Origin of the sequence: Streptomyces antioxidans (assembly GCF_000968685.2) — a bacterium.
GTDB classification, from domain to species: domain Bacteria; phylum Actinomycetota; class Actinomycetes; order Streptomycetales; family Streptomycetaceae; genus Streptomyces; species Streptomyces antioxidans.
Map to the genome: position 1 here is coordinate 115,343 of NZ_LAKD02000058.1, position 49,882 is coordinate 165,224.

Genomic DNA, 49,882 nt, shown 5'->3' on the forward strand with positions numbered 1-49,882 from the left:
CCAGTCGGGGCGGTACTCGCCGCCCTGGCCGACGGTGGCGTAGGTGTGGCCGAGGATGGCACGGCCGACGAGCGGGGGCACCCGCAGGTCATGGAACAGCTGGGCGTCGCCCTCGGTGAGGGGACGGATGACCAGATCGGTCATGGAGTTCCTTCCAGGAGAGTGATGCGCTCCCGGTCGGATGTCTGATTCGGCGGGTGCCTGAGCGGCAGTTGCGTGATCAGACGCGGATACGCCCGGGGGACAGGGGGCGGGAGCGCGGAAACGTCGTGATGTCCATTGCTCTCGCCTCCTTCCTCGATCAAGGGCGTGCCCGCACTCTATGGGCGCCGATCCCCCGGTGTCCACGGCATTTCCCGAACGGAGCCGGTCTGCCGCCCGCGAGGGGGAAGGAGCGGCAGACCGGCACCGGGATGAGGTGCACCTGACAGTTGATGAGCGGGTCGGAGCACCTGCGTGGACCGGTGTGGGACGCAGACTAGTGCACCATCCGGATCGGCGCGGCCGTTGTGCCCGGACGGGCCGTTCCGATCGGTCCGTCAGATCCGGACCAGCAGCGCCACCGGAAGCCGGGACAGCAGCTCGTCCAGCGCTGCCGGGCCCCCGGCGGTCCGCCCGGTCAGCAGGTCCCGCCAGCGGCCCGGTGGCAGCGGCAGCCGGGTGGTGCCCCAGCCGCCCGCTTCCGCCAGCCGCCGCGACAGCCGGGTGACCACGGTGACGGCGCCGCCCTCCGCGCTGGTGTCCGTCCGTGACGTCCGTAAGAAGGCCACGCAGTGCTCGGCGGACGGACCGGAGGCGAGCAGCGGCGTATACGTACTCCCGGGGCCGAACCACTCCGGATGCTCTCGGCGCAGGTTTAGCGCGGTACGGGTGAGCAGCGGCTTTTCGGCCGACGGGCCGTCCGCCGGTTCACTGCCCAGCTCGGGCGGGCGGCGGTTGTCCGGGTCGACCAGGGCCATATAGACGCGCTCGGTGCCCATATAGAGGTCGGGAACGCCCGGCATGGTGAGCTGGAGCAGGGCGGCGCCGAGCGCGTTGGCCCGGGCAGGACCGTCGAGTTCGGCGCCGATCGCGGCCCACACCGACGGGTCGGCCGCGCACGGCCCGGCCTCGAGGAAGGCGGTCACCTCCGCCTCGTACGCCGCGTCCTGCTCCGTCCACGTCGTCCGCAGCCCCGCCTCGCGCACCGCCTTGAGCACGGCGGGGACCAGCCGTTCGGCGTCCCCGTGGCCCAGCGCGAGCGCGGTCTGCCAGGCCGTCCAGGCCAGATGGGGATCGGGCGCGTGAGCCGGGCGGGTCAGCTCCTCCACCTTCAGCCCCCACCAGTCCGGGCATTCGGTGAGCGCCGCGAGCCGGGCCCGGGCGTCCGCACTGCGCTTGGTGTCATGCGTGGAGAGCACCGTGCCGGTGGCGGGCCAGTCCCCCGAGCGCCGGGCCGCGAAGGCGTGGAACTCCTCGGGGGCCACGGCCGGCCGCCCCGGATCGCCGCCCACCTCGGCGGCCGACAGCAGCGGGGCGTAGCGGTAGAAGGCGGTGTCCTCGACCGACTTGGCGCGCAGCGCGGCCGCCGTCTGGGCGAAGCGGGCGCAGAAGTCGTGGTGGTCCGGGCCGTCCCCGAGCCCGCCCAGCGCGGCGTCCCGCACCACCCGCACCACCTGGGCCTCCTGCGCCACCGCGAACGCCTCCCGGGCGTCCGCCGCCGCCGAGTCCAGCATCACCGCGTCGGCGTCCGTCGCGGGCGGGCCGCCCACCGAGGCGTACGGGCGGTAGACCGGCAGCCGCACCAGCAGCTCGCGGATCGCCGTGCGCAGCGCCCAGGGGGCGTGGTCGCGCAGCCGGGGATCGGCCGCGCAGATCCGTGAGGCGGTGCGCGTCAGCCGCTCCACCTCGGCGGCCAGCTCATGCGTGACCACCTCGTGGGCGGCGCGGCGGACCGTGGCGGCCCAGTCGCCGCCCAGGTCGGCCGGGGGAGCGGCGAAGGCGCGGTAGCGGGCGGTCAGCTTCTCCAGACCGTCCGGGTCGAGGAAGAGCCCGTCGATGTGGTGCAGCGCGTCATAGCCGGTGGTTCCGGCGACCGGCCAGTCCGCGGGAAGCCGCTCGTTCCGGGCGAGGATCTTCTCCACGACGGTCCAGCGGCCGCCGCCGCCGTCGCGGCGTTCCCCAGTCCCCGTCGCCGCGCGCACCGCCCGGTCCAGCCGCCGCAGATAGCCCGCCGGGTCGGCGAGCCCGTCCGGGTGGTCGATCCGCAGCCCGTCCACGATCCCGTCCCGCACCAGCCCCAGCAGCGTGGCATGGGTGGCCGCGAACACCTCCGGGTCCTCCACCCGCACCGCGATCAGCTCGGAGATGGTGAAGAACCGCCGGTAGTTGAGCTCGGTGCGGGCCAGCCGCCACCAGCCGAGCCGGTACCACTGGGCGTCCAGCAGCTCGGCGAGCGGCAGTCCCTCGGTCCCGGGCCGCAGCGGGAAGGTGTGGTCGTAGTAGCGCAGCGTCCCGTCCCCGACCCGCAGCCGCCCCCACTCCTCGCCGAGCGGACCCCCGAGCACCGGCAGCAGCACCTTGCCGCCGTGGGCCCGCCAGTCGATGTCGAACCACCGCGCGCAACGTGACTCCGGCCCCTCCCGCAGCACCTCCCACAGCGGGCCGTTGAGCCATTCGGGGGCGGGGGCGGCCATGTGGTTCGGCACGACGTCGACGATCAGCCCGAGGCCGTGCGCCCGCGCCGTACGGGCGAGTGCGCGCAGCCCCTCCCCGCCGCCCAGTTCGGCCCGGACGGCGGAGTGGTCCACCACGTCATAGCCATGGGCGGAGCCGGGCACCGCCTCAAGCACGGGGGACAGATGCAGATGGGAGACGCCGAGCGAGGCCAGATACGGCACCGCGCGCTCCGCCGCCGCGAAGGGGAAGGCGGGCTGGAGCTGGAGGCGATAGGTGGCGGTGGGTGTGCCGGGGTCAGCCGTCATATGAACGTACGTACCCACCCGGAGCACCCCAGCAGAGCTCCGCACCCCCAAACGGACGCGACGCGCGCGTGTGTCCGGCGGACCGGCAGGCGAAGCAACCGGTACCCCGGCGGAGCGCCTAGGCGGAGCGCTTACGCCGGGCGCTGCAGCACCATCAGGCTGCGGTCCACCAGGGTCAGCCGGTCGCCCGCCGCCACCTTCGATCCGCTGCCCGGCTCCACGCCCTCCGCCACCGCCGTGTCCACGATGACCTGCCACTGCTTGCCGTGGTCGATGGGCACGACGAAGTCCAGCGGCTCGTGGTGGGCGTTGAACAGCAGCAGGAACGAGTCATCGGTGATCCGCTCGCCGCGCGCCCCCGGTTCGGAGATCGCGCTGCCGTTGAGGAAGACCGCGAGGGACTTGGCGTGCGCCGCCTGCCAGTCGCGCGGCGTCATCTCCTCTCCCTCGTGGGTGAACCAGGCGATGTCCGACAGCTCGTCATGGGTGCCCTCCACCGGCCGTCCGTGGAAGAAGCGGCGGCGCCGGAAGACGGGGTGGTCGCGGCGCAGCCACACCAGGGAGCGGGTGAAGCGCAGCAGCTCGAGCGCCGAGCGGTCCTCCCACGCGCCGTCCTGCGCCTTGGCGTGATCCGGCCAGCGCACCCAGGACACCTCGTTGTCCTGGCAGTACGCGTTGTTGTTGCCGCCCTGGGTGCGTCCGAACTCATCGCCGTGGCTGAGCATCGGCACGCCCTGGGAGAGCATCAGGGTGGCGATGAAGTTGCGCATCTGGCGCTCGCGCAGCGTCCGCACCGCCGGGTCGTCGGTCTCGCCCTCGACCCCGCAGTTCCAGGACCGGTTGTAGCTCTCGCCGTCCTGGTTGGACTCGCCGTTGGCCTCGTTGTGCTTCTCGTCGTAGCTCACCAGGTCGCGCAGGGTGAAGCCGTCATGGCAGGTGACGAAGTTGACCGAGGCCAGCGGGCGCCGCCCGTCGCCCTGGTAGAGGTCGGAGGAGCCGGTCAGCCGGGAGGCGAATTCGGCCAGGGTCCTCGGCTCACCGCGCCACAGATCCCGCACGGTGTCCCGGAACTTGCCGTTCCATTCGGTCCACAGCGGCGGGAAGTTGCCGACCTGATAGCCGCCCTCGCCGACGTCCCAGGGCTCGGCGATCAGCTTCACCTGGCTCACCACCGGATCCTGCTGGACCAGGTCGAAGAACGACGACAGCCGGTCCACCTCGTGGAACTGCCGGGCCAGCGTCGCCGCCAGATCGAAGCGGAAGCCGTCCACATGCATCTCGGTCACCCAGTAGCGCAGCGAGTCCATGATCAGCTGGAGCACGTGCGGGGACCGCATCAGCAGGGAGTTCCCGGTCCCGGTGGTGTCCATGTAGTACCGGCGGTCCTCGGTCAGCCGGTAGTACGAGGCGTTGTCCAGGCCCCGGAAGGAGAGGGTGGGGCCCAGGTGGTTGCCCTCGGCCGTGTGGTTGTAGACCACGTCCAGGATGACCTCGATGCCCGCCTGGTGCAGCGCCCTGACGGCCGACTTGAACTCCAGCACCTGCTGGCCCCGGTCGCCCCAGGACGCGTAGGCGTTGTGCGGGGCGAAGAAGCCGATGGTGTTGTAGCCCCAGTAGTTGGCCAGCCCCGAGTCGGCCAGCCGGTGGTCATGGACGAACTGGTGCACGGGCATCAGTTCCAGCGTGGTGACGCCCAGCTCCGTCAGGTGTTCGATGATCGCCGGATGGGCGAGCGCCGCGTAGGTCCCGCGCAGCTCCTCCGGCAGCCGGGGGTGGCGCATGGTCAGCCCCTTGACATGCGCCTCGTAGATGACCATGCGGTGGTAGTCGGTGCGCGGCGGGCGGTCGTCGCCCCAGTCGAAGTACGGATTGACCACGACCGACGCCATGGTATGCGGGGCCGAGTCGAGATCATTGCGCTTGTCGGGCCGCCCGAAGTGGTAGCCGTAGACCTCCTCGCCCCAGTCGATCCGCCCGCTGACCGCCTTGGCGTAAGGATCCAGCAGCAGCTTGGCGGAATTGCAGCGGTGGCCGAGCTCCGGTTCGTACGGGCCGTGGGCCCGGAAGCCGTAGCGCTGCCCCGGCATGATCCCCGGCAGATAGGCGTGGCGGACGAACGCGTCGGACTCCCGCAGCTCGACCGCCGTCTCCGAGCCGTCGTCGTGCAGGAGGCACAGCTCGATGCGGACGGCGGCCTCGGAGAACACCGCGAAGTTGGTTCCGGCGCCGTCGTAGGTGGCGCCAAGGGGATAAGCCTGTCCCGGCCAGACCTGCATACGTCGACTCTTCCACTTCTTCTCCGGGGGCCGCGAGCACCCCAGGCACCGGACGGAACCTGACCGACCCTGCATCCTTTCCCAACTGGCCTGAGCCATCCGCTCTTTCGACAGAACTTCCTCAAAAGTGAGGCAACCTACGGCCATATCGGTTCGTCCTACCGGGTGACCTGACGCATAGGCGTATCCCGCTATGCACGCCAATACGATGACAGGGGGGAATGGGGGAGGATGTGCGCAAGCTGATGCACCGCCACCTGGGCAAGGTGGTGGCCGGCGCGGCCGTGGCGACCACCGCCACGGCGGTCTTGATCGGGGTGACGCTCCCGGGGAGCGCGTCCGGTGAGGAAGGCTCGAGTGGGGGACCCCAGAGCTCTTCTGCGGAGCAGGGCCAGGCGGCCCGGCAGCAGCCCGGAGTGGTGGAGGAGGCGCCCGAGCAGGGTGAGACCGGCAGCGGCCGCGATCCGCTGACCGACGACGAGATGAAGCGCGCCCAGGGCCTCGCGGCCGGCCGCGACTTCCGCATGAGCAGCGAGGACGTCAAGGGCGCCAGCGGCCCCGAGCGGCTTTCCACCGACCTCGCGGAGCTGAGCCCCGAGGAGGTGGCGGCCGCCGACCCGCCGCGCCGCGCCGAGGTGACGTACTACGACTACAAGGACGACACCTACGTCACCAAGACGGTCGACCTCGGCAGCGGCAAGGTCACCGACACTGACACCCAGCGCGGGGTGCAGCCGCCGCCCAACCGCGACGAGGTCATGGAGGCCGTACGGCTGCTGATGGCCGACAAGCTGGGCGAGGGGCTGAAGAAGGACTTCAAGGACGCCACCGGCAAGGCGCTGACCCGCCCGGACCAGCTGGCCGCCACCGGCTTCGTCTACCGCGCGGGCGAGGGCAGCAACCCCGGCCCGGCTGCGGTCCAGGACTGCGGCGAGCACCGCTGCGTACGGCTGTTCACCCGCGTGGTGAACGGCCCCTGGATCGACACCCGGCAGCTGGTGGTCGACCTGAGCGCTCACACCGTCGCCAAGCTGGGCTAAGGCCCCGGCAGCCGCGCTTCGCGCACCCCTCAACGCTTCACTACAGGAGTCTCCCCATGCCTGACAGCAGGCTCCGCCGCGCCCGTGCCCGGGTCGCGGCGGCCATTGGCGTCTCGGCGCTGCTCGGCACCGCGGCGATCGCCGCAGGGCCGGTCGGCAGCGCCCAGGCGGCCCCGCGGCCCGCCGCCGCGGCGGACTGCAGCGTCCCGTACAGAATCGAGCAGAAGCTGGACGGCGGCACCACCTGGCGGATGTGCTGGCACTACGAGAGCAAGGCCGGGCTGGTGCTCGACGACGTCTCGTACCAGCCCAAGGGCGAAAGCGCCCCCATCAAGGTGCTGACCTCGGCGAAGCTGGGCCAGATCCATGTGCCGTACGACGACGGCAGCAATGAGTACGACGACCTCACCGGGCAGGGCTTCGCCCAGGGGCTGCAGCAGCTGGATCCGGCCGAGTGCCCCGGCGGCACCATCAAGACCGTACGGGTGCCCGACGCCTGGGACCCCGACCATCCGGATGTGAAGGGTCTGTGCGCCACCACCCGGGCCCGCGGCCACGCCTACCGCATGGGCGAGGACGACCTCGGAGCGGGCGGCCGGAACAAGGTCTACCAGCTACAGGGCAAGGACCTGCTGCTCTACACCGTCAACAAGGTCGGCTGGTACGAGTACATCACCGAGTGGCGGTTCGCCGGTGACGGCACCATGACCATGCAGGTCGGCGCCACCGGCACGCTCTCCCCGATGGACTACGACGCGGGCGACGGCCGCGGCTGGCCCATCGGCAAGGGCGCCAAGGACTACGCCACCAGCCACGCCCACAACGTCTTCTGGCGGCTGAACTTCGGGCTGGACGGCTCGCCCAAGAGCAAGGTCGAGCAGTACGACTCCAAGACCACCGCGACCGCGGGGCGGATCCCGAAGACCAAGACCACCCGCACCGCGGTCGGCAAGGAGCTGGCCGGTGACGCGGCGGCGGCGCGGTGGTGGCGCGTGGTCAGCACGGCGGGCAAGAACAAGGACGGCCATCCGCGCAGCTACGAGATCGTTCCCGGCCACACCACGAAGTACCAGGGGCGTAGCTTCACCAAACACGACGTCTACTTCACCGAGTACAACAGGTGTGAGCAGTTCGCCAGCAACAATCTGCGCAACTGCGGCGCCGGTGCCGGTAAGAGCGTCGACAGGTGGGTCAACGGACAGACCCTCAAGCACCCCATCGTGTGGGTCAACATCGGGTTCCACCACATCGCCCGGGATGAGGACCAGGAGCCGATGCCGGTCCACTGGCAGGGCTTCCAGCTCGCCGCGCGCGACGTCACCGCTATGAATCCCCTCACGCCGCCTGCACTGTCCGGACACAACGGGCATACAGAAGAGGCACGTTGATTCGATAGGCAGGACCTGAGTGTCGCACCGCCCCCGCCAGCGCAGTAGTCTGCGGTGATCGTTGGACGGGGGCGGAAGGCGGTGCACAGGTGAGCTCGGGCGGGCTGGAGCTTCCCCCTGGTGGTCCCGGGGGTGATGGCTCCACCGACGCACCTCCCGGCGCGGTGTCCCTGGTGCGGCCGATGGAGATCGGAGCGGAACTGGACTGGGGCGCCGAAGCCTGGAGCGAGGTGCGCACGCGCGCACGCCGGGCCGGGCGGGCCTATATCTGGCTCAACCTCGTGGAACAGCGGCTGCGCGCGGTCGTCAGCGCCGTGCTGCGGCCCATCTACGAACCGGTCCACGGCGAGGACTGGGTCATCGCCGCGGCGGGCCCCGCCGGACAGGAGTGGGTGCAGCGGGCGGTCGCCGTACGGGAGGTGAGCCGCCGCAAGGGCTATCTGCTCGACCCGGCCGACGACAACGTCGTCAGCTTCCTGACCCTGCCGCAGCTCCGGGAGCTCCTGGTCCAGCACTGGCCGTGCTTCGAGCCGTACCTCGACGACCGCCGCGAGGTGGAGCTGGCCCTGGACGAGCTGGAGGTCGCCCGCAATGTGGTCTCCCGCAACCGCGCCCTGTCCGAGAACGTCCTCGCCCAGGCCGAGCGGGCCTCCGCCCGGCTGCTGGAGATCCTGGGCAGCGGCACCGAATCCCCCTCCGCCGACCGGCTGCCCGTCGACGCCGTCGAGGACCTGGTCGGCGACCGCTACGCCGATGTGGTCGGCGTCCACTCCGACCGGGTGCGGCTCCAGCGCCAGCTCCCCGCCGAGGACCTTTTCGGCAACGCCCGCCGCCTCGACGCCGTCGGCATCGGGCTCAACCTCCTGGTCCAGAACTACTCGGGCCGCCGACTGGTCCGGCTGGCCGAATCCGGCTGCCGGGCCCGGCTGCTCTTCCTCAACCCGGCGAGCAGCGCGGTGCGGCGGCGGGAGCGCGAACTCGGCCTGAAGAAGGGCGAGATGAGCCGATCGGTGGAGATGAACATCCTCCATATGCGGCGGGTGCGCGCCCGGCTGCGGGACCCGGGCGCGTTCGAGATCCACGTCTTCGACGAGACCCCCCGCTTCACCGCCTACCTGGTCAACGGCGACGGCGCGGACGGCCTCGCGGTCGTCCAGTCCTACCTCCGCAAGGCCCGGGGCATGGAGGCCCCGGTCCTGGTCCTGCGCGGCGGCGGCCGGGGCAGCGAGGTCGTCCGCGAGGGCGGCGCGGCCGAGGAGGGCGAGGGCGGGCTCTTCGGCACGTACCGCGAGGAGTTCGAGAGCGTCTGGTCGGACTCCCGCCCGGTGTCCTGACCCCACGAGCCGACGCCTTGCGCCTGCGGGCTGCCCGTGGTCTGTTCCCCACCCCGCCCCTTCCCACCACAGGTGGAGGCATGCGCGGAGCACCGGTGGGGTCGGGGGCGGAGCCCTAGTTTCGGGGAGGGGCGGGGAGGGGAAACAGCCCGCCGCAGGCCTCACAAGGCGCGATCCGCCGCACCGGCCGTTGTCAGTGGTGCATGGGAAGGTGGTGCACACCTGGGGGAAGTACGACAAAGGGAAAAGGGAGGGCGGCCATGGGCTGGCACCGGGGGACGCTGATCGGATTCGACCTGGAGACGACGGGCACCGACCCGCGCACGGCACGGATCGTGACGGCGGCCGTGGTCGAGGTGAGGGGCGGGGAGCCGGTCGGGCGGCGCGAATGGCTGGCCGACCCCCAAGTGCCCATCCCCGAGGACGCCGTGGCGGTGCACGGGATCACCGGGGAGCGGGCGGCGGCGGAGGGCAGGCCCGCGCGCGAGGTGGTCGAGGAGGTCGCCGAGGTGCTGGTGACCCATTGGCGCGCGGGCGCGCCCGTGGTGGCGTACAACGCGGCGTTCGATCTCAGCCTGCTCGCCGCCGAGTTGGGGCGGCACGGGCTGCGCCCGCTGAGCGAGCGGCTGGAGGGCGCCGAGACCGGCCCCGTCGTGGATCCGTACACGATAGACCGCGCGGTCGACCGCTATCGCAAGGGCAAGCGCACGCTGGAGGCCGTCTGCGGGGAGTACGGGGTGGTGCACGACCGCGCCCATGACGCCGGGGCGGACGCGCTGGCGGCGGTGCGGGTCGCGTGCGCGCTCGCCGAGCGCCATGGCGAGGTCGCCGGGCTCGAGCTGTGGGACCTCCACCGCAAGCAGGTGGGGTGGTCCGCGCACTGGGCGGCCGACTTCCAGTCCTGGCTGCGCCGCAAGGGCACTCCGGACGCGGTGGTCGACGGCGGCTGGCCGCTGCGGGAGGCGGGGGCGGTGGCCGGATAGCGGCCCACCGGGCTGGGCCAGCGGAGCTCCGGGCGGATATCGGCGCGCGCCGCACCGATGCGTTTCCGGCCGGACCGGGCCTGCGCCCAGACCCCGGGGTCCAGGGGCGAAGCCCCTGACGACGGGAAGGGGCGGGGAGGGGAAGGGTCCGCCGGTCACCCGATGCGCCGCGTGGGGTGCAGGGTGGCCCCTGAAACGGAGCCGTTGGCTCAGAACGTGTGCCAGCGCACGGTCGTGTCGCCCTCGCGCAGGGAGGCGATGCGGCGGGCGAACTCGGTGCGGGCCGCCGGATTGCCCGGGGCGTGTTGGGAGACCCAGGCGCAGCTGGCGGTCTCGCGTGCGCCCCGCAGCACCGCGCAGCCGGGCCACTCGCGGACGTCCCAGCCGTACTCCGCCACGAACGCGTCGTACTCCGCCGCGTCGAGCCCATAGCGGTCCCGTGACAGGGCCATCACCACCAGATCGTGCTCGCGCAGATCGTGCGAGAAGGTCTCCAGGTCCACCAGGACCGGCCCGTCCGGGCCGATGTGCACATTGCGCGGCAGCGCGTCGCCGTGGATGGGGCCGGGGGTGAGGCGCGGGGTCAGCTCCTCTGCGGCGGTCGCGAAGTCGTCCCGGCGGGCGCGCAGATACGCCGCGTCCGCCGGGTCGATCGCGTCCCCGGCCAGCCTCAGCCAGCGCTCCACCCCGCCCAGCAGATCGCGCCGCGGCAGTTGCAGCGGCGCCGGGTCGCCGGGCGGATCGGGCAGGGCGTGCACCAGCCGCAGCAGCTCCGCGAGATCGCGCGCCCCGGCGGGGCGTACCGGGTCGGGAAGCCGCTGCCAGTACGTGACGAGATGGCCCGCGAACGGAAGCGGCTGCTCGGCGCCGAAGCGCCGGTCGGGGCGGACCGCGGGCAGCCCCTCACGGGCGAGCCAGTCGGCGATCCGCAGCTCCCGGGCGGCCCGGTCCCACACCTCCAGGTCACGGCTGATCCGGACCACCAGGGAGAGGTCGTCGACGGCGAAGACGGCGTTCTCACCGAGGGCCAGCAGCCGGGCCTGCGCCGTACCGGCGCGGTAGGGCGGCAGCGCGGCCGAGAGCACCGCCCGCGCCCGCTCCTCCGTGAACGCGACCTCCGCCACCGCCATGCCCCTTCTCCTCGTCTCTCCTCGTCCGCTTCTCCCGGCCGCTTTTCCTGGCCGCTTTTCCTGGCCGACGGCCACGGCCAAGTCTCGCACCGCGCCGTGCGCCACCTGCCGTACCGACGGCCTCATCGACTGTCGTGGGGAGAATCGCTTGACTGCACCGCCCGCCCTCCGCACGATGACGTGGGCTCTCCCACCCGGGCCGCCCTCTCACCGTGTCCGAAGGGGGCCCTGCCGTGATACCCGTGACCGCCGAACCGGCGCGCTCGGCCCCGGGCTCCCCCCGAAGCCCGGGCTCCGCCCAGGGCCCGGGCGGCCGCCTGGCGCGCCGTCACAGCCCAGCCCACGGGGCGTGGTTCCTGGTGCTGCCCGCGCTGATCCCGATCCTCCTCCTCAGCGTCGGCCCGCTGCTCTACGGCATCGCGCTCGCCTTCACCGACTCCCAGGCGGGCCGTACCGACCCCACCCAGTGGATCGGGCTGCTCAACTTCCAGGACCTGCTGCGCGACACCCTCTTCTGGGAGTCGTTCCGGATCGGCCTGCTGTGGGCGGTGGCCGTCTCCGTACCGCAATTCCTGCTCGCGCTCGGCCTCGCGCTGCTGCTCCACCAGGACCTGCGGTTCCGCTGGCTGTCGCGGGCGCTCGCGATCGTTCCCTGGGCGATGCCGGAGGTCGTGGTCGGCATCATGTGGCGGCTGGTCTACCACCCCGACGCCGGGGTGCTCAACGAGACGCTGGGCACCCAGCGCGACTGGCTCGGCAGTCTGTCCACCGCCCTGCCCGCCGTCGTCGTGGTCGGCATCTGGGCCCGGCTTCCACAGGTCACGGTCACCCTGCTGGCCGGGCTCTCCAATGTGCCGCGCGAACTGCACGAGGCCGCGGCGATGGACGGCGCCGGTGCCTGGCGCCGCTTCCGCGCCGTCACCTGGCCCGCCATCAGGCCCATCGCGCTCGCCATCAGCGCGCTCAGCTTCATCTGGAACGTCAACTCCTTCGCGCTGGTCTACGTCCTGACGGGCGGCGGGCCCGGAGGCCGCACCCGGCTGCCGATGCTCTTCGCCTATGAAGAGGCGTTCCGCTACGGCCAGTTCGGCTATGCGGCGGCGATGGGCTGTGTGCTGGTGGCGGTGGTCTCCATCCTGCTGGCCGTCCATCTGGTGGCCCGGCTGAAGGGGGACGACGAGGCATGAGCCCCCGCCAGGCCAGGCGCCGCGCGGCGCGCACCGGCCAGTACCTCGCCCTCCTCGGCTATCTGGTCTTCCTCGCCTTCCCCCTGCTGTGGCTGGTCTCCACCGCGTTCAAGCCGCCGCGCGAGCTCGCGAGCCTCCATCCGGGCTGGATCCCCGACCACCCCACCCTCGACAACTTCCGCCAGGCGTTCGAGGAGCAGCCGCTGTTGCGGTCCGCGGGCAACAGCCTGGTCGCCTCCCTCGCCGCCGCCGTCATCACCGTCCTCATCGCCACCCCGATGGCCTATGTGATGGCCCGCCACCACCGCTCCCCGCTGTCCCGGGCGGCCACCGGCTGGATCGTGGTCAGCCAGGCGTTCCCCTTCGTCCTGGTGATCATCCCGCTGTTCCTGGTGCTCAAGGAGGTCCGCCTGATCGACTCCCTCCCCGGGCTGATCATGGTGTATGTGGTGTGGTCCCTGCCGTTCGCCCTGTGGATGCTGGCCGGATACGCACGGGCCGTACCGCGCGAGCTGGAGGAGGCCGCGGCCGTGGACGGCGCGGGCAGACCGCGGGTGCTGATCTCCATCACCGTGCCGCTGCTGGCCCCCGGCATCGTGGCCACCGCACTCTTCGCGTTCATCACCGCGTGGAACGAGTTCTTCTTCGCGCTCGTCCTGCTCAAATCGCCGCGGAAACAGACGATGCCGATCATCCTCACCCACTTCATCGGAACCGAGGGCGTCGCCGACCTCGGCCCGCTCGCCGCCGCCTCCCTGCTGGCGACGCTGCCCTCGCTGGTGCTGTTCGCGCTCATCCAGCGCCGGATCACCAGCGGCACCCTGGCCGGGGCGGTGAAGCACTGATGCGCCGCCGCACGCTGCTGGCCGCGTCCGCGTCCGCCGCCGGGGCGCTGTCCGCCGGGGCGCCGCTGTCCGGCTGCGCGCCGGAGCGGCGGCGGGCCACCGGCGGCCGGATCACCCTCCGCTTCCAGTCCCTGGCCTGGCAGCGGGAATCGGTGGCGGCCAACAAGCAGCTGGTGGGGGAGTGGAACGCGGCCCATCCCGAGATCCGGGTCGAGTACGTCCAGGGCAGCTGGGAGGGCGTCCACGACCAGCTGCTCACCTCCTTCGAGGGCGGTGAGGCGCCCGACATCATCCATGACGCCACCGACGACCTCGCCGACTTCGCCTACGGCGGCTATCTCGCCGATCTCACCGGGCTGCTGCCCCGGCGGCTCAAGGACGAGATCCCGTCCAGGACCTGGCAGACCGCCACCTTCGACGGCGGTGTCCACGGTGTGCCGTTCCTCCAGGAGCCGCGGGTGCTCATCGCCAACCGCACGCTGCTGGAGCGGTCCCGGGTGCGGATCCCCACCCCCGAACGGCCGTGGAGCTGGGCCGAGTTCGAGGACGCGGCCGAAGAGCTGACCCGGGACGGGACGCACGGCGTGGCCTGGCCGCTCAAGGAGCCCGTCTCCGCGACCCTCAACCTCTCGCTCTCCACCGGCGGCAAGGTCTTCCACCGGGGCGCGGACGGCAAGGTCACCGTGCGGTTCGACGCCGCCGACCAGCGGGTGCCGCGCGTCATCCACGACCAGCTGGGCGGCGACCGCACCGCCGCCAGGACCACCCTCGGCATGGGCGGCTCCGACACCCTCCCCGGCTTCTTCGGCGGGAAGTACGCCATGGTGCCGCTCGGCTTCTCCTACCGCCAGCAGATCGCGCAGCAGGCGCCCAAGGGGTTCGCCTGGACCGTACTGCCGTCCCCGGCCGGGCCCGGCGGCGACCTGCGGCAGGGGGTCAGCCCGCAGACGCTGTCCATCGCCGCCGACAGCCCGTACCAGCGGGAGGCCGCCCGCTTCATCGACTTCTTCCTGCGCCCGCCGCACATGGTGCGGCTCGCCCGGGGCGACTGGATGCTCCCCACGGGCCGGACCGCCCTCCAGGACCCCGCCCTGCACACCCCCCGCCACGGCTGGGCCACCGGCACCGCCCTGGCCGGACAGCTGCGCCCGGCGCCCGCGCAGACGGTGCGCGGCTATCCGGAGTGGAAGGACAAGGTGGCCACTCCGGCGCTGCAGGAGTACTACAGCGGGGCGATCGGCATGGGGACGCTGCGGGAGCGGCTGGTCGACGACGGGAACCTGGTGCTTGCCCGCTACCAGCGGTAAGCCCCGCTACGGCGACAGGCCCACCGCCGTTGGCAGGAATCACCACACGTCGGTCATCGCGGCTCGCTCGCCGCCGCCACACCTGAACGTGCCATGGACCCAGTCCCCCCAGCAGACCGTTACCCCCTGACAAAGGTTGCCCTTGTCCGATCTTGTCTCTTCGCTTAACGGCTTCTTACTTTCAGGTGAACCCGTGTCTAACGCCAGAAAGATTGACCATGCCCCGAGACATACCGCCGCTCGCCGAGGTCCGCCGGATCACCGAGAAGAAGCGAGACGCGTGGTGGACCGTCATGCTCGTGGACCCGGTGGCCACACCGCTGGTCCGCTGGATCGCCAAGTACACCCGGGCCACCCCCAATCAACTCACCTGGGGTGCGTTCCTGGTGGGCCTCGGCTCGGCAGCGTGCTTCGCACGGGGCGACTGGAGATGGCTGCTCCTCGGGGCCGTGCTCTACCACGTGAGCTTCATCTTCGACTGCATGGACGGCAAGCTGGCCCGGCTGACCGGCACCGGCTCGGTCTTCGGCGCCTGGCTGGACTTCGTCTTCGACCGGATCCGGGTGCTGGTGTGCTCGGTCGCCCTGATGGGCGGTCAGTACGCGCGTACGGATGACGTCCTGTATCTGTGGCTGGCGCTGGCCGTCGCCTCCCTGGACGCGCTGCGCTACATCGACTCGCTGGAGATCTTCAAGATCCGGCACGGGATGCGCAAGCAGATCAAGGCCCGGATGCGGGCGGCCCGCAAGGCCGAGAACCAGGCCGAGCTGGCCTTCATGGAGGACCTGCTGCGGGAGAACCCCGAGGCCGACCTGGAGACGGACCGCGACACGGTGGCTCCTTTGGAGCCCGTTGCTCCCTTGGAGTCTGCGGCCCTGGAGTCTGCGGCCCTGGAATCCGCGGCCCCGGAGTCCACGGCCGCCCCGAATCTGTCCGCCCAGGTTCCGTCCCCGTCCCCGGCTCCGGCCGCGATCCCGGTTCCGGCCGTGCGCCGCGCCGCCGTCGTCGATCTGCACCAGGAGTTCCGGCGCCGCTTCCCGTGGTGGGTCCGGTGCCGGAACTTCCTGCAGCGCCACCGCATCCGCGCTCATCTCATCAGCGGCATCGAGTTCCAGATGGGCGTGTTCATCATCGGCCCGGCCGTCGACGCGGTGGTGGCGACGACCGTCGTCTCGGGCGTGCTGTTGCTCGTCTTCGAGCTGGCCATCATCTACAAGTTGCTGTTGTCCACCCGGGACTTCACCCGCACCATCAACTCCTTCGACACGGCCGACCGCATTCCGGCGGCCACCCCGGCCAACTCCTGAGCGAGGACCAGCCACTGCTCCGGCGTCACATACGCCACCACGACGTCCCGCCCCAGCCCGGCCGCCCGGAACGCCCGGTCGAGCGCGCGGGCGGGGCAGACCCGGCGCAGTGACGCGTGGAGCGAGCCACCGACCCCGGTGAAGCCCAGTTCGACCAGATCCGCGTAGGCGGACCGGGCCGCCGGGTCGGTGAGCAGCGGCCGGGACCGCCGGGTCAGCCGCAGGATCCCGCCGTCCACCGCGGGTACCGGCCGGAAGGCGGCCCGCGCCACCTTCCCGCACAGCCGCCACTCGACCTCCGGCCACGTCCGTACGGTCAGCAGGGACCAGCGGCCGTAGTCCCCGGTGCGCTTGCGGGCGTACTCCGCCTGGGTGAGCAGCGTGGCGGAGGTCAGCCCGGGCACCGCCCGCAGCGCCCAGGCCACGATCTCGGCGGTACGGGCGTAGGGCACGTTGCCGACGAGCGCGAACGGCTCGGGTGGCGGCGCCGTGCCGAGGAAGTCCTGGTGCACGACCCGGACCCGTGGACAGTGGGCGAGCCGCTGCCGCAGCCCCGGGATCAGATGCCGGTCGATCTCATAGCTGATCAGCTCGCGGCAGCGCGGGGCCAGCGCCTCGGTGAGCGTCCCCTTGCCCGCGCCGACCTCCACCAGGAGGTCGTCGGGCCCGGGGCGGGCGGCGCGTACGACGCGGGCGACGGCGCCCGGGTCGACGAGGAAGTTCTGTCCGTACGCACGCCTCGCGCGGTCGCGTTCGGTACTGCGCGGCGGTTCGGTGGTGCGGCGCGGTTCGCCACCGCGCTGGGCATGAGGATGGGCATGGGGACGGTGTCGATTGCGGGCCACGGCCACGGTCCTTTCGGAGCCGGGCGGGCGGCAGCAGCGCGGAACGGGCCCTGCCGCCCGTCCCGGAACGAGTGATTCCTGGACTGGCGGGGGCCCTGGCCGAGGGCGCATGGAGGGGTGAGCTCAGCCCACGACGAGAGACTGAGGGGAAGTCCGGCGAGTCAGCCGCTCGGGCCGAGGAAACACCTCGAGCGCGAACGGCTCACGGACTCGGAGAGACACCGGGCGCGTCCGGGCCGACCAGGGCACCGGGGCCGCGCCGCGGGCGGCGGGCGGGCAGCGGAAGGGCGCGCGCACACGCCACCCGGGCACAGCCACGAGTGATGCGGGTGAACGCGCCGATGCCGGGACTTCCGCTCATCGGGGTACTCCTCCCGTGCGCGCGTACGCGAAAGGACGCGTATGCGGATCTCCGCCGTATCCCCGCACCGTAGGGACCGGCCGGGAGACCGTGCAACGCATTTTCGTGCCCCACCCCGCCCCGGAACGCCGAACCGGTCACCCGGCCCGAAGGCCGGGTGACCGGTCGCGGTGTGCCGGGGCGCGGTCGTCAGACCCCCGCGTGCCGGGGCCGTTCGTCCGCCTCCGGCCTCGGGGAAGCGGCCACCGGGGTGCTGGGCCTCTGGGTGCTGGGCCGATGGACCGGGGCGGGCCCGTCGTGTGCGAGGTCCGGGAGCCACCCCAGCCACTTCGGCAGGTACCAGTTGCGCTCGCCCAGCAGCGACATCACGGCCGGGAGCAGCACCCCGCGGATGACGGTGGCGTCGATGAGGACCGCGGCCGCCAGGCCCACGCCCATCTGCTTCATGGACTGCATCGACAGCGTTCCGAAGAGGGAGAAGACGGCGACCATGATGACGGCGGCGCTGGTGACGACGCCCGCCGTCGTCACCACACCGTGCACCACCGCGTCCTTGGTGGTGCGGCCCGCCAGGTGCGCCTCGCGGATCCGGGAGACCACGAAGACGTGGTAGTCCATGCTCAGCCCGAAAAGGATCACGAAGAGGAACAGCGGCAGCCAGGACACGATCGCGCCCACGCCCTCCGCGCCGACCAGCCCCGCCCCCCAGCCGTGCTGGAAGACCGCGGTGAGGATGCCGTACGCGGCGCCCACTGACAGCAGGTTGAGCACGATGGAGGTCACGGCGATGGTGAGCGACCGGAAGGACATCAGCATCAGCAGGAAGGCGAAGACCACCACGAAGGCGAAGACCGGGGCGACGGCCGAGCCGAGCTTGTCGTTGAAGTCCTTGGAGGAGGCGGTCGAACCGCCGATGGGGGCGTCCACGCCGTCCACCGCGCCGAGGGTCGCCGGGCGCACCTCGTTCCGCAGCACCTCCAGGCTCTTCTCGGCCCTGCCCTCGTCCGAGCCGCCGATCAGCGGGACCTCCACCACGGCCAGGTTCTGCTCGCGGTGGACGGTCACCTCGACCGGGCCCTTGGAGGCGCCCTTCGCCACGGCCTCGGTGCGGAAGCGGGCGAGGGCGTCGCGGACCGGCGCCGCGTCGATGTCGTCCGCCTTCACCACGACCCTGGCCGGGTCGGACCCGCCCGGGAACGCCTCGTCGATGTGGTTGTACGCGTTCACGACCGGCAGCCGGTCGCCGAACTCCTGGTCCAGGGTGAGGTTCGCGGTGTTCATCCCCACGGCGGGGACGGCCAGTGCGATCAGCGCGCCACCGGCGAGGGCCAGCGACAGCCTGGGGCGGCGCAGCACCGGGCGGAGTACGGCGCGCCAGATCCGGCTCTCGGTGCCGCCGCGCCGCTCGGTGCCGCCGCGCCGCTCGGTGTCGCCGCGCCGCTTGGCGCGGCCCAGGAACGGCAGTCGGCCCTTCTCCACCCGCTCACCGAGCAGTGAGAGCAGCGCGGGCAGCACCGTCACCGAGCCGACCATCGCCACCGCCACCACCATCAGCGTGGCGAGCCCCATCGCCTTGAACTCCGCGATACCGGTGAAGAGCATGCCCGCCATCGCCACGATCACCGTGACCCCTGAGACCAGGATGGCGCGCCCGGAGGTGGCCGCCGCCACTCGCAGGGCGGTCTGCGCGTCCCGCCCCGCGGCGCGCTCCTCGCGCTCCCGGCGCAGGTAGAACAGGCAGTAGTCGACGCCGACGGCCAGCCCCACCAGCAGCATCACGGAGTTGGCGGTGTCGCTCATGTGCACCCAGTGGCTGACGATGGCCACCAGACCGGTGGTGGCCAGGAACGCGGTCATCGCGAGCACCACCGGCAGCAGCGCGGCCACCAGCGCACCGAAGACGATCAGCAGAATGCCGAGGGCCACCGGCAGCGCGGAGTACTCGGCCTGGGTGAAGTCATCGCCGAAGGCGTCGTCGAACGCCTTCTGGCCGCTGGCGTCGCCGAACTCCTCGATCCGCAGCTCCTGGTGGCGGTCCTGCGCCTTGTCCACCGCGTCCAGGACCGGCTGGATGTGCTCCGACGCCTTCTCCGGGTCGCCGCGCATCTCGAACTGCACCAGTGCGGAGCGCCGGTCGACCGAGATGGTCTTCGTCTCGTACGGGGAGCGGAGGGCGGTCACCTGGCCGGTGTCGCGTACACCGGCCATCACCGCGTCGACCGCCTTGCGGAAGGCCGGGTCGCTCGCGGTGAGCCCGCCGCTCTTCCGCTCGCCGCCCTTCGCCTGGATCAGTACGGTTTCCCCGGCCGCGTCGTCGATGCCCGCCTCGTCGAGAATTGCCGAGACGCGCCCGGACTCGCCGGGAACCTGCTCGCTGTCCGACACATCGACCCGGCCCGTCATCGAGCCGACGGCCAGGGCGAGGATGACCAGCAGCACCCAGCCCCCGACCGCCGCCCACCGGTGACGGGCGCTCCAACTGCCCGCGCGCGCCGCTATGCCGCGCGGCCTCTCCAAGCGGCCTGTGTCCGCCACGACATCCCCTTATGCCCTGGTGGCGGACCGTCCGCCACTCATTGACGACGCTAGGCCGTGGCGGCGGGCCGACCCATCCTGCTTGCCGGTGAACCGTCCGGTGGTTCCCTCCAACCGCGGAAGGGGGGACAGCCCTACCCTCCCCGATACGGGCCCCTTACACGCAAAGGGCGTTGACCTCGAGGTCGGGGCGCGGTCGGGGTGGAGAACGTTGCCTATGTCACACATCCGTGGGGATCTTGAATTGACCCGTACTCATCAGTCAGGGTTTTGTCAGAACCGGAGTGGCCCCAACACACTCCGGAGCTGCCGCACTTGACGGATCGGACGCGATCCGTGGTGCGGATACCCCCCACAACCGCACGAGGAGGAACCCTCGTCATGGCAGTTCACAAGCAGCGCAACGCGCGTCGACTCGGTCTGGCCGTGGCCGCCGTCACCGCCGTCACCGCCGGCGTCTTCGTGGCCGTTCCGGCCGGCGCCAGCACCACCCAGCCCGCCGAGGGCACCGTCTACGGCACCCAGGCGAAGAACGCCGTGGACGGCAGCTACATCGTCATGCTCAAGGGCGGCAAGAGCGTCAAGGCCGCCTCGGAGGGCAAGGACCTCGCCCAGCAGTACGGCGGCAAGCTGCGCCGCAGCTACGACTCCGCCATCAACGGCTTCTCGGCCAGCGGGCTGTCCGACACCGAGGCCAAGCGGCTGGCCGCCGACCCGTCGGTCGCCAAGGTGGTCCAGAACCACCGCTACACCATCAAGGGCACCCAGGAGAACCCGCCGTCGTGGGGCCTGGACCGGATCGACCAGGAAGACACCGAGGGCGACAAGAAGTACGCCTACCCCGACAGCGCGGGTGAGGGTGTCACCGCGTACGTCATCGACACCGGCGTCCGCACCAGCCACAAGGACTTCGACGGCCGCGCCACCTCCGGCTTCGACGCGGTCGACAACGACGACGACGCCGACGACGGCAACGGCCACGGTACCCACGTGGCGGGCACCATCGCCGGTACCGAGCACGGTGTCGCCAAGAAGGCCAAGGTCGTCGCGGTGCGCGTGCTGGACGACCAGGGCTCCGGCACCACCGAGCAGGTCGTCGCGGGCATCGACTGGGTCACCGAGAACCACGAGGGCCCGTCCGTCGCCAACATGAGCCTGGGCGGCACCCCCGACGAGGCCCTTGACGCGGCCGTGCAGAAGGCCATCGACTCCGGTGTCACCTTCGGCGTGGCGGCGGGCAACGAGTCGTCCGACGCCAGCCAGAGCTCTCCCGCCCGGGTGGAGGACGCGATCACGGTCGCCTCCAGCACCGACGCGGACGAGCAGTCCGACTTCTCCAACTACGGCGACGTGGTGGACATCTACGCCCCCGGCTCGGACATCACCTCCGACTGGAACACCGACGACGACGCCACCAACACCATCTCCGGCACGTCGATGGCCACCCCGCACGTCGTGGGCGCCGCAGCCGTCTACCTCAGCGGCCACCAGGACGCCAAGCCCGCCGATGTGGCGAAGGGCCTGACGGACGGCGCGACCGCCGACAAGATCTCCAACCCGGGCGACGGCACGCCCAACAAGCTGCTGAAGGTGGTCGAGTAAGGCCAGGCCCTCCAGGGCCTCCTAGGTTCCTACGGGTGAAGTGATCGGTCCCAGGGGCGCAGCCGGGTGGCGAGACCAACCGGCTGCGCCCTTGGGCGTTCCCGTCCCCCGTGCCACGCTGAGCGGCATGAACCTCACGGACGGATACACATCTGCAGCGGTCGAGAACGCCCCGGTGAAGGAGCTCTTCCCCGGCATCCGGCTGCGCCCCCTGTGGACCGGTGACAACGGTGCGAAGGCGCATGTCCTGGAGATGGACCCCGGCACCTCATGGGAGGGCCTGGACGTCCATGAACCGGGCCCCGAGGAGGTCTTCGTGGTCTCCGGCACGTTCAACGACGGCGCCCATGACTATCCCGCCGGGACCTTCGTCCACGCCCCCGCGGGCTCCTCCCACATCCCCCAGACCACCACGGGCTGCACACTCTTCGTCTTCTACCCGGAGGGCTAGCTCCGGCCGTCAGCCCTCCAGCTCCCGGCGCACGGCGTCGAGATCCAGGTCGACGGTGAACACTCCGGCGACATCGACGGACTGCTTCTCCGTGACCGTGGCCACCTCGCGGTAGGTGGCCCCGTCCAACTCGTGCACCACCACACGCACATCCGGTTCCAGCTCGACGCGCCAAAAGGCGGGCACCTTCGCCTGGGCGTAGAGCACGGGCTTGAGGACGCGGTCGGCGGCCCGGTTGGACGGTGACACGATCTCCCCCAGAAGCACCGCCGCCTCGAGTGGCACGGTCAGCGTGCCACGTGGAGCGGCGGCCCGGTCGACCACGGCGATGTCGGAAATGAACAGTCTGGATTCCCCCGTCACATTCACCGCTTCGCCGGAGCGGAACGGCGCGCCTGACCGGGCCAGGGCGGCCTTGATCTGACTGTGCAATTCAGAGGACACGGTCTGGTGGTCCCAGTCGGGCGCGGGGGACATCATGAGGACACCGTCCACAAGCTCGAAGCGGGCGCGTGCCGGATGCTCCGGGAGTGCAAGGACGTCCTCTACCGTCCAGGGGCGTTCGTGATCGTCGACTCGCGTCTCAGCGACGCTCATGATCGTCACCACCGCCTCCTCGTGTGTTCCTCGGCTCCAGCATGGCACGCAGGCTCTGACACCTGCCGACACTTCCGGCTCGAGCCGTGGGACGTGCCCAGAGGCACCGAACATCACCCACAGGAGTGAGTCGAACACTCAGCGACGGCGGGCGCGGCCTGCGGCAAGCTCAACGCAGTCCTTGGTTTCGCCGGGCCCGGAGAACGACGGCTTCCGCCAGGTCATCGGCTCTGGCCGCCTGCGCGAGGCTCTACCACGGCACGATGCCCTGGTCGTTGAAGAAGCCACCGGTGGGGCCGTCGTCGGTCAGCGTGGCGAGATCGACGATGACGCGCGCTCCTTCGGCGACCGTGCGGGTGCCCCGGTGGTTGGTCATGTCCGTAGCGGTGTAGCCGGGCGTCGCCGAATTGATCTTGATGTGCGAGAGTGCGTCGCTGTCGCCGAACGCCTTGGCGTACTGGATCGTGAGCATGTTCAGCGCCGCCTTTGACGAGGAGTAGGCCATCCGCAGGTCGGCGTCGCCGCCGAAGTCGGTGCCGCCACTGGTCAACGACAGCGACGCGGTGGTGCTCGAGACATTGACGATGCGCGGCGCCGCGGACTTGCTCAGCAGGGGCAGCATGGCGTGGATCACGGTGACCACGCCGAAGACATTGACCTCGTAGTTCTGCCGCATCTCGGCGGTGGTGGTGCGCTCGGCGCGCTGATCGATGACCGTTCCCGCGTTGTTGACCAGTACGTCCAGCCGCCCATACTCGGCGTCCAGCGCGTCGGCGACCTCCTGGACGCTGTCGGCGTCGGTCACATCGAGCCGCACCGGGATCGGCTTGGTGCCCGCCGCGGCCAACTCCGCGGCGGCGGCCTCGCCGCGCTCCGCATCACGGCTCGCCAGCACCACGGTGGCCCCGCGCGCGGCGAGCTGGCGCGCCGTCTCCTTTCCCAGTCCCTTGTTCGCTCCCGTCACCAGTGCCACGGGGTGAGCGGTCACAGCAGGACACCTCCCTCATCGTCTGGAGGCCGGGCGGCCTCCACGGTGATTACCGGGTGGACGACCTCCTGCTGGCAATGCTCCACGGAGTCGTCCGACTAGGCGAACGCTGAACCGTGCTACCGCCCGAGGTGGTCCAGCGTCCCCGCCTTGACGGCGCGTATGAAGGTTCTGAGTCGGCCCGAGGTGGTGGTGAGGGTGTCGGCGGGGGTGTCGCTTTCCCGAAGCTTGATCTTGCCGTCGACGGGGAGGAGTTCGATGCAGTGGTTGTCCTCTCCGTTACCGGAGAACGAAGACTTGCGCCACTTGGCCGGGCTCGACATGGTGACCTCTCTCATATGTCTTGCGCGATGCGGTGGATGAAGTCCCGAGACGCCCCTACCGGGAGGGAAGAAGCCTCGGCCTTGTCTAGGAGTGCGCGGTATCTCGTGAGCTCTGACTCCGCGTCCATCCAGAACGAGCCGTGCATGGCATCGATCTGTGCGGTGTCGAGCTTGGGAACGGGCCCGCCGACGTAGAGCATGGAGTTTCCGGCTCCGCCGAAGCCGTCCACATCGAAAGGGATCACCCTGACGGTGACGTTCGGGCGCTCCGACTGCTCCAGGATGGCGGCGAGTTGCTCGCGTGCGACCTTTCGGTCGGCTACGCGTGTGCGCAGGACACTTTCGTGAACCAGCGCCGAGAACGCGATCGCCGAGTCCTGGGACAGTACCTCCCGCCGCCGTACGCGGAAGGAGACCAGCGTGTCGAGATGCTGTGGCGGCAGCGGAGGAACGGCGTATGCCATGAGCGCCCGGATGTATGCCTCGGTCTGCAGCAGTCCCGGAACGTAGGAGGCTTGGAGCATGCGCATGTGGGTTGCGTGGTGTTCCAACTCGGCAAGGTCCAGTGCGCCATGCGCGAGGAGGCCCCGGTACTCCTCCCACCACCCCTTGCCGCGCTCACCGGCCATGGCGACCAGTGAGTCGATCAGCGCGGTGTCGAAGCAAGCGTATTGAGAGGCCATATAGCGCAGTCGCGCCTCGCTGATACCGGCCTTTCCCGCTTCGACCTGACTCATCTGGATGGGGTTCGTACCGATCAGCTCGGCCGCCCGGCGGGCGGTCACACCAGCCGCGTCGCGCATCTTGCGCAGCTCAGTACCGAGTCGGCGCTGTCGTGCTGTGGGCTGACTTCTCGGCATGCTCTCTTCTCCTCCAGGCTGTTGGGCAGTCTGCCGTGCGCCGCGACGCAGGTCCAACGCCCCGTAGCCGCCAGCATAAGGTTGCCTCAACATAACCTTATGCTCTACCGTGAGTGATGCGTTCATCACGTAGTGATGGTCGGTCGGCCGGAAGCGTATCCGCCCCTTCATGCCTGCTCTCTCGGAGGCCCACATGCTGACACCGCACTCCCCAGAACCCTTCGACAAGGAACTCTGCGAACTCGTCCTCGCCATCGCGCCCAGAATCTTCGCCGTTGTCCAGGAGTGCGAGGTGCGGCCCGGGCTGAAGGACGGGTGTGTCGCCGCGTGGGGGATGGCCTTCCACGAGGGTCCCGTTCACGTGATCGCGGCCGACGGCACCGGCCAGATGGTGCTCAACTCGCCGGAGCGGGCCCTTCGATGGTTCACCCGCGGTGGCAGCGATGAGGGCGGCTTGACGGCGAGGCTGGTGTGGCTCAGCCGCGCGGGAAGCGCCGCTTTCGACCACGCCGAGGCCGCCTGAGCGTTCTCGCCCGGCGTGTGCTTGTCTGGGCTGATGACACAGCGGGAAGTGCCTCTGCAGCCTGTTCGGTCCACGCCGTCGACGGGCGGTCTGGCATCCTTGCTGATGCGGCGGCGCAGCACACGCGACTTCGGGCACCGGCCCCTCAGCATCGAGCAGGTCGCGCTCATGGCATGGGCGGCGCAGGGACGGACCACCGGTGAGCGCCGCTCATGCCCGTCGGCGCACGCGTTGTACCCACTGACGCTCACCGTGATCGCGGGCAATGTCGACGGTCTGGCCGCCGGGGCCTACCGGTACGACGCCGAGCGGGACGTGCTGACGCTGGTGGCCGAGGGCGACCACCGCGACCCGGTCGCCGGGACCACCCTCGTCGACCACGCCTGGCTCCGTGAGGCGGCGGCCCTGCTGCTGCTCAGTGGTGACGTGGAGGCGGCTGCGCGGCACTTCGCCGATCAGCCGCCGCTGGGGCGGCGGGGTGAGCGGTATGTGTGGCTGGAGGCCGGACACGCCAGCCAGAACGTCTACCTCCAGGCCACCGAGGCCGGTCTGGGGGCCGTGCTCGTCGCCGGGTTTGACGACGACCGGCTCCTTGGGCTCAGCCCCGCGGTCGTTCCGTCCGGTCAGCACCCCCTGGGGCTGCTCGGCGTCGGCCATCCGGCGTGAACATCACGGATGAGCGGCTGGAGTGTTACGCCGTCAGCAGGGCCGGGGGCGCCATACGGGCCTCGTCGTAGCGGGTGAGCAGCAGGCGGGCCAGTTCCGGGGCGGGGCCAAGGACCGGGGCCAGGAGGTCGGCGGACGCGGCCTCGGCGCCGTGGGCGATGCGGTCGGGGAGGCGTCCGGGGGCGATGACGTAGGGGGCCACGGCCACCCGGGGGACGCCCTCCGCGCGCAGGGCGCGGACCGCGTCCTCGGTACGGGGAAGAGAGGCGGAGGCGAACGCGGGTCGCACGGCACACCATCCGGTGTGCCGCCACTCCCGCGCGATTTCAGCGATCACCGCGATCGCCTCCGGGTCGGTGGACCCCGCCGAGGCCAGGACGACCCCGGTCGAGGAGCGGTCGGCGGGGCACAGCCCCGCCTCGTGCAGACGGCGTTCCAGGGCGTCCACGAGCAGCGGGGAGGGGCCAAGGACCTCGGCCTGGCGGACGGCCAGGCGCGGGTGGCGGGCCGTGGACTCGCGCAGCACCGCAGGGATGTCGGTCTTCGCGTGGAAGGCGCGGGTCAGCAGCAGCGGGAGGGCGATCACCTCGGTGGCGTCCTCCGCGGTGAGACGGGCCAGCACCTGCGGTACGCGCGGCGCGTTGAACTCCAGGAACGCGGCCTCCACCCGCAGCCCCGGCCGCAGCGACCGCACCCGCGCGCGCAGCGCGTCGACGGTCGCCGCATGGCGGGGGTCGCGGCTGCCGTGGGCGATGATCAGCAGGGTCGGGGCAGACATGGTGACGTTCCGTTCCGTGGCTTTCCGTTCGGTGTTACGTTCAGTGCGCGCTCGCCAGCAGTCCGCGGCTGCGCAGCACCCGGCGTTCGATCGGGGCGAAGATCAGCAGCTCGATGGCGATGCCGACGACGAGGATCAGGAGGATGCCCAGGAGCACCCCCGCCATATCGGAGTTGTTGCGCTGGTTCTCCAGGTACTGGCCGAGCCCCAGGCCCAGGTCCGGGGACTTGGCGATGATCTCCGCGGCCATCAGCGAGCGCCAGGAGAAGGCCCAGCCCTGCTTGAGCCCGGCGACGTAACCCGGGAGCGCGGCGGGCAGCAGGATGTGCCGGGCGCTGACCAGGCCGCGGGCGCCGAGGGTGCGCCCGGCGCGCAGGAAGAGCGGGGGCACCTGGTCGATACCGGCCACCAGCCCGTTGGCGATGGAGGGGACCGCGCCCAGCAGGATGACGGTGTACATCATCTGGTCGTTCAGGCCCAGCCAGATCACCGCGGGCGGCACCCAGGCCACCGACGGCAGCGACTGCAGCCCGGAGAGGATCGGGCCGAGCCCGGCGCGGATGAACTTCACCCGGGCGACGACCAGACCCAGCGGGGTGGCGATCGCCAGCGCGATGAGGAAGCCGAACAGACCGCGCGAGACGCTGGTCCAGATGATGTCGAGGAGTTCGCCCCGCAGCCACAGCTCGCGCAGCGAGTCCCAGACCAGCCCCGGGTCGGGGAGCTTGTAGTCGGGGGTGACCTCCGCCAGGACCAGCACCTTCCACAGGGCCAGGACGAAGACGACGGCCACGATGGGCGGCAGCACCTTCTGGACCAGGACCTCGGTGGGGGAGACCCGCTTGGTCTGCACCGCGTCCAGGGCGTCCAGACCGGCCTCCAGGCCCGCCAGGTCCTGCCCCGGATGCCCCGCGCCCGCCGTGGTCGCGGACTTCTCCACGGACTTCTCCATCGGCTGCTTCCCGCCGTCGGCTTCCCCGACCTCGGCGCCGCGGGTGGTCTTACTGCTGGCCATGGCGGCGGATCTCCCCACGCAGTTCTTCGGTGATCTCAACGGACAGGTCGGCGACGGCCGCGTCCTCGATGCGGCGCGGCTGCGGAATGTCCACCTCCCACTCGCGGACGATCCGTCCGGGCCGGGAGGACAGCAGCACCACGCGCTCGGCCAGCCGGACGGCCTCGCGGACGTTGTGGGTCACGAACAGCACCGAGACGCCGGTCTCGCTCCAGATCCGGGTCAGCTCCTCGTGCAGCACATCGCGGGTGATGGCGTCGAGCGCCGCGAACGGCTCGTCCATCAGCAGCACACGGGAGTCCTGCGCCAGCGCGCGGGCCAGCGCCACCCGCTGCCGCATCCCGCCGGAGAGCTCGTGCACCCGCTTGCCGTGGGCGCCGCTGAGCCGCACCAGCTCCAGCAGTCGCTCGGCGCGCGGCCTGCGGTCGGCGCGCGGCACCCCGCGCAGCCGCAGCGCCAGCTCGATGTTCTTCCCCGCGGTGAGCCACGGGAACAGCGCGTGCTCCTGGAACATCAGGGCCGGTCGCCCGGCCGGGACCTCGATGGCCCCCGAGGACGGCTCGTCCAGGTCGGCGATCAGATTGAGCAGCGTGGACTTCCCGCAGCCGGAAGCCCCCAGGATGCAGACGAACTCGCCGGGCCGCACCCGGAGGTTGATGTCCTCGAGCACGGGCTGGGCCGCCCCGGGACGGCCGAAGGCCTTGTGGACATGGGCGATCGAGACGGACCCGGCGGCGCCGGCGGACCCGGGGGAGCCCGCCGCCGCGCTCGCCCGGTCGTCCTTCTCGGTGGTCAGTGCCGGGGACATCCGGTCACCTCCTGATGGATGCGTACATGCGGGTACCTGCGCACGCGCGGGGCGCGTACGGGACGGGCGGGCGGCTACTGGCTGCCGAGGCCCGCGGCGGAGACCGGCGGCTTGCCCTCGGCCTTGAGGACCTTGTTCAGCGGGCCCAGGTCGTAGATCCCCTTGAGGTCGGGCTTCTCCAGAAGCCCCGCCTGGACGGCCTGGTCGGCCTCGGTGTTCAGCGTCGAGGCCAGGGGGTCGTCGGTGACCTGGATGGACTTCCACGCCGGGTCGATCACCTCGGTGGGCAGCGGCTTGCCGGTCTCCTCCTTGAGCGCCGCGTTGGCCGCGTCCTTCGCCTTGTCGGGGTTGGCCTTGATGAAGGCGTTGGTCTTCACCGAGCCGCGCAGCACGGCCTCGACGACCTTCGGATGCTCCTTGAGGAACGACTGCCTCACGATCAGGTTGGTGATCACGAACTTCTTGTCCGGCCACAGCGAGGACTCGTCCAGCAGCACCTTGGCGCCATCGGCGACCAGCTTGGACGCGGTCGGCTCCGGCACCCACGCGCCGTCGACGGCACCGGACTTGTACGCGTCCGGAGTGACCTTGTTGTCGCTGCGGACCACTGACACATCGCCCTTGCCGCTCTGGGCGTCGACCTTCCAGCCCCTCTTCTTGACCCAGTTGAGGAACGCCACGTCCTGGGTGTTGCCCAGCTGCGGGGTGGCGATCTTCTTGCCCTTGACGTCGTTCAGCGTCTTGATCTTCTTCGGGTTGACCACGAGCTTGACGCCACCCGAGACCGACCCCGAGATGATCTTGAGGTTGGAGCCGTGGGACTTCACATAGCCGTTGATGGACGGCGACGGGCCGATCCAGCCCATGTCGATGGAGCCCGCGTTGAGCGCCTCGATCTCCGAAGGACCGGCGTTGAAGACGTACGGCGCGACCTTCGTGCCCTTGAGCTCCTGCTGGATCGGGCCGCCCTTGCGCAGCCCCACCAGCGCGGTGGCATGGGTGAGGTTGGCGAAGTAGCCGACCTTCACCTTGTCCAGGCCGTCGACCTTCTCACCACCGGCCGCGGGGACCGCCGAGGACCCTGAGTCGTCGGACTTCTTCTCCGAGCCGTAGCCGCAGGCGCCCAGCGCGCCCATCAGCAGCGGGAGGACGGCCGCCGCGGCCAGGATCCGGATGCGGTTGCGGCGGTGGGTGGCTGGTCGCGGGGCGACGGGGCGGACGGCAGACGACACGGGGTGTTCCTCTCGACGTGGCCGGGGCGGCGTCAGAGGACGCCCGGCAGTTCAGACGGCTTTCGGCGGCGGTGCTGGTGGTACTGGTGGTACTGGTGGACGGATGTGGACCGCGGCATCAGCGCGCACATCGTCCGACCCCGCCCTGCCCGCTGCCGAGCGCCCCGCTGCCCACGCGGCCGCCCTCCTTGGCGAATGTCGAGAACACCTCACCGGCCATGGTCAGAAGTCCCATCCCTCGTCGTCCCGCGCGGCCCCGGCGCCGTCCGCCGGCGCCGCGAAGGAGTCGCCCGCCATTCCGGCGGTGAGCGTGGTGCCGTCGGCCGGGTCGATCAGCAGGAAGGAGCCGGTGCGGCGGGACGCGTCGTACGCGTCCAGCGCCAGCGGCTCGGAGGTGCGCAGCACCACCCGGCCGATGTCATTGGCGGCCAGCTCACCCGGCGCCGGGTGGTGCGACAGATCGGCCAGCGTCAGCCGGGACGGGATGTCCTTGATGATCGCCTTCACCGTGCGGGTGGTGTGCTTGAGCAGCACCCGGTCGCCCACCCGCAGCGGACGGTCGTGCAGATGGCAGACGGTGGCCTCGACGTCCCTGGTGGTCGCGGGCGCGTGGTCACTCGGCGCGAGCAGGTCACCGCGCGAGATGTCCAGGTCGTTGGCGAGCGTGACGGTCACCGACTGCGGGGCCCACGCCACGTCCACCATCGTGCCCAGCGCGTCGATCCCGGTGATGGCGGATGTCCGGCCGGACGGCAGCACGGTGACGGCGTCGCCGACCCGCAGCACACCGGAGGCGATCTGGCCCGCGTAGCCGCGGTAGTCGGGGTGCTCGGCGGTCTGCGGACGGATCACGTACTGCACCGGGAAACGCGCCGGGTCCTGGGACGGGTCGGTGCCCACCGGCACGGTCTCCAGGTGCTCCAGCACCGTCGGGCCGCCGTACCAGTCCATGTTCGCCGACGCGGTCACCACGTTGTCCCCGGCCAGCGCCGAGATCGGGATGGCGGTGATCTCCGGCACGCCCAGCGAGGCCGCGTAGGTGGTGAACTCCTCGGCGATGGCCGCGAAGACCGGCTCCGCGTAGTCCACCAGGTCCATCTTGTTGACCGCGAGGACCACGTGCGGGACCCGCAGCAGGGCGGCGACCGCGGCATGCCGCCGGGTCTGCTCCACCACGCCGTTGCGCGCGTCCACCAGGACGACCGCGAGGTCGGCGGTGGAGGCGCCGGTGACCATGTTGCGGGTGTACTGCACATGGCCGGGGGTGTCGGCGAGGATGAACCGCCGCTTGGGCGTGGCGAAGTAGCGGTAGGCGACATCGATGGTGATGCCCTGCTCCCGCTCCGCCCGCAGCCCGTCCGTCAGCAGCGCCAGGTCCGGCGCCTCCTGGCCACGGCTGCGCGAGGCGTGCTCCACGGCCTCCAGCTGATCGGCCAGCACCGACTTGGAGTCATGCAGCAGCCGCCCGACCAGCGTGGACTTGCCGTCGTCCACCGAGCCCGCGGTGGCGAACCGCAGCTGCGAGGTGGCCGCGGACCGCTCCACGGCGGCCGCCGCGGCCTGCTCCTCGGACGTCAGATCGCTCGTCATCGTTAGAAGTACCCCTCGCGCTTGCGGTCCTCCATCGCGGCCTCCGACAGCTTGTCGTCGGCGCGGGTCGCGCCCCGCTCGGTCAGCCGGGAGGCGGCTATCTCATCGATGACCTGCTCGATGTGCACCGCGTCCGACTCCACGGCACCGGTGCAGGACATGTCGCCCACGGTGCGGTAGCGCACCATGCGCCGCTCCGCGGTCTCGCCGTCCTTCGGACCGCCCCACTCGCCGGGCGCCAGCCACATGCCGCCGCGCCGGAAGACCTCGCGCTCATGCGCGTAGTAGATCTCCGGCAGGTCGATCTTCTCCCGGGCGATGTACTGCCACACGTCCAGCTCGGTCCAGTTGGACAGCGGGAAGACCCGGACGTGCTCACCGGGGGAGTGGCGGCCGTTGTAGAGCTGCCACAGCTCGGGGCGCTGCCGACGCGGGTCCCAGCCGCCGAACTCGTCCCGGAGCGAGAACACCCGCTCCTTGGCGCGGGCCTTCTCCTCGTCCCGGCGGCCACCGCCGAAGACCGCGTCGAAGCGGTTCCCCTCGATGGCGTCCAGCAGCGGCACGGTCTGCAGCGGATTGCGGGTGCCGTCCGGGCGCTCGCGCAGCCGGCCGTCGTCGATGAACTCCTGGACCGAGGCCACGTGCAGCCGCAGCCCGTGCCGGGCGACGGTGGCATCCCGATAGGCGATGACCTCGGGGAAGTTATGCCCGGTGTCCACGTGGAGCAGCGAGAACGGGACCGGTGCCGGGGCGAACGCCTTGAGCGCCAGATGCAGCATGACGATGGAGTCCTTGCCGCCGGAGAAGAGGATCACCGGCCGCTCGAACTCGCCCGCCACCTCGCGGAAGATGTGCACCGCCTCGGACTCCAACGCGTCCAGGTGCGCGAGCGCGTACAGGCCCGCACCCTCGTCCGCGTCGATCGCCGTCACGGTCGTCATGCCGCGCCCCTTTCGTTCGCTCGGCTGCGGTAGTAGCTTCCCGTCCCATCGGCGGATCCGCCCTGCGTACGGCGCTCCGGTGCGGGGAGCACCACGGCCCGTGGCGCGGTGGCCGCGCGCGCGTCGCTCACAGCAGTCCCCTTTCACTCAACAGCAACCGCACCTCGGCCGCCGACTCCTGCACGCTGTTCCTGTGGGTTTCGATGCGCAGATCCGGGTCGGCAGGGGCCTCATAGGGGTCGTCCACGCCGGTCAGCCCCGTGAGCTCGCCCGCCGCCTGCTTCGCGTACAGCCCCTTGACGTCCCGCTCGGAGCACACCTCGACGGGCGTGGCCACATGGACCTCGAGGTACGGGGTGCCCTCGCGCTGGTGGCGCTTGCGCACCGCCTCCCGGCTGTCCCCGTACGGGGCGATGACCGGCACCAGCACGGTGACCCCGTGGGAGGCCAGCAGCTCGGCCACGAAACCGATCCGCTGGACGTTGGTGTGCCGGTCCTCGCGGGAGAAGCCGAGGCCCGAGGAGAGGAACTCTCTGATCTCGTCCCCGTCGAGCACCTCCACCCGGCGACCCTCGCTGCGCAGCCGCTCGGCCAGCGCATAGGCGATCGTGGTCTTTCCCGCGCTCGGCAGACCGGTCAGCCACACCGTGGCACCGGTGGTCGTGGGGGCGCTCATCTCGTACTCCTGGTCGACAGCCATCAGCCGTGCAGCCCGCATTCGGTCTTGTTGCTCCCCGCCCAGCGGCCGGACCGGTTGTCCTCGCCCTCCAGAACCCGACGGGTGCAGGGCGCGCAGCCTATCGAGGGATAGCCGTCCATCAGCAGGGGGTTGGTGAGCACGCCGTGCTCGGCGACATAGGCGTCGACATCCGCCTGCGTCCAGCGGGCGATCGGCGAGATCTTCACCTTGCGGCGCCGGTCGTCCCAGCCAACGACCGGGGTACCGGCGCGGGTTGGCGATTCGTCCCGGCGCAGCCCCGTGGCCCAGGCGTCGTACTCCCGCAAACCCTCCTCGAGCGGCTGCACCTTCCGCAGGGCGCAGCACAGGTCGGGGTCGCGGTCGTGCAGCCGGGGGCCGTGCTCGGCGTCCTGCTCGGCCACCGTCCGGCGCGGGGTCAGGGTGATGACATTGACGTCCATCACGGCCGCCACCGCGTCCCGGGTGCCGATGGTCTCGGGGAAGTGGTAGCCGGTGTCGAGGAAGACCACGTCGACACCGGGGAACGCGCGGGAGGCGAGATGCGCCACCACCGCGTCCTCCATCGAGGAGGTGACACAGAAACGCGGTCCGAAGGTGTCCGCCGCCCAGCGCAGGATGTCCAGTGCCGGGGCGCCCTCGAGCTCGTGGCCGGCCCTCTCGGCGAGCCCTTCGAGACCGGTGTCCTCAAGCCGGGTCGTCATATCGCCGTGCCCCCTTCATCGATCGGGTCGCGCCGCAGGCCCTTGGCCAGCAGCCCGAGGAACGACAGGCGGAACGCGCGGTTGCAGGACGCGCATTCCCACGCGCCATGGCCCTCCTCCGAGGGACGCAGATCCTCGTCCCCGCAGTAAGGGCAGTAGAACGGCGCGGCACGCTCGGTCACCTTGCCTCCCGTTCGATCCCGAAGCGCTCGGTCATTTGAGAGCTTCCTCCTCCGCGCGCGCCGCCCAGGTGGCGAAGCGCTCGCCGTCCTCCCGCTCGTCCTGGAAGCGGCGCAGCAGCCGCTCCACATAGTCCGGGAGCTCGGCGGCGGTGACCTTCAGCCCGCGCACCTTGCGGCCGAAGCCCGGCTCCAGGCCCAGGGCGCCGCCCAGGTGCACCTGGTAGCCCTCGACCTGCTGGCCGTTGTCGTCCATGACCAACTGGCCCTTGAGACCGATGTCCGCCACCTGGATCCGGGCGCAGGCGTTCGGGCAGCCGTTGACGTTGATGGTGATCGGCTCGCTGAACTCGGGCAGCCGGCGCTCCAGCTCGTCGATGAGCGAGGAGCCACGCGCCTTGGTCTCGACGATCGCCAGCTTGCAGAACTCAATACCGGTGCAGGCCATCGTGCCGCGCCGGAACGGGGACGGCCTGACCTGGAGGTCCAGCGACTCCAGCCCGGCGACCAGCGGTTCCACCTGGTCCTCGGTCACATCGAGCACGATCATCTTCTGCTCGACGGTGGTGGTCAGCCGGCCGGAGCCATGGGCCTCGGCCAGATCGGCGATCTTGGTGAGGGTGGTGCCGTCCACCCGGCCGACGCGCGGTGCGAAGCCCACGTAGTAGCGGCCGTCCCGCTGGCGGTGCACGCCGATGTGGTCCCGCCACTGCTGGACGGGCTGCTCGGGCGCCGGGCCGTCGGTCAGCGGGCGCTTCAGGTACTCGTCCTCCAGCACCTGGCGGAACCTCGAAGGGCCCCAGTCGGCCACCAGGAACTTCAGCCGGGCGCGGGTGCGCAGCCGCCGGTAGCCGTAGTCGCGGAAGATGCCGACGACCCCGGCCCAGACCTCCGGGACGTCTTCCAGCGGGACCCAGGCGCCGAGCCGTACGCCGATCTTGGGGTTGGTGGAAAGGCCGCCGCCGACCCACAGGTCGAAGCCGGGGCCGTGCTCGGGGTGGCGGACGCCGACGAACGCGATGTCGTTGATCTCGTGCACCACGTCGAGCACCGGCGAACCGGAGACCGCGGTCTTGAACTTCCGCGGCAGGTTGGAGAATTCCTTGCTGCCGATGTAACGCCGGTGGATCTCGTCGATGGCGGGGGTGCCGTCTATGATCTCGTCCTCGGCGATCCCGGCCACCGGCGAGCCGAGGATCACCCGAGGGGTGTCGCCGCACGCCTCGGTGGTGGACAGCCCGACGGCCTCCAACCGCTGCCAGATCTCCGGCACGTCCTCGATCCGGATCCAGTGGTACTGGATGTTCTGCCGGTCGGTGATGTCCGCGGTGCCGCGTGCGAACTCCTCCGAGATCTCGCCGACCACCCGCAGCTGCTCGGTGGACAGCCGCCCGCCGTCCACCCGCACCCGCATCATGAAGTACTCGTCGTCCAGCTCCTCCGGCTCCAGGATCGCGGTCTTGCCGCCGTCGATGCCGGGCTTGCGCTGGGTGTACAGACCCCACCAGCGCATCCGGCCGCGCAGATCGGCGCCGTCGATGGAGTCGAAGCCGCGGTGGGCGTAGATCGTCTCAATGCGTGTCCGCACATTGAGACCGTCATCGTCCTTCTTGGTCTGCTCGTTGCCGTTGAGGGGGGTGAAGTGCCCCGCGGCCCACTGGCCTTCGCCGCGGTGGCGTCCGGCCTTGCGGCGTGACGTGGCGCTTGCGCGTTCCGGGGTGGCAGCCATGGCGGTGTGTGTCCTTCGATGCGACTCTGGTGCGGCGGGTAGTACGGTGGCGCGCACCGTCTGACCTGCGTATGCGCAGGCGGGCAGGGGGATATGGCGGTGACCGGTGCGCTATGCGGCGGGAGTGTCGAGGCGTGCGCGCTCGCCCACCTCATCGGGGGCGTACGGAAGCTGTGGAGTGCTGCCCGGGGCCTTCTTTGACGGCCCTGACGAGGTGCGGGTCAGCCCGCCGGACAGATCGCGCTGGACATGCGGCCGAGGTCGACGTGGCGTCGACTCACCAAGGCGATTCCAGCTCGAGACATGAGGGAAGCGTCGCATGGTGGTCTTTGACCAGTCCACCGTTATCCAGTATGCGGACGAATCTGTCTCGACATGCAAGACGCTGTGGTGTTGGTCACCCCTCGTCCGCCGTCTTGACGTCACACACCCGGAAGCCCCGGCGCCGGTAGTTGTCCAGCGCGTACGGCCCGTCCTTGCTGCAGGTGTGCAGCCACACCCGCTTGGTCGGTGTCCGGTCCGGCCAGCGGTCGGCCATGTCCCAGGCCCGGGAGGTCCCCACGGTCAGCAGGTGCCCGCCGGTGCGACGCCCCCGGAAGGCGGGCAGCAGACCGAAGTACGCGATCTCCACCACGCCGTCGTCCTGGCCCTCGAGCTCGATGTATCCGGCCGGGGTCCCGCGCTCGTACGCCACCCAGGTCTCCACGCCGGGCCGGTGCAGATACCCCTCCCACGCCTCCCGCGACCACAGCAGCCGGTCGGTCCACGCCACGTCCGAGCCCACCGCCGTGTAGAGGAAGTGGCTGAACTCGGGGCTCGGCACCTCGGCCCGTACGATCTGCACCTCCGCCGCGGCGGGCGGCTCCTGCGCCGGGCTGAGGTCGGAGAAAGCGGTCTGCTCCAGGTGCCAGGTGGTCACGGTGACGGTCATGGTGGACAGAAAACCATGAACGCCGTTGACTCGCCTTGACGGGTATCGCTCAAGCGGGGAGGGCGGGGGTCGGGGTGTCCGGGAACGGGGATGGCGGGGGCCATGGGGGCGACGGGGACATGGAGCAGTTCGCGGAGCTGTTGCGCGAGCTCAAGGAGCGCACGAACCGCAGCTACGCGGCGCTGGCCGCGCGCAGCGGGGTGAGCGCGTCGGCGCTGCACCGCTACTGCTCGGGGGCGAGCGTACCCGGCGACTACGACGTGCTCGCACGGTTCGGCAAGGTGTGCGGCGCCAGCGGTGAGGAGCTGCTGGAGCTGCACCGGCGGTGGGTGCTGGCCGACGCGGAGCGCAAGCGGGCCGGGGCGCGGGCGCCGACCGCGGTGTCGGTGGGGCGGGATGGGGCCGCGGGGGCCGCGGGGTCTGCCATGCCGGATGTCTCACGGGCCGAGACGACGGGTGAGCCGGACGCTGAGACGGGGACGGAGCCGGGGCCCGGTGTGGCTGCGGAGGAGCCGGAGCCCGTGCGCCCGGCCGCCGCCCCGGAGGCCCTGTCCGCCGCGCCGCCGTCGCGTCGTCGGCCACTGCTCGCCGTACTCGCCCTGGCCGTGTTCGCCGCAGCCGGGGTGACGGCCGTGCTGTTAGGGAAGGCGCTGATGTCATCGGGCGGGTCGGACGGGTCCTCGGGCGCCCGGCTGCTGCTGTCCTCCCGCTGTCCGGTCGTGGTGAGCATGGGGCAGTCGGACGCGTGTGTGCACGAGCTCCAGTCGCTGCTCGCCCGCGCGGGCGGCAGGCTCGACGTCGACGGGGCCTTCGGGCCGGTCACCCAGATGCGGGTCGTGGTGTTCCAGCTCCGCAGCGGGCTGACGCCCGACGGATCGGTGGACGAGCGGACCAAGCGCGCGCTCTACGAGAACGACGGCAAGCCGCTCGACACCTGGACACCGGACCGGGTCACCCGGCGCATCCGCGAGGTCTTCACCGAGGACCCCGAGCGTGCGGTCGGCATCGCGGAGTGCGCCTCGTACCTCGATCCCCTCTATACGCTGCCCAACTCCAACGCCACCCGGAACTGGGGCGTCTTCCAGCTGTACGACGGCACGCTGCGGAAGCTGGGCGGCACTCGCGCGCAGGCGCTGGACCCGGACTGGAACATCCGGGCGGCCCATCGGCTCTGGGCGCTCACCCATGACTTCAGCGCCTGGAAGGCCTGTGACCGCGCCTACCGCGCCGGATCGAAGGCAGCCGCGCCGCCCCGCATCCCACCGGGCATCCCATCTCGCGCCGTCCCCGCAGCTCAGAGACGGTTTCCGATCCCGCTGTCCCGATTTCCCCGGTGAGCCGCCCGCCCGGCACGGAGGGCTGGGATCGTGCTGCCGCCGTCCTCGACGGTCCACGGATCCGCAGACGAAGGAGACGAAGACGACCATGGCTGTGACCAGCACCAGGATCAGACTCGGCGCCCTGCTCGGCGGCGCGGTCCTCGCCACCACCGGCGTACTCACCGCCCAGAGCGCGGCCGCCGCCCCCAGCGCACCGGCCGCCGCGCCCAGCGCCCCCGTGGCCGCCGACGCGCCCTCCGCCGCCGCGGTGACCAAGCTCAGCCACTCCGACGCGGCGAACCGGCTGCGCGGTGCCGGGGTCTCCTGGACCTCCAGCGGGGGCTGCTCGGACCGCAACACCCCCACCTGTACGTCGTTCGAGCAGGTCAACCTGACCACCGTGCAGGGCGCCATCACCCTGAAGGGGGCCACCGGCTGCGCGCTCACCATCACCGGCGGCACGGAGACCGGGCACGCCTCCGGTACGTACAGCCACTGGAACGGCTACAAGCTGGACTTCAGCGCCACCAGCTGCCTCACCAACTACATCACGGGCACCTTCACCAATATCGGCCCGCGCCCCGGTGACGGCGCCCAGCAGTACCAGTCCGGTTCGGGCAACGTCTACGCCCGCGAGAGCAACCACTGGGACGTGACCTACTACAACTGCGGCGGCTGCTGACCCGCATCCGACGCCCCACCGACCGTCCGGACGGCTGCAACGCGGCGCAACCTTTGCGCATGGCTGTACCCGGCACAGAAAGTGGGCCCGGCGGGCGGAGGGTGGTGCCGAGTCGGCGCGGCATCCCCTCCGCCAACGCCTGTCCGGCGCCCTTTTGCGCGGATTCGGCCTGGTCACCGGATGAGCGGCGGTGAAGACCCCCGATACGGTGAGAAGGTGCAGCCAGCAGAAGAAACACCGAAGCCGTCCGGCCGACTCCGCAAGGCCCGCGCCCTGTACCGCAATGTGTCCAAACGGAGGACGGCCTGGCTGCTGCTGAAGGACACGGTCAATTCGTGCATGGAGTACCGGGTCACCGGGCTCGCCGCCGAAGCGGCCTTCTTCACCCTGCTGTCGCTGCCGCCCCTGCTGCTCGGCCTGATCGGGCTGCTCGGCTACTTCGACGCCTGGACCAGCACCGACACGGTGGTCACCATCCGGCAGAACATCCTCGACGCCTCCGCGACCGTGCTGTCGGACCGGGGCGTCAAGGAGATCGCCCGGCCGCTGCTGGACGATGTGATCAAGGGCGGGCGTCCCGATGTGATCTCGCTGGGCTTCGCCATCGCCCTGTGGTCCGGCTCCCGTGCGGTGAACGTGTTCGTGGACACCATCACGATCATGTACGGGCTGGAGGGGAAGCGCGGGATCGTCAGGACCCGGCTGCTGTCCTTCCTGCTCTATCTGGTGGCGCTGGTGGTCGGGGCGGTGGCGCTGCCGCTGATGGTGATCGGCCCCGAGGCGGTGGTAAACCTGCTGCCGTCCAGCGGGGATCTCGTACCGGTCCTGTACTGGCCGGTGGTGATCGTGCTGTCCATCGCCTTCCTCACCACGCTCTACCACGTGTCCGTGCCGGTGCGCTCGCCGTGGCCGGAGGACATTCCGGGGGCGCTGGTGGCCCTCACGATATGGGTGCTGGGCAGCTTTCTGCTGCGGATCTACCTGGTGCATACGGTCGAGGGCCCGACGATCTACGGCTCGCTGGCCGCACCCGTCGCGGTGCTGCTGTGGATCGGGGTGTCCGCCTTCGCGGTGCTGGTCGGGGCGGCGGTCAACGCCGCGATCGACCGGGTCTGGCCCTCGGTGGCCACGGCCGCCGGGCGTGCGGAGCGCGCCGCCCGGGCCCGGGAGGGGGCGGCCCGGCTGCGGGCGAGGGAGCAGCGCACGGCGGACGACGGTGCGGCGGAGATCACCCCGCCCTCGGAGTTCCCCGAGCGCTGGGCCCAGTTCCTGCCGCACGGCGACATACGCTCCCGGCTGCACACGAAGCGCGAGGCGGGCGGGAAGCCGGGGGAGAAGGCCGCCGGGAAGGCGGGGAAGGCCGGGAACTCCGGGAAGGCCGGGAAGCCTGGCGGTCGGCCCGCCGATCAGCCTCCGGAGACACCGCCCCCGGGGAAGGCGGCGGCCGGGGAGCCCCGGCCGCCCCGGCAGGGGCCGAGGCGTCCGGGTCAGGGTCCGGGCCCGGAGGTACGGTCCGCCGCGGACGGCGCGGATGGCGCGGACGGAACCGGGGCGGACGACGACCGCCCGGTGCGCTGACCGCCCCGCGCCCTCCATCCTGACCGCCCCGCGCCCCGCGTCACCTGCGCGCCCTACCCCGCGGGGGTGAACCGCACCGGCAGCCGCAGGAGCCCGCGCATCATGCTGGGGCGCCAGGCGAGGGTGTCAGGGTCGGTGTCCAGGGCCAGGTCAGGACACCGCTCCAGCAGGGCCCGCAGCGCGATCGTGGCCTCCAGCCGGGCCAGCGGCGCGCCCAGACAGTGGTGGACGCCGTGGCTGAAGCCCAGATGCCCCCGGGCGTCCCGGTGGATGTCGAAGCGGTCGGGGTCGGCGAAGCGCCGCGGGTCGCGGTTGGCCGAGCCGAGCAGCACCAGGACCGGCTCACCCGCGGGGATCTTGGCACCCCCGATCTCCACGGGTTCGGTGGTGAAGCGGTGCGCCGTGGACTGCGACGGGCCGTCGTAGCGCAGCATCTCCTCGACGGCGGCGTCCAGCAGCGCATGGTCGGCCCGCAGCGCGGCCAGCTGCTCGGGGGCGCGCAGCAGCGCACAGGTGCCGTTGGAGAGCAGATTGACGGTCGTCTCATGCCCGGCTACCAGCAGCAGGAAGGCCATGCCGAGCATTTCCTCGGACGAGAGCCGGTCGCCGTCCTCGTCCATCGTGCGCACCAGGGCGGACAGCAGATCGTCGTCCTCCGCCTCCCGCTTGGCCTCGATGAGCCCGGCCAGATAGCCGGTCATGGCGGCCACGGCGGCGCCCGCGGCCTCGGGGCTGCTGGGGAAGACGATCTCGCTGGACCAGCCGCGGAAGTCGGCACGGTCGGCCGCAGGTACGCCGAGGAGTTCGCAGATCACCGCCATCGGCAGCGGCATGGCGAACGACTCCACGAGATCGGCCCGGCCGAGCGGCAGCATGGCGTCCAGCAGCTCATCGGCGAGCTGCCGGATGCGCGGCCGCAGCGCCTCGATCCGGCGGGCGGTGAACTCCCGCGCCACCAGCTTCCGCAGCCGGGTGTGGTCCGGCGGATCGGTCTGCAGCATGTTCAGCCCGATGGCGTTGCCCCCGTCGTCCTGCCACGCGGCGGAGTGGCGGATGTCATTGCTCATCCGGGGGTCGGTCAGGGCGGCGCGGGCCTCCTCATGGCCCACGATCAGCCAGACGTCCTCGGTGCCGTGGCTGGGCACCCGGTGCACGGGGCCCTGCTCCCGCAGCAGGGCGTAGAGCTGGTACGGGTCGGAGACGATGTCGGTACCGGGCGGAACGAGTTTCTCGAAGGCGGGCAGGGTCATGGTGGGGTGGGTCCCTTCTGTGGGGCTCAGGCGGTAGGGCGGTCACAGACCGCGTTCGGTGAGCCAGTCCTCAATGGCCCCGGTGGTCTCGGGGAGGTGGTGTTCCATGATCGTGAAGTGGTCTCCCGGGGTGGCCCGGGCGGTGTGCGGGAAGGGCCAGACCGCGCGCCAGCCGTCGCCCTCGAACCCCTCGTCCTGGTGGGGCATGGGCTCGGCCGCGCTGAGGAAGAACGTCGGGCTCTGGACGGGCCGCAGGGCGCACTCCTCCATCAGCAGCGCGTTGTAGCGCCCGCTCGCCGAGAGCTTGGCTCCGGTCAGCGCGAAGTCGCCGAGCAGCTGTTCCCGGGAGTCCAGGCCCTCGTTCAGCGCGATGTGGGTCTTCTCGGAGAACTGGTGGGTGGCCTCGAAGGTGTCGAGCAGTACGACCGCGCCGGGCGGCAGCCCCGCCCGCTCGGCCCGTTCCGCCAGGGCGTAGGCGAGCAGCCCGCCCATGGAGTGGCCGACCAGGACGTAGCGCTCGGCGCCGAGGGCCGCGCGCAGCTGGTGGAGGTGCAGCTCGATCAGGGCGTCGAAGCTGTCGGCCACCAACTCGCCTTCGAGGTAACCGGGGTTGACCAGCGAGAGCACATCCCGCTTGCCCTCGAACATCTGCGCCATCATCCCGTACTGGATCGGTCCCGCGGTGGCGGTGATGGCGGGCAGGCACACCAGCGTGGCCCGGGTGCCGTCGCCGCTCGCCATCTTCACCGGCGGCAGGATGTGGTCGGCGGCGCCCTCGGTGGTGAAGGACGGCCGGAGTTTGCCCGCGGCCTGGATGAGCGCCATGCCCACCGACTGGGCCCGGCCGCTGGCGTACGCCTGGTGGTAGAGGGTGGTGAGACTGTCGTAGGGGTCCGACTCCGGGGCCGCGGTGGCCTTCGCCAGCTCCAGCTCGATGGCGGACGGGGGCGGCGCGGGGCCGTCCGACGCGGTCTCGGGCGCGGTGTCGGGCGTGGTCTCGGGCGTGGTTTCCGGGGCGGTCTTTGGCGCGGTCTGCTCCGGGGGCGCGGTGTCTTCGGCCACGGGCGGGCTCGGCCGGGCGGCGGCCCGGCTGCCCACCAGCGCGGCCAGGTGCCCGGCGAGCCCATCCACCGTCGAGTGCTCGAACGTCGCCGTGGCCGAGAGACGGAGCCCCAGCAGCGTGGCGAGCCGGTCGCGCAGGTCGATCCCGCGCACCGAGTCCATGCCGAGCGCCAGGAACTCGGTGTCCGGGCCGATCTCCGCGCCCGTCTCGTGGTGGAGCACCGTGCGCAGCTGCTCCCGGACGAGATCCGCCAGCAGCCGCTCCCGGTCCTCGGGTGCGGCGTCCAAGACGCGCTGGGCGGCGGCGGTGTCCTGCGGCCGGGGACCCGGCCGTTCGCGCCGTACGGGGCGGGCCGCACGCTCCTCCGCGGCTGCCTGCAACCGGTCCGCGGAGACCGGCCGCAGCGTCAACTCAGCAATGTGCGCGAGCGGTTGACCGTCAGCGTCCGTGAGATGGACACCGATGGCGTCCGGACCGACGGCGGACAGCCGTACCCGTACGGCGGTGGGCGGGGCGGCGTCCGGGGCGGAGTGCAGCCGGACACCGGCCCAGGAGAACGGCATCCGGATCGGCGCGCCCGCCGGCTCCGCCCGGTCGAAGAACCCGCCGAGGCCGATGGCGTGCAGGGCGGTGTCGAGCAGCGCGGGGTGCAGTGCGAAGCCGTCCACCGGGCCGCCACCGGCCCCCTCGCCCAGGGCCGCCTCCGCGAAGACCTCCCCGTCGCGCCGCCACGCCGACCGCAGACCGCGGAAGGCCGGGCCGTAGTCGAAGCCATCGGACGCCAGCCGGTCGTAGTAGCCCGTGAGGTCGACGGCGCGGGCACCGGGCGGCGGCCAGACGGCCGCCAGCTCCGCGAACGCGGCACTGTCACGGCCCTCATCGGCCGCGCCACCGCCCTCATCGCCGTCGGCCGGACCCTCCGGATCCGGGGCCACGACGGCCCGCAGATGGCAGGTCCAGCCCGCCGCCGCGTCCTTCGCCACCGACTCGGCGCGGGAGTGCACGGTGAGCTCCCGCCGGCCCTCCTCATCGGGCTCGCCGACCTGGATCTGCAGGTGTGCCGCCCCGGTGGCGGGCAGGAACAGCGGTTCCTGGAGGGTGAGTTCGGGCAGGTGCGGGCAGCCGGCCGTACGCCCCGCGTACAGCGCCCAGTCGAGGAACACACTGCCGGGCAGCACCACACCGCCCAGCACCGCGTGGTCGGCGAGCCAGCGGTGAGTGGTCTGCGAGAGCCGCGCGGTGAACAGCACCGTGTCGCTCCCGGCCGGCGCCACCGCGCCCGCCAGCAGCGGATGGTCCACCGCCGTGAGCCCGGCGCCGCCCACGTCCCCGGTGTGCTCGGGCGCGTCCAGCCAGTACCGCCGGGCGCGGAACGCGTACGTCGGCAGATCGACATGCCGCCCGCCCTCGAACGCGGTCGCCCACGCCACCGCGCCACCGGCCACGAACAGCTCCGCGAGCGCCGTGAACAGCCGCTCCCGGCCGCCCTCGTCCCGCCGCAGCGTGCCCACCACCACGGGTGCGCGGTCCGCGGACGTGCCGTGCGACGTCCGCTCGATCCGCTCCTCGACCGTCTGCTCGATCCCGGGGACCAGCACCGGGTGCGGGCTCACCTCGATGAACACCGTGTGCCCGGCGTCGGCCAGTGCGCGGGTCGCCTGCTCGAACCGCACGGTCTCGCGGAGGTTGCGGTACCAGTACTCCGCGTCGGCGCTCGCGCCGTCCAGGAGCGCACCGGTCACCGTCGAGTACATCGGCACCCCGCCGGGGCGGGGCGTGAGGGGCGCGGCCAGCTCGAGCAGCCGCTCACGGATCCGTTCGACCTGCGGGGTGTGCGAGGCGTAGTCCACCGGGATGCGGCGCGCCCGCACCCCGCCGTCCCGTTCACACGCCGCCATCAGCTCGTCCAGCGCCGCCGCTTCCCCGGCGACCACGGTCGAGCCGGGCCCGTTCACGGTGGCCACGCAGAGCCGTTCGCCCCAGGGCGCCACCAGCTTCCCGGCCTCGTCCACCGGCACGGGCAGCGAGACCATGCCGCCACGGCCCGCCAGTTCGCTTCCGATCAGCCGGCTGCGCAGCGCTACGACACGGGCGGCGTCCTCCAGCGAGAGCACCCCCGCGACACACGCCGCCGCCAGCTCGCCCTGCGAATGCCCCACCACCGCGGCGGGCTCGACCCCATGGGACCGCCACACCCGCGCCAGGGACACCATGACCGCCCACAGCACCGGCTGCACCACATCGACGCGGTCCAGCGACGGCGCGCCGGGGCGTCCGCGCACCACATCGAGCGGTGACCACTCGACATACGGGGCCAGCGCCCGGGCGCAGTCGCCGAACGACTCCGCGAACTCGGTTGACACGTCGAGGAGTTCGGCCGCCATCCCGGTCCACTGCGAACCCTGTCCTGGGAAGACGAACACCGGCCCCGAGCGGTCGGCGGGGAGGGACCCGCCCAGCACCACGCCGGCGGCCGGTTCGCCGCGGCCGAGCGCCGCCAGCCGGTCCAGGAAGTCCTCCCGGGTGCGGCCGATCACCACGGCGCGCCGCCCGAAGACGGCCCGGGACAGCAGCGAGCGGGCCACATCGACGGGGGCCAGACCGGGGTCGGCGGCCAGCCGCTCCCGCAGCCTGCGGGCCTGCTCGCGCAGGCCGTCGGGGCTCTTCGTCGAGAGCACCCACGGCACCGCCGCCGGCGTCGGTGTCGGCTCGGTGGCGGCCCCGGCGTCCGGCGACTCCTCCAGGATCACATGGGCGTTGGTGCCGCTGATCCCGAACGACGACACCGCGCCGCGCCGCGCCCCGCCGGCCGTGGGCCAGTCCTCGTTCTCCGCGGCCAGCCGCAGCGCACCGGCCGTCCAGTCCACCCGCTCGGTGGGGCGTTCGGCGTGCAGGGTGCGGGGCACGACGCCATGGCGCAGGGCCAGCACCATCTTGATGACACTCGCGACCCCGGCCGCGGCCTGGGTGTGGCCGAGGTTGGACTTCACCGAGCCCAGCACCACCGGCCGGTCGGCGGGCCGGTCCCGGCCGTACGTGGCGAGCAGGGCCTGTGCCTCGATCGGGTCGCCGAGCGACGTCCCCGTGCCATGCGCCTCGACCACGTCCACATCGGCCGCCGTGAGCCCCGCGTTCGCCAACGCCTGCCGTATGACCCGCTGTTGGGCCGGGCCGCTGGGCGCGGTGAGGCCGTTGGACGCACCGTCCTGGTTGAGCGCGGAGCCCCGGAGCAGCGCCAGCACCCGGTGGCCCTGGCGGCGGGCGTCAGACAGCCGCTCGACCACCAGCATGCCGACGCCCTCGGCGAAGCCCATCCCGTCGGCCTCGGCGGCGAACGCCTTGGAGCGCCCGTCGGGGGCGAGCCCGCCGACCCGGCTGAACTCGACGATCGGCCGCGGGGTCGACATGACCGTCACCCCACCGGCCACCGCGAGGGCGCATTCGCCCTGCCGTACCGCCTGCGCGGCCAGGTGCAGCGCCACCAGGGACGACGAGCACGCGGTGTCCACGGTGATGGCCGGGCCCTCAAGCCCGAGGGTGTAGGCCACCCGGCCGGTGGCCACGCTGCCCGCGCTGCCGTTGCCGAGATAGCCCTCGAAGCCGTCGGCCAGCTGCTCGGGGAAGCGGGTGGCGTAGTCGTGGTAGATCAGCCCCGCGAAGATCCCGGTCGGGGTGGCGCGCAGCGCGGTGGGGTCGATGCCCGCGTGCTCGAACGCCTCCCAGGTGGTCTCCAGCAGCAGCCGCTGCTGGGGGTCGGTGGCCAGTGCCTCACGGGGCGAGATGCCGAAGAACTCGGCGTCGAAGTCGGCCGCGTCGTACAGGAAGCCACCGGCCGGCGCATGGGCACCGGGCGCGCCGGGGCGGCCCAGCTCGGTGTGCCAGCCGCGGTCGTCGGGGAACGGGCCGATGGCGTCCCGCCCTTCGGCCAGCAGCCGCCACAGCTCCTCGGGCGAGCGCACCCCGCCGGGAAAGCGGCAGCTCATCCCGACGATCGCGATCGGGTCGTCGTCCTCGGCGGCCACCGCGGCAGGGGCGGGGACGGCGGTGGCCGGACTCTCGGCCGCGTTCTCGGCCGCGCTCTCGGGCGCCAGCAGCCGCAGCAGCTCGGCCACCAGCGCGGCCGGGGTCGGATGGTCGAAGACGGCGGTCACAGGAAGCCGCAGCCCGGTGGCCGTGCCCAGCCGGTTGCGCAGCTCCACGGCGGTCAGCGAGTCAAAGCCCAGGTCCCTGAACGAGCGGTCCCCGGCCAGCGCGTCACCGCCGGTGTGTCCGAGCACCACGGCGGCCTGAACCCGTACGAGGTCGCCCAGCGCGCGCTCCCGGTCCGCCGGGGGCAGCGCGGCCAGCCGGTCCCGCAGCCCGCCGCCGGTGGCCGTGTTGGCTGCGCCGCGCCGGACCGCCGTCGTACGGACCAGCCCGCGCAGCAGCGGCGCGGGCTCGCCGTGGCGGCGCAGGGCGGCCACGTCAAGCCGCACCGGAACGCTGAGGGCGCGGGGCGCCCGTATGGCCGCGTCGAAGAGCGCAAGACCCTGGTCCGTGGTGAGCGGCCGGACGCCCTGACGGCGCATCCGGTCCAGGTCGGTGGCGTCCAGGCCACCGGTCATCGTGCCGCGTTCGCCCCACAGGCCCCAGGCGAGGGCGTGTGCGGGAAGGCCCTGGTCGCGGCGGTGCCGGGCGAGGGCGTCAAGAAACGCGTTGGCCGCCGCGTAGTTGCCCTGGCCCGCCGAGCCCAGCACCCCGGCGGCGGAGGAGAAGAGCGCGAACAGCGCCAGGTCCCGGTCCCGGGTCAGCTCGTGCAGATACCAGGCCGCGTCTGCCTTGGGGCGCAGTACGGTGTCCAGCCGGTCGGGGGTCAGCGCGGAGACCACGCCGTCGTCCAGCACCCCGGCCGCGTGCACCACACCGCGCAGCTCCGGCAGGCCGTCCAGCAGCGCGCCCAGCGCGGAACGGTCGGACACCTCACACGCCACCACCCGGGCCGTGGCACCCAACTCGCCCAGCTCGGCGACGAGTTCGCGCGCGCCGGGGGCGTCAGGGCCCCGGCGCCCGACCAGGACCAGGCCCGTGACCCCATGGCGGGTGACCAGATGCCGGGCCACCGCCGAGCCGATGACCCCCGTGCCGCCGGTGATCAGCACGGTGCCGTCGATCGCGTCCCGAGGAGTGGTGAGCACCACCTTTCCGGTGTGGCGCGCCTGGCTGATGTGGCGGAACGCCTCCCGCGCCCGTCGGGTGTCCCACGCCGTCACCGGCAGCGGCGCCAGCACCCCCGCCTCGAACAGCCCGGCGAGCTGGGCCAGCATCGCGCCCAGCCGCTCCGCCCCGGCCTCGGCGAGGTCAAACGCCCGGTAGCCGACGCCCGGCCAGCGCGCGGCCAGCTCCCCGGCGTCCCTGACATCCGCCTTGCCCATCTCGATGAACCGGCCGCCGCGCGGCAGCAGGGTCAGCGAGGCGTCGATGAACTCCCCGGCCAGACAGTTCAGTACGACATCGACGCCCCGGCCGTCGGTCGCGGTCAGGAAGCGGTCGGCGAACTCCAGGGTGCGCGACGACGCCACCCGCCCGTCCGGAACGCCCATGCCGCGCACCACGGGCCACTTCGGCTCGCTCGCGGTGGCGTACACCTCGACCCCGAGATGGCGCGCCAGCCGCACCGCCGCCATCCCCACACCACCCGCGGCGGCGTGCACCAGAACCGACTCGCCCGCGCGCACCCGGGCCAGCTCGACCAGGGCGTAATACGCGGTCAGGTACGCCGCGGGCACGGACGCCGCCTGCGGAAACGTCCAACCGTGGGGCATCCGCACGACCATCCGGGCGTCGGCCACCGCCACCGGGCCCGCATACGCGCCCGACACCAGCCCCATCACCCGGTCGCCCACCGCGAGGCCGTCGACACCGGGGCCGACCTCAAGCACCACACCGGCGCCCTCGGCCGCGAACAGCCCTTCACCGCCGGGGACGACATCCAACGAGGCAAGGACATCACGGAAGTTGACGCCCGTGGCGCGTACCGCGATCCGCACCTGCCCCGGGGCCAGGGGCTCCTCGACACCCGGAGCGGGCACGAGCCGCAGCCCGTCCACGGTGCCCCCGGTGTCCAGGTCCAGGCTCCAGGCCCCTTCGGGGGCCGTCAGCACGTCGGCGTCCGACGGTGAGACCCGGCCCAGCCGGGGCACGGACACCGCTCCGGCGCGCACCACGAGCTCGGGCTCACCGGTGGCGAGGGCGGCGGTCAGCGCCGCCGCGGACTCGGGCGCGCCATCCAGGTCCACCTGCGCGAACCGGCCCGGGTGCTCCGAACACACCGAACGCCACAGCCCCCGCACCCCGGCCAGCGCCAGCTCGGCCCGCTCACCCGGGAACGCCGCCACCGCGTCCCGCGTCACCAACGCGAGCCGTACGCCGTCGAGTTCGGGATGGCTCAGCCACTCGCGCACCGTCGCCAGTACGGCCGTCAGGCATTCGCGGCCGGCAGCGGGCACGTCGCCGCCCCCGCCCGGGGCCGCTGCCGGGACCGCGGGCAGCACCACCAGCTGGGGCAGGGGCGCGCCGGTGCGTACGGTGGCGAGGAGCGCGGCCACATCCGCGTGGACGGGTGCGTCGGGGCCGTGCGGCGGGGCGGCGCCGAGCACCGCCATGGACTCCGTGGCCTCGGACGGCCGGAGGGACAGCGGCGTCCACACGACCTCGAAGAGCGCGTCCTGGGCCGTCCCGGCGGCGCCCGTCAGCGCGTCGGCCGTCAGGGGCCGCGAGACCACCTCGTCGACGGTGAGAACCGGCAGCCCGGCGAGATCCGTCATCCGCACCGAGATCCCGCCGGGTCCCGTGGGCGCGATCCGCACCCGGGCGACGGTCGCACCCGTGGCATGCAGCCGCGCCCCGGAGAACGACAGCGGCACCATCCGCTCCGCCTCGCCCTCCAGAAGCGCCACAAGACGCGTCTGCAACGCCGCGTCCACCAGCGCCGGATGCACACCGAACCGGTCCGCGTCGCCGGCGGCCGACTCCGGAAGCCGCACCTCGGCGAACATCTCCTCGCCCCGGCGCCATACCGCCCGCACGCCCTGGAACACCGGCCCGTAGCCATAGCCGTGGTCCGCCAGCCGCTCGTAGAACGCGTCGATGTCCACCGGCTCCGCGCCGGCCGGCGGCCACGCGGACCCGGCCTCCGGCTCGGCGCCCCCATCACTGGGCGCCGGGGACACCGCCAGCGTCCCCGTGGCATGGCACACCCAGTCGTCCGCCGGATCGTCGTCCTGCAGACGGTGCGGCCGGGAGTGCAGCCGTACGGCGCACCCGCCCCGCTCGTCCGCCGCGTCGATGCCCACCTGGATGTCGAGGGCGGTGTCATCGGACGGCAGGGTCAGCGGGGTGTGCAGTACGAGCTCGTCCAGCCGCTCGGCGCCGACGTGCTGCCCGGCCCCCAGCACCAGCTCCAGCAGGGCCGCACCCGGCACTAGGACCCGGTCCAGGACGGCGTGGTCGGCCAGCCAGGGGTGGGTACGCGTGGAGAGCCGACCGGTGAACACGGACCCGCCGCCCTCGGCCACGCTGACCCCGGCCGCCACCAGCGGATGCCCCACCACGGACAGCCCCGCGCCCGCGAGGTCCCCCACCCGCTCGGCCGCCGAGAGCCAGTAGTGGCGGCGCTGGAAGGGGTAGGTGGGGAGGTCGGCCCGGGTGCCCGGGGCGAGGAGGGCCGGCCAGTTGGGGGTGAGGCCGTGGGTCCAGAGGGTGGCGAGGGAGGTGAGGAGTTGCTGGATGCCGCCGTGGTCGCGGCGCAGGGTGCCGGTGGCGAGCACGGGCTGGTCCGTGGCGTGGCCGTTGGCTTCCTGGATGGCGGTGGTGAGGACGGGGTGGGGGCTGGTCTCC

The 49,882-nt window shown here is 71.9% G+C and carries 41 protein-coding genes (1 of these 41 only partly in view); 15 read left to right on the forward strand and 26 right to left on the reverse strand.

What is annotated here, in order from left to right; genetic code table 11:
- The 3 genes from VT50_RS23565 to glgX all read right to left on the reverse strand — a co-directional run.
- On the reverse strand, positions 1-144 hold the 5' portion of the coding sequence (locus VT50_RS23565) for a GNAT family protein (protein ID WP_046089259.1). The gene continues 765 nt to the left of window position 1, outside the view; only the first 144 of its 909 coding nucleotides appear in the window; it begins with the start codon at positions 142-144; the stop codon falls past the left edge of the window.
- Positions 145-539: 395 nt separating this feature from the next.
- Positions 540-2,963: a malto-oligosyltrehalose synthase gene (treY, locus tag VT50_RS23570; RefSeq protein ID WP_046089260.1), complete on the reverse strand. Its 2,424-nt coding sequence runs from the start codon at positions 2,961-2,963 to the stop codon at positions 540-542.
- Between the two features lie 131 nt (positions 2,964-3,094).
- Positions 3,095-5,239, reverse strand: coding sequence for a glycogen debranching protein GlgX (gene glgX / locus VT50_RS23575; protein WP_046089261.1), 2,145 nt, complete (start codon positions 5,237-5,239; stop codon positions 3,095-3,097).
- Between the two features lie 221 nt (positions 5,240-5,460).
- On the opposite strand from glgX, the gene VT50_RS23580 reads away from it, so the two are divergent.
- The 4 genes from VT50_RS23580 to VT50_RS23595 all read left to right on the forward strand — a co-directional run bounded on the left by VT50_RS23580 (position 5,461) and on the right by VT50_RS23595 (position 9,984).
- On the forward strand, positions 5,461-6,279 hold the full coding sequence (locus tag VT50_RS23580) for a hypothetical protein (protein ID WP_046089262.1): 819 nt from the start codon (positions 5,461-5,463) through the stop codon (positions 6,277-6,279).
- Between the two features lie 56 nt (positions 6,280-6,335).
- Positions 6,336-7,667, forward strand: coding sequence for a copper amine oxidase (locus VT50_RS23585; RefSeq protein WP_046089263.1), 1,332 nt, complete (start codon positions 6,336-6,338; stop codon positions 7,665-7,667).
- Between the two features lie 89 nt (positions 7,668-7,756).
- The gene (locus VT50_RS23590) at positions 7,757-9,001 is read left to right on the forward strand and encodes an SAV2148 family HEPN domain-containing protein (protein ID WP_046089264.1); all 1,245 of its coding nucleotides are present in this window, start codon (positions 7,757-7,759) and stop codon (positions 8,999-9,001) included.
- Positions 9,002-9,261: 260 nt separating this feature from the next.
- Positions 9,262-9,984 (forward strand): 3'-5' exonuclease, encoded by a 723-nt coding sequence (locus VT50_RS23595; RefSeq protein WP_079343875.1) that lies wholly within the window; start codon positions 9,262-9,264, stop codon positions 9,982-9,984.
- Between the two features lie 209 nt (positions 9,985-10,193).
- Here VT50_RS23595 and VT50_RS23600 read toward each other — a convergent pair whose 3' ends face one another.
- On the reverse strand, positions 10,194-11,114 hold the full coding sequence (locus VT50_RS23600; protein WP_046085414.1) for a phosphotransferase enzyme family protein: 921 nt from the start codon (positions 11,112-11,114) through the stop codon (positions 10,194-10,196).
- 233 nt (positions 11,115-11,347) lie between these two features.
- Between VT50_RS23600 and VT50_RS23605 the strand changes: the two genes are divergently transcribed.
- The 4 genes from VT50_RS23605 (at position 11,348) to VT50_RS23620 (ending at position 15,760) form a co-directional block, all read left to right on the forward strand.
- Complete coding sequence (locus VT50_RS23605; RefSeq protein ID WP_420822216.1) at positions 11,348-12,301, forward strand: carbohydrate ABC transporter permease; 954 nt, start codon at positions 11,348-11,350, stop codon at positions 12,299-12,301.
- Positions 12,298-13,146: a carbohydrate ABC transporter permease gene (locus VT50_RS23610; protein ID WP_046085413.1), complete on the forward strand. Its 849-nt coding sequence runs from the start codon at positions 12,298-12,300 to the stop codon at positions 13,144-13,146. Before VT50_RS23605 ends, VT50_RS23610 begins: the two co-directional genes overlap by 4 nt.
- Complete coding sequence (locus tag VT50_RS23615; RefSeq protein ID WP_107424868.1) at positions 13,146-14,453, forward strand: ABC transporter substrate-binding protein; 1,308 nt, start codon at positions 13,146-13,148, stop codon at positions 14,451-14,453. Before VT50_RS23610 ends, VT50_RS23615 begins: the two co-directional genes overlap by 1 nt.
- A gap of 218 nt (positions 14,454-14,671) precedes the next feature.
- Entirely contained in the window at positions 14,672-15,760 is a 1,089-nt protein-coding gene (locus VT50_RS23620) for a CDP-alcohol phosphatidyltransferase family protein (RefSeq protein WP_046085412.1), read from the forward strand.
- On the opposite strand, the gene erm is transcribed toward VT50_RS23620, so the two are convergent.
- From erm to VT50_RS23630, 3 genes are all read right to left on the reverse strand, one after another.
- Positions 15,664-16,605 carry an ErmE/ErmH/ErmO/ErmR family 23S rRNA (adenine(2058)-N(6))-methyltransferase gene (gene erm / locus VT50_RS23625; protein ID WP_046085411.1) on the reverse strand — a complete coding sequence of 314 codons (942 nt, stop codon included), beginning with the start codon at positions 16,603-16,605 and terminating at the stop codon, positions 15,664-15,666. The genes VT50_RS23620 and erm overlap by 97 nt on opposite strands.
- Before the next feature lie 202 nt (positions 16,606-16,807).
- Complete coding sequence (locus VT50_RS39700) at positions 16,808-16,966, reverse strand: hypothetical protein (RefSeq protein ID WP_167396625.1); 159 nt, start codon at positions 16,964-16,966, stop codon at positions 16,808-16,810.
- Positions 16,967-17,155: 189 nt separating this feature from the next.
- Positions 17,156-19,501 carry an MMPL family transporter gene (locus tag VT50_RS23630; RefSeq protein ID WP_046085410.1) on the reverse strand — a complete coding sequence of 782 codons (2,346 nt, stop codon included), beginning with the start codon at positions 19,499-19,501 and terminating at the stop codon, positions 17,156-17,158.
- 381 nt (positions 19,502-19,882) lie between these two features.
- Here VT50_RS23630 and VT50_RS23635 point away from each other — a divergent pair, with 381 nt between their 5' ends.
- Together VT50_RS23635 and VT50_RS23640 are read left to right on the forward strand one after the other, a co-directional pair.
- Entirely contained in the window at positions 19,883-21,103 is a 1,221-nt protein-coding gene (locus tag VT50_RS23635) for a S8 family peptidase (RefSeq protein WP_046085409.1), read from the forward strand.
- A gap of 127 nt (positions 21,104-21,230) precedes the next feature.
- A complete protein-coding gene (locus VT50_RS23640) occupies positions 21,231-21,554 on the forward strand; it encodes a cupin domain-containing protein (protein WP_046085408.1) in 324 nt (107 codons plus the stop codon).
- Between the two features lie 9 nt (positions 21,555-21,563).
- Here VT50_RS23640 and VT50_RS23645 read toward each other — a convergent pair whose 3' ends face one another.
- From VT50_RS23645 to VT50_RS23665, 5 genes are all read right to left on the reverse strand, one after another.
- Positions 21,564-22,151: a Uma2 family endonuclease gene (locus tag VT50_RS23645; RefSeq protein WP_240529283.1), complete on the reverse strand. Its 588-nt coding sequence runs from the start codon at positions 22,149-22,151 to the stop codon at positions 21,564-21,566.
- A gap of 138 nt (positions 22,152-22,289) precedes the next feature.
- The gene (locus VT50_RS23650) at positions 22,290-22,376 is read right to left on the reverse strand and encodes a DUF397 domain-containing protein (protein ID WP_078840635.1); all 87 of its coding nucleotides are present in this window, start codon (positions 22,374-22,376) and stop codon (positions 22,290-22,292) included.
- A gap of 25 nt (positions 22,377-22,401) precedes the next feature.
- Entirely contained in the window at positions 22,402-23,139 is a 738-nt protein-coding gene (locus tag VT50_RS23655; protein ID WP_078840634.1) for an SDR family oxidoreductase, read from the reverse strand.
- A gap of 119 nt (positions 23,140-23,258) precedes the next feature.
- Positions 23,259-23,462, reverse strand: coding sequence for a DUF397 domain-containing protein (locus VT50_RS23660; RefSeq protein WP_046085406.1), 204 nt, complete (start codon positions 23,460-23,462; stop codon positions 23,259-23,261).
- Between the two features lie 11 nt (positions 23,463-23,473).
- Positions 23,474-24,322 carry a helix-turn-helix domain-containing protein gene (locus VT50_RS23665; RefSeq protein WP_046085405.1) on the reverse strand — a complete coding sequence of 283 codons (849 nt, stop codon included), beginning with the start codon at positions 24,320-24,322 and terminating at the stop codon, positions 23,474-23,476.
- Between the two features lie 169 nt (positions 24,323-24,491).
- On the opposite strand from VT50_RS23665, the gene VT50_RS23670 reads away from it, so the two are divergent.
- A complete protein-coding gene (locus VT50_RS23670) occupies positions 24,492-24,845 on the forward strand; it encodes a hypothetical protein (protein ID WP_240529277.1) in 354 nt (117 codons plus the stop codon).
- Positions 24,846-24,950: 105 nt separating this feature from the next.
- The gene (locus VT50_RS23675; protein ID WP_158083225.1) at positions 24,951-25,511 is read left to right on the forward strand and encodes a SagB/ThcOx family dehydrogenase; all 561 of its coding nucleotides are present in this window, start codon (positions 24,951-24,953) and stop codon (positions 25,509-25,511) included.
- Positions 25,512-25,536: 25 nt separating this feature from the next.
- Here VT50_RS23675 and VT50_RS23680 read toward each other — a convergent pair whose 3' ends face one another.
- The 12 genes from VT50_RS23680 to VT50_RS23730 form a co-directional block, all read right to left on the reverse strand.
- The gene (locus VT50_RS23680) at positions 25,537-26,289 is read right to left on the reverse strand and encodes a sirohydrochlorin chelatase (RefSeq protein WP_046085402.1); all 753 of its coding nucleotides are present in this window, start codon (positions 26,287-26,289) and stop codon (positions 25,537-25,539) included.
- Positions 26,290-26,329: 40 nt separating this feature from the next.
- Complete coding sequence (locus VT50_RS23685; RefSeq protein ID WP_046085417.1) at positions 26,330-27,241, reverse strand: ABC transporter permease; 912 nt, start codon at positions 27,239-27,241, stop codon at positions 26,330-26,332.
- Positions 27,242-27,290: 49 nt separating this feature from the next.
- Entirely contained in the window at positions 27,291-28,112 is an 822-nt protein-coding gene (locus tag VT50_RS23690) for an ABC transporter ATP-binding protein (RefSeq protein ID WP_046085401.1), read from the reverse strand.
- Between the two features lie 74 nt (positions 28,113-28,186).
- A complete protein-coding gene (locus tag VT50_RS23695; protein ID WP_107424872.1) occupies positions 28,187-29,248 on the reverse strand; it encodes an aliphatic sulfonate ABC transporter substrate-binding protein in 1,062 nt (353 codons plus the stop codon).
- Between the two features lie 318 nt (positions 29,249-29,566).
- Positions 29,567-30,934, reverse strand: coding sequence for a sulfate adenylyltransferase subunit 1 (locus VT50_RS23700; protein ID WP_046085399.1), 1,368 nt, complete (start codon positions 30,932-30,934; stop codon positions 29,567-29,569).
- A 2-nt stretch (positions 30,935-30,936) separates the two neighbouring features.
- Positions 30,937-31,875, reverse strand: a complete 939-nt coding sequence (cysD, locus tag VT50_RS23705; RefSeq protein ID WP_046085398.1) for a sulfate adenylyltransferase subunit CysD — start codon at positions 31,873-31,875, stop codon at positions 30,937-30,939.
- Positions 31,876-32,002: 127 nt separating this feature from the next.
- Positions 32,003-32,575 carry an adenylyl-sulfate kinase gene (gene cysC, locus VT50_RS23710; RefSeq protein WP_063893207.1) on the reverse strand — a complete coding sequence of 191 codons (573 nt, stop codon included), beginning with the start codon at positions 32,573-32,575 and terminating at the stop codon, positions 32,003-32,005.
- Positions 32,575-33,276 carry a phosphoadenylyl-sulfate reductase gene (locus tag VT50_RS23715; RefSeq protein WP_046085397.1) on the reverse strand — a complete coding sequence of 234 codons (702 nt, stop codon included), beginning with the start codon at positions 33,274-33,276 and terminating at the stop codon, positions 32,575-32,577. The genes cysC and VT50_RS23715 overlap by 1 nt, the downstream gene beginning before the upstream one ends.
- Positions 33,273-33,458, reverse strand: a complete 186-nt coding sequence (locus tag VT50_RS23720) for a hypothetical protein (protein WP_020867772.1) — start codon at positions 33,456-33,458, stop codon at positions 33,273-33,275. The genes VT50_RS23715 and VT50_RS23720 overlap by 4 nt, the downstream gene beginning before the upstream one ends.
- A gap of 31 nt (positions 33,459-33,489) precedes the next feature.
- Positions 33,490-35,184, reverse strand: a complete 1,695-nt coding sequence (locus VT50_RS23725; RefSeq protein ID WP_046085396.1) for a nitrite/sulfite reductase — start codon at positions 35,182-35,184, stop codon at positions 33,490-33,492.
- A gap of 221 nt (positions 35,185-35,405) precedes the next feature.
- Positions 35,406-35,489 (reverse strand): putative leader peptide, encoded by an 84-nt coding sequence (locus VT50_RS41175; protein WP_309471194.1) that lies wholly within the window; start codon positions 35,487-35,489, stop codon positions 35,406-35,408.
- 92 nt (positions 35,490-35,581) lie between these two features.
- Positions 35,582-36,115, reverse strand: a complete 534-nt coding sequence (locus VT50_RS23730) for a GNAT family N-acetyltransferase (RefSeq protein ID WP_046085395.1) — start codon at positions 36,113-36,115, stop codon at positions 35,582-35,584.
- Positions 36,116-36,234: 119 nt separating this feature from the next.
- Between VT50_RS23730 and VT50_RS23735 the strand changes: the two genes are divergently transcribed.
- The 3 genes from VT50_RS23735 to VT50_RS23745 all read left to right on the forward strand — a co-directional run bounded on the left by VT50_RS23735 (position 36,235) and on the right by VT50_RS23745 (position 39,694).
- Positions 36,235-37,452 carry a helix-turn-helix domain-containing protein gene (locus VT50_RS23735; protein WP_046085394.1) on the forward strand — a complete coding sequence of 406 codons (1,218 nt, stop codon included), beginning with the start codon at positions 36,235-36,237 and terminating at the stop codon, positions 37,450-37,452.
- 88 nt (positions 37,453-37,540) lie between these two features.
- Positions 37,541-38,116: a hypothetical protein gene (locus VT50_RS23740; protein ID WP_046085393.1), complete on the forward strand. Its 576-nt coding sequence runs from the start codon at positions 37,541-37,543 to the stop codon at positions 38,114-38,116.
- 216 nt (positions 38,117-38,332) lie between these two features.
- A complete protein-coding gene (locus VT50_RS23745; protein ID WP_240529278.1) occupies positions 38,333-39,694 on the forward strand; it encodes a YihY/virulence factor BrkB family protein in 1,362 nt (453 codons plus the stop codon).
- 53 nt (positions 39,695-39,747) lie between these two features.
- Here the strand turns inward: VT50_RS23745 and VT50_RS23750 are convergent, their stop codons facing one another.
- Together VT50_RS23750 and VT50_RS41025 are read right to left on the reverse strand one after the other, a co-directional pair.
- The gene (locus VT50_RS23750) at positions 39,748-40,944 is read right to left on the reverse strand and encodes a cytochrome P450 family protein (protein WP_046085391.1); all 1,197 of its coding nucleotides are present in this window, start codon (positions 40,942-40,944) and stop codon (positions 39,748-39,750) included.
- Between the two features lie 42 nt (positions 40,945-40,986).
- Positions 40,987-49,812 carry a type I polyketide synthase gene (locus VT50_RS41025; protein ID WP_206269472.1) on the reverse strand — a complete coding sequence of 2,942 codons (8,826 nt, stop codon included), beginning with the start codon at positions 49,810-49,812 and terminating at the stop codon, positions 40,987-40,989.
- Between the last annotated feature and the right edge of the window lie 70 nt (positions 49,813-49,882).

Bases quoted from the DNA above. Each gene is read 5' to 3' on its own strand.
- cysC (WP_063893207.1), bottom strand. From the start codon at position 32,575: ATGGCTGTCGACCAGGAGTACGAGATGAGCGCCCCCACGACCACCGGT.
- VT50_RS23650 (WP_078840635.1), bottom strand. From the start codon at position 22,376: ATGACCTGGCGGAAGCCGTCGTTCTCCGGGCCCGGCGAAACCAAGGAC.
- VT50_RS23730 (WP_046085395.1), bottom strand. From the start codon at position 36,115: ATGACCGTCACCGTGACCACCTGGCACCTGGAGCAGACCGCTTTCTCC.
- VT50_RS23690 (WP_046085401.1), bottom strand. From the start codon at position 28,112: ATGTCCCCGGCACTGACCACCGAGAAGGACGACCGGGCGAGCGCGGCG.
- VT50_RS23700 (WP_046085399.1), bottom strand. From the start codon at position 30,934: ATGACGAGCGATCTGACGTCCGAGGAGCAGGCCGCGGCGGCCGCCGTG.
- VT50_RS39700 (WP_167396625.1), bottom strand. From the start codon at position 16,966: ATGAGCGGAAGTCCCGGCATCGGCGCGTTCACCCGCATCACTCGTGGC.
- VT50_RS23695 (WP_107424872.1), bottom strand. From the start codon at position 29,248: ATGGGCGCGCTGGGCGCCTGCGGCTACGGCTCGGAGAAGAAGTCCGAC.
- VT50_RS23600 (WP_046085414.1), bottom strand. From the start codon at position 11,114: ATGGCGGTGGCGGAGGTCGCGTTCACGGAGGAGCGGGCGCGGGCGGTG.
- VT50_RS23685 (WP_046085417.1), bottom strand. From the start codon at position 27,241: ATGGAGAAGTCCGTGGAGAAGTCCGCGACCACGGCGGGCGCGGGGCAT.
- VT50_RS23610 (WP_046085413.1), top strand. From the start codon at position 12,298: ATGAGCCCCCGCCAGGCCAGGCGCCGCGCGGCGCGCACCGGCCAGTAC.
- VT50_RS23670 (WP_240529277.1), top strand. From the start codon at position 24,492: ATGCCTGCTCTCTCGGAGGCCCACATGCTGACACCGCACTCCCCAGAA.
- VT50_RS23580 (WP_046089262.1), top strand. From the start codon at position 5,461: ATGGGGGAGGATGTGCGCAAGCTGATGCACCGCCACCTGGGCAAGGTG.
- VT50_RS23595 (WP_079343875.1), top strand. From the start codon at position 9,262: ATGGGCTGGCACCGGGGGACGCTGATCGGATTCGACCTGGAGACGACG.
- VT50_RS23615 (WP_107424868.1), top strand. From the start codon at position 13,146: ATGCGCCGCCGCACGCTGCTGGCCGCGTCCGCGTCCGCCGCCGGGGCG.
- VT50_RS23735 (WP_046085394.1), top strand. From the start codon at position 36,235: ATGGAGCAGTTCGCGGAGCTGTTGCGCGAGCTCAAGGAGCGCACGAAC.
- cysD (WP_046085398.1), bottom strand. From the start codon at position 31,875: ATGACGACCGTGACGGCGATCGACGCGGACGAGGGTGCGGGCCTGTAC.
- VT50_RS23750 (WP_046085391.1), bottom strand. From the start codon at position 40,944: ATGACCCTGCCCGCCTTCGAGAAACTCGTTCCGCCCGGTACCGACATC.
- VT50_RS23585 (WP_046089263.1), top strand. From the start codon at position 6,336: ATGCCTGACAGCAGGCTCCGCCGCGCCCGTGCCCGGGTCGCGGCGGCC.
- VT50_RS41175 (WP_309471194.1), bottom strand. From the start codon at position 35,489: ATGTCTCGAGCTGGAATCGCCTTGGTGAGTCGACGCCACGTCGACCTC.
- VT50_RS23675 (WP_158083225.1), top strand. From the start codon at position 24,951: ATGCGGCGGCGCAGCACACGCGACTTCGGGCACCGGCCCCTCAGCATC.
- treY (WP_046089260.1), bottom strand. From the start codon at position 2,963: ATGACGGCTGACCCCGGCACACCCACCGCCACCTATCGCCTCCAGCTC.
- VT50_RS23640 (WP_046085408.1), top strand. From the start codon at position 21,231: ATGAACCTCACGGACGGATACACATCTGCAGCGGTCGAGAACGCCCCG.
- VT50_RS23725 (WP_046085396.1), bottom strand. From the start codon at position 35,184: ATGGCTGCCACCCCGGAACGCGCAAGCGCCACGTCACGCCGCAAGGCC.
- glgX (WP_046089261.1), bottom strand. From the start codon at position 5,239: ATGCAGGTCTGGCCGGGACAGGCTTATCCCCTTGGCGCCACCTACGAC.
- VT50_RS23620 (WP_046085412.1), top strand. From the start codon at position 14,672: ATGCCCCGAGACATACCGCCGCTCGCCGAGGTCCGCCGGATCACCGAG.
- VT50_RS23715 (WP_046085397.1), bottom strand. From the start codon at position 33,276: ATGACGACCCGGCTTGAGGACACCGGTCTCGAAGGGCTCGCCGAGAGG.
- VT50_RS23660 (WP_046085406.1), bottom strand. From the start codon at position 23,462: ATGTCGAGCCCGGCCAAGTGGCGCAAGTCTTCGTTCTCCGGTAACGGA.
- VT50_RS23665 (WP_046085405.1), bottom strand. From the start codon at position 24,322: ATGCCGAGAAGTCAGCCCACAGCACGACAGCGCCGACTCGGTACTGAG.
- VT50_RS23740 (WP_046085393.1), top strand. From the start codon at position 37,541: ATGGCTGTGACCAGCACCAGGATCAGACTCGGCGCCCTGCTCGGCGGC.
- VT50_RS23635 (WP_046085409.1), top strand. From the start codon at position 19,883: ATGGCAGTTCACAAGCAGCGCAACGCGCGTCGACTCGGTCTGGCCGTG.
- VT50_RS23680 (WP_046085402.1), bottom strand. From the start codon at position 26,289: ATGTCTGCCCCGACCCTGCTGATCATCGCCCACGGCAGCCGCGACCCC.
- VT50_RS23645 (WP_240529283.1), bottom strand. From the start codon at position 22,151: ATGAGCGTCGCTGAGACGCGAGTCGACGATCACGAACGCCCCTGGACG.